General features: G+C 71.8%; 55 protein-coding genes and 2 pseudogenes (1 of these 57 only partly in view). 33 read left to right on the forward strand and 24 right to left on the reverse strand.

All coding sequences use genetic code 11. The features are described from left to right. Positions 1 to 149: 149 nt before the first annotated feature. The 4 genes from KUM40_RS13680 to KUM40_RS13695 form a co-directional block, all read right to left on the reverse strand. Complete coding sequence (locus KUM40_RS13680) at positions 150 to 878, reverse strand: siderophore-interacting protein (RefSeq protein ID WP_217166108.1); 729 nt, start codon at positions 876 to 878, stop codon at positions 150 to 152. A 12-nt stretch (positions 879 to 890) separates the two neighbouring features. Further along, on the reverse strand, positions 891 to 1,634 hold the full coding sequence (locus KUM40_RS13685) for a TetR/AcrR family transcriptional regulator (protein WP_254395065.1): 744 nt from the start codon (positions 1,632 to 1,634) through the stop codon (positions 891 to 893). A 163-nt stretch (positions 1,635 to 1,797) separates the two neighbouring features. Beyond that, positions 1,798 to 2,277, reverse strand: coding sequence for a MaoC family dehydratase (locus KUM40_RS13690; protein WP_217166109.1), 480 nt, complete (start codon positions 2,275 to 2,277; stop codon positions 1,798 to 1,800). 53 nt (positions 2,278 to 2,330) lie between these two features. After that, positions 2,331 to 3,830 carry a class II 3-deoxy-7-phosphoheptulonate synthase gene (locus KUM40_RS13695; RefSeq protein WP_308401134.1) on the reverse strand — a complete coding sequence of 500 codons (1,500 nt, stop codon included), beginning with the start codon at positions 3,828 to 3,830 and terminating at the stop codon, positions 2,331 to 2,333. A 304-nt stretch (positions 3,831 to 4,134) separates the two neighbouring features. Between KUM40_RS13695 and KUM40_RS13700 the strand changes: the two genes are divergently transcribed. The 4 genes from KUM40_RS13700 to KUM40_RS13715 are packed head-to-tail and all read left to right on the forward strand — an operon-like array spanning position 4,135 to position 8,175. Continuing rightward, the gene (locus KUM40_RS13700; RefSeq protein WP_217166110.1) at positions 4,135 to 5,727 is read left to right on the forward strand and encodes a 4-hydroxyphenylacetate 3-hydroxylase family protein; all 1,593 of its coding nucleotides are present in this window, start codon (positions 4,135 to 4,137) and stop codon (positions 5,725 to 5,727) included. Then, positions 5,724 to 6,281, forward strand: a complete 558-nt coding sequence (locus KUM40_RS13705) for a flavin reductase family protein (RefSeq protein WP_217166111.1) — start codon at positions 5,724 to 5,726, stop codon at positions 6,279 to 6,281. The genes KUM40_RS13700 and KUM40_RS13705 overlap by 4 nt, the downstream gene beginning before the upstream one ends. Positions 6,282 to 6,314: 33 nt before the next feature. Further along, the gene (locus tag KUM40_RS13710; protein ID WP_217166112.1) at positions 6,315 to 7,517 is read left to right on the forward strand and encodes an FAD-dependent monooxygenase; all 1,203 of its coding nucleotides are present in this window, start codon (positions 6,315 to 6,317) and stop codon (positions 7,515 to 7,517) included. Between the two features lie 46 nt (positions 7,518 to 7,563). Beyond that, positions 7,564 to 8,175 (forward strand): transferase hexapeptide repeat family protein, encoded by a 612-nt coding sequence (locus KUM40_RS13715; protein ID WP_217166113.1) that lies wholly within the window; start codon positions 7,564 to 7,566, stop codon positions 8,173 to 8,175. Between the two features lie 88 nt (positions 8,176 to 8,263). Here the strand turns inward: KUM40_RS13715 and KUM40_RS13720 are convergent. Continuing rightward, positions 8,264 to 8,520, reverse strand: a pseudogene (locus tag KUM40_RS13720) (2-oxo acid dehydrogenase subunit E2); the annotation flags it as partial. Between the two features lie 360 nt (positions 8,521 to 8,880). Between KUM40_RS13720 and KUM40_RS13725 the strand changes: the two are divergent. Genes KUM40_RS13725 through KUM40_RS13735 form a run of 3 tightly spaced genes read left to right on the forward strand, consistent with a single transcriptional unit; the run spans position 8,881 to position 11,502 of the window. Continuing rightward, positions 8,881 to 9,642, forward strand: a complete 762-nt coding sequence (locus KUM40_RS13725) for an AfsA-related hotdog domain-containing protein (protein WP_217166114.1) — start codon at positions 8,881 to 8,883, stop codon at positions 9,640 to 9,642. A 1-nt stretch (position 9,643) separates the two neighbouring features. Beyond that, positions 9,644 to 10,846 carry a chorismate mutase gene (locus KUM40_RS13730; RefSeq protein ID WP_217166115.1) on the forward strand — a complete coding sequence of 401 codons (1,203 nt, stop codon included), beginning with the start codon at positions 9,644 to 9,646 and terminating at the stop codon, positions 10,844 to 10,846. A gap of 17 nt (positions 10,847 to 10,863) precedes the next feature. After that, complete coding sequence (locus KUM40_RS13735) at positions 10,864 to 11,502, forward strand: TetR/AcrR family transcriptional regulator (protein WP_217166117.1); 639 nt, start codon at positions 10,864 to 10,866, stop codon at positions 11,500 to 11,502. On the opposite strand, the gene KUM40_RS13740 is transcribed toward KUM40_RS13735, so the two are convergent. Then, a complete protein-coding gene (locus tag KUM40_RS13740; protein WP_217166118.1) occupies positions 11,434 to 12,489 on the reverse strand; it encodes a LysR family transcriptional regulator in 1,056 nt (351 codons plus the stop codon). The genes KUM40_RS13735 and KUM40_RS13740 overlap by 69 nt on opposite strands. Further along, positions 12,486 to 13,169 (reverse strand): class I SAM-dependent methyltransferase, encoded by a 684-nt coding sequence (locus tag KUM40_RS13745; protein WP_217166120.1) that lies wholly within the window; start codon positions 13,167 to 13,169, stop codon positions 12,486 to 12,488. The genes KUM40_RS13740 and KUM40_RS13745 overlap by 4 nt, the downstream gene beginning before the upstream one ends. Before the next feature lie 404 nt (positions 13,170 to 13,573). Between KUM40_RS13745 and KUM40_RS13750 the strand changes: the two genes are divergently transcribed. Beyond that, on the forward strand, positions 13,574 to 13,867 hold the full coding sequence (locus tag KUM40_RS13750) for a response regulator transcription factor (protein WP_254395089.1): 294 nt from the start codon (positions 13,574 to 13,576) through the stop codon (positions 13,865 to 13,867). Between the two features lie 72 nt (positions 13,868 to 13,939). Here KUM40_RS13750 and KUM40_RS13755 read toward each other — a convergent pair whose 3' ends face one another. The 3 genes from KUM40_RS13755 to KUM40_RS13765 form a co-directional block, all read right to left on the reverse strand. Beyond that, entirely contained in the window at positions 13,940 to 14,494 is a 555-nt protein-coding gene (locus KUM40_RS13755; protein ID WP_217166124.1) for a TetR/AcrR family transcriptional regulator, read from the reverse strand. 179 nt (positions 14,495 to 14,673) lie between these two features. After that, positions 14,674 to 15,900 carry an MFS transporter gene (locus KUM40_RS13760; protein ID WP_308401135.1) on the reverse strand — a complete coding sequence of 409 codons (1,227 nt, stop codon included), beginning with the start codon at positions 15,898 to 15,900 and terminating at the stop codon, positions 14,674 to 14,676. A gap of 365 nt (positions 15,901 to 16,265) precedes the next feature. Beyond that, positions 16,266 to 17,024 (reverse strand): hypothetical protein, encoded by a 759-nt coding sequence (locus tag KUM40_RS13765; protein WP_217166125.1) that lies wholly within the window; start codon positions 17,022 to 17,024, stop codon positions 16,266 to 16,268. Positions 17,025 to 17,164: 140 nt separating this feature from the next. On the opposite strand from KUM40_RS13765, the gene ggt reads away from it, so the two are divergent. Then, on the forward strand, positions 17,165 to 19,024 hold the full coding sequence (gene ggt / locus KUM40_RS13770; RefSeq protein ID WP_217166127.1) for a gamma-glutamyltransferase: 1,860 nt from the start codon (positions 17,165 to 17,167) through the stop codon (positions 19,022 to 19,024). A 7-nt stretch (positions 19,025 to 19,031) separates the two neighbouring features. Here ggt and KUM40_RS42110 read toward each other — a convergent pair whose 3' ends face one another. Continuing rightward, positions 19,032 to 21,560: an ATP-dependent Clp protease ATP-binding subunit gene (locus tag KUM40_RS42110; RefSeq protein ID WP_217166128.1), complete on the reverse strand. Its 2,529-nt coding sequence runs from the start codon at positions 21,558 to 21,560 to the stop codon at positions 19,032 to 19,034. 240 nt (positions 21,561 to 21,800) lie between these two features. Beyond that, positions 21,801 to 22,577, reverse strand: a complete 777-nt coding sequence (map, locus tag KUM40_RS13780; protein ID WP_217166129.1) for a type I methionyl aminopeptidase — start codon at positions 22,575 to 22,577, stop codon at positions 21,801 to 21,803. 98 nt (positions 22,578 to 22,675) lie between these two features. On the opposite strand from map, the gene KUM40_RS13785 reads away from it, so the two are divergent. The 10 genes from KUM40_RS13785 to KUM40_RS13830 all read left to right on the forward strand — a co-directional run bounded on the left by KUM40_RS13785 (position 22,676) and on the right by KUM40_RS13830 (position 33,716). Next, a complete protein-coding gene (locus tag KUM40_RS13785) occupies positions 22,676 to 22,927 on the forward strand; it encodes a helix-turn-helix domain-containing protein (RefSeq protein ID WP_217166131.1) in 252 nt (83 codons plus the stop codon). Between the two features lie 156 nt (positions 22,928 to 23,083). Beyond that, positions 23,084 to 23,926 carry a nitrilase-related carbon-nitrogen hydrolase gene (locus KUM40_RS13790; RefSeq protein WP_217166132.1) on the forward strand — a complete coding sequence of 281 codons (843 nt, stop codon included), beginning with the start codon at positions 23,084 to 23,086 and terminating at the stop codon, positions 23,924 to 23,926. Continuing rightward, positions 23,923 to 25,206, forward strand: a complete 1,284-nt coding sequence (locus KUM40_RS13795; RefSeq protein ID WP_217166133.1) for an aspartate aminotransferase family protein — start codon at positions 23,923 to 23,925, stop codon at positions 25,204 to 25,206. Before KUM40_RS13790 ends, KUM40_RS13795 begins: the two co-directional genes overlap by 4 nt. Positions 25,207 to 25,306: 100 nt before the next feature. Then, positions 25,307 to 26,953: a PucR family transcriptional regulator gene (locus KUM40_RS13800; RefSeq protein WP_217166135.1), complete on the forward strand. Its 1,647-nt coding sequence runs from the start codon at positions 25,307 to 25,309 to the stop codon at positions 26,951 to 26,953. A 147-nt stretch (positions 26,954 to 27,100) separates the two neighbouring features. Continuing rightward, positions 27,101 to 27,943 (forward strand): nitrilase-related carbon-nitrogen hydrolase, encoded by an 843-nt coding sequence (locus tag KUM40_RS13805; RefSeq protein ID WP_217166137.1) that lies wholly within the window; start codon positions 27,101 to 27,103, stop codon positions 27,941 to 27,943. 50 nt (positions 27,944 to 27,993) lie between these two features. Next, positions 27,994 to 29,397, forward strand: a complete 1,404-nt coding sequence (gene hydA / locus KUM40_RS13810) for a dihydropyrimidinase (RefSeq protein WP_217166138.1) — start codon at positions 27,994 to 27,996, stop codon at positions 29,395 to 29,397. A 27-nt stretch (positions 29,398 to 29,424) separates the two neighbouring features. Beyond that, on the forward strand, positions 29,425 to 30,447 hold the full coding sequence (locus KUM40_RS13815; protein WP_217166140.1) for a TIGR03842 family LLM class F420-dependent oxidoreductase: 1,023 nt from the start codon (positions 29,425 to 29,427) through the stop codon (positions 30,445 to 30,447). A 158-nt stretch (positions 30,448 to 30,605) separates the two neighbouring features. Next, positions 30,606 to 32,156, forward strand: a complete 1,551-nt coding sequence (locus KUM40_RS13820; protein ID WP_217166141.1) for an NCS1 family nucleobase:cation symporter-1 — start codon at positions 30,606 to 30,608, stop codon at positions 32,154 to 32,156. A 687-nt stretch (positions 32,157 to 32,843) separates the two neighbouring features. Then, positions 32,844 to 33,179: a hypothetical protein gene (locus KUM40_RS13825; RefSeq protein ID WP_217166143.1), complete on the forward strand. Its 336-nt coding sequence runs from the start codon at positions 32,844 to 32,846 to the stop codon at positions 33,177 to 33,179. 81 nt (positions 33,180 to 33,260) lie between these two features. After that, positions 33,261 to 33,716, forward strand: coding sequence for a hypothetical protein (locus tag KUM40_RS13830; RefSeq protein ID WP_308401136.1), 456 nt, complete (start codon positions 33,261 to 33,263; stop codon positions 33,714 to 33,716). 6 nt (positions 33,717 to 33,722) lie between these two features. Here the strand turns inward: KUM40_RS13830 and KUM40_RS13835 are convergent. From KUM40_RS13835 to KUM40_RS13845, 3 genes and pseudogenes are all read right to left on the reverse strand, one after another. Next, positions 33,723 to 33,866: pseudogene (locus tag KUM40_RS13835) on the reverse strand (IS5/IS1182 family transposase); the annotation flags it as partial. Between the two features lie 270 nt (positions 33,867 to 34,136). Then, positions 34,137 to 34,685, reverse strand: a complete 549-nt coding sequence (locus KUM40_RS13840) for an N-acetyltransferase (protein ID WP_217166146.1) — start codon at positions 34,683 to 34,685, stop codon at positions 34,137 to 34,139. A gap of 3 nt (positions 34,686 to 34,688) precedes the next feature. Then, positions 34,689 to 35,960, reverse strand: coding sequence for a hypothetical protein (locus KUM40_RS13845; protein WP_217166148.1), 1,272 nt, complete (start codon positions 35,958 to 35,960; stop codon positions 34,689 to 34,691). A gap of 143 nt (positions 35,961 to 36,103) precedes the next feature. Here KUM40_RS13845 and KUM40_RS13850 point away from each other — a divergent pair, with 143 nt between their 5' ends. The 4 genes from KUM40_RS13850 (at position 36,104) to KUM40_RS13865 (ending at position 38,611) form a co-directional block, all read left to right on the forward strand. After that, entirely contained in the window at positions 36,104 to 36,697 is a 594-nt protein-coding gene (locus KUM40_RS13850; RefSeq protein ID WP_217166150.1) for a hypothetical protein, read from the forward strand. Between the two features lie 166 nt (positions 36,698 to 36,863). Further along, entirely contained in the window at positions 36,864 to 37,775 is a 912-nt protein-coding gene (locus KUM40_RS13855; RefSeq protein ID WP_217166152.1) for a radical SAM protein, read from the forward strand. 17 nt (positions 37,776 to 37,792) lie between these two features. Next, positions 37,793 to 38,071, forward strand: a complete 279-nt coding sequence (locus KUM40_RS13860; protein ID WP_217166153.1) for a hypothetical protein — start codon at positions 37,793 to 37,795, stop codon at positions 38,069 to 38,071. Between the two features lie 75 nt (positions 38,072 to 38,146). Beyond that, positions 38,147 to 38,611 (forward strand): GNAT family N-acetyltransferase, encoded by a 465-nt coding sequence (locus tag KUM40_RS13865; protein WP_308401137.1) that lies wholly within the window; start codon positions 38,147 to 38,149, stop codon positions 38,609 to 38,611. A gap of 15 nt (positions 38,612 to 38,626) precedes the next feature. Here the strand turns inward: KUM40_RS13865 and KUM40_RS13870 are convergent, their stop codons facing one another. The 3 genes from KUM40_RS13870 to KUM40_RS13880 all read right to left on the reverse strand — a co-directional run bounded on the left by KUM40_RS13870 (position 38,627) and on the right by KUM40_RS13880 (position 41,168). After that, positions 38,627 to 39,019, reverse strand: coding sequence for a transposase (locus tag KUM40_RS13870; protein ID WP_374227380.1), 393 nt, complete (start codon positions 39,017 to 39,019; stop codon positions 38,627 to 38,629). Positions 39,020 to 39,131: 112 nt separating this feature from the next. Beyond that, a complete protein-coding gene (locus tag KUM40_RS13875) occupies positions 39,132 to 39,794 on the reverse strand; it encodes a hypothetical protein (RefSeq protein ID WP_217166154.1) in 663 nt (220 codons plus the stop codon). Positions 39,795 to 40,157: 363 nt separating this feature from the next. Then, entirely contained in the window at positions 40,158 to 41,168 is a 1,011-nt protein-coding gene (locus KUM40_RS13880; RefSeq protein ID WP_217166155.1) for a carboxymuconolactone decarboxylase family protein, read from the reverse strand. 167 nt (positions 41,169 to 41,335) lie between these two features. On the opposite strand from KUM40_RS13880, the gene KUM40_RS13885 reads away from it, so the two are divergent. Both KUM40_RS13885 and KUM40_RS13890 read left to right on the forward strand, forming a co-directional pair. Beyond that, positions 41,336 to 42,448, forward strand: coding sequence for a sensor histidine kinase (locus tag KUM40_RS13885; protein ID WP_217166157.1), 1,113 nt, complete (start codon positions 41,336 to 41,338; stop codon positions 42,446 to 42,448). Next, on the forward strand, positions 42,445 to 43,119 hold the full coding sequence (locus KUM40_RS13890; protein ID WP_217166159.1) for a response regulator transcription factor: 675 nt from the start codon (positions 42,445 to 42,447) through the stop codon (positions 43,117 to 43,119). The genes KUM40_RS13885 and KUM40_RS13890 overlap by 4 nt, the downstream gene beginning before the upstream one ends. A gap of 164 nt (positions 43,120 to 43,283) precedes the next feature. Here KUM40_RS13890 and KUM40_RS13895 read toward each other — a convergent pair whose 3' ends face one another. Further along, positions 43,284 to 44,348: a biotin/lipoate A/B protein ligase family protein gene (locus KUM40_RS13895; protein ID WP_217166160.1), complete on the reverse strand. Its 1,065-nt coding sequence runs from the start codon at positions 44,346 to 44,348 to the stop codon at positions 43,284 to 43,286. 258 nt (positions 44,349 to 44,606) lie between these two features. Between KUM40_RS13895 and KUM40_RS13900 the strand changes: the two genes are divergently transcribed. Both KUM40_RS13900 and KUM40_RS13905 read left to right on the forward strand, forming a co-directional pair. Continuing rightward, positions 44,607 to 45,164 (forward strand): hypothetical protein, encoded by a 558-nt coding sequence (locus KUM40_RS13900; RefSeq protein WP_217166161.1) that lies wholly within the window; start codon positions 44,607 to 44,609, stop codon positions 45,162 to 45,164. Positions 45,165 to 45,327: 163 nt separating this feature from the next. Continuing rightward, positions 45,328 to 46,188, forward strand: a complete 861-nt coding sequence (locus KUM40_RS13905; RefSeq protein WP_217166163.1) for an oxygenase MpaB family protein — start codon at positions 45,328 to 45,330, stop codon at positions 46,186 to 46,188. Positions 46,189 to 46,222: 34 nt separating this feature from the next. Here KUM40_RS13905 and KUM40_RS13910 read toward each other — a convergent pair whose 3' ends face one another. The 4 genes from KUM40_RS13910 to KUM40_RS13925 form a co-directional block, all read right to left on the reverse strand. Continuing rightward, entirely contained in the window at positions 46,223 to 46,702 is a 480-nt protein-coding gene (locus KUM40_RS13910) for a hypothetical protein (protein ID WP_217166164.1), read from the reverse strand. A gap of 79 nt (positions 46,703 to 46,781) precedes the next feature. After that, entirely contained in the window at positions 46,782 to 47,198 is a 417-nt protein-coding gene (locus tag KUM40_RS13915) for a class F sortase (RefSeq protein WP_374227384.1), read from the reverse strand. A gap of 205 nt (positions 47,199 to 47,403) precedes the next feature. After that, the gene (locus KUM40_RS13920) at positions 47,404 to 48,246 is read right to left on the reverse strand and encodes a DUF4397 domain-containing protein (RefSeq protein ID WP_217166167.1); all 843 of its coding nucleotides are present in this window, start codon (positions 48,244 to 48,246) and stop codon (positions 47,404 to 47,406) included. Positions 48,247 to 48,354: 108 nt separating this feature from the next. After that, complete coding sequence (locus KUM40_RS13925; protein ID WP_217166169.1) at positions 48,355 to 48,969, reverse strand: sigma-70 family RNA polymerase sigma factor; 615 nt, start codon at positions 48,967 to 48,969, stop codon at positions 48,355 to 48,357. A 141-nt stretch (positions 48,970 to 49,110) separates the two neighbouring features. Here KUM40_RS13925 and KUM40_RS13930 point away from each other — a divergent pair, with 141 nt between their 5' ends. The 6 genes from KUM40_RS13930 to KUM40_RS13955 all read left to right on the forward strand — a co-directional run bounded on the left by KUM40_RS13930 (position 49,111) and on the right by KUM40_RS13955 (position 55,777). After that, positions 49,111 to 50,136 carry a MerR family transcriptional regulator gene (locus KUM40_RS13930; protein WP_217166171.1) on the forward strand — a complete coding sequence of 342 codons (1,026 nt, stop codon included), beginning with the start codon at positions 49,111 to 49,113 and terminating at the stop codon, positions 50,134 to 50,136. A gap of 100 nt (positions 50,137 to 50,236) precedes the next feature. Then, a complete protein-coding gene (locus KUM40_RS13935; RefSeq protein WP_217166173.1) occupies positions 50,237 to 51,499 on the forward strand; it encodes an NAD(P)/FAD-dependent oxidoreductase in 1,263 nt (420 codons plus the stop codon). 120 nt (positions 51,500 to 51,619) lie between these two features. Then, on the forward strand, positions 51,620 to 52,216 hold the full coding sequence (locus KUM40_RS13940; protein WP_217166174.1) for an SDR family NAD(P)-dependent oxidoreductase: 597 nt from the start codon (positions 51,620 to 51,622) through the stop codon (positions 52,214 to 52,216). A gap of 38 nt (positions 52,217 to 52,254) precedes the next feature. Then, entirely contained in the window at positions 52,255 to 53,460 is a 1,206-nt protein-coding gene (locus KUM40_RS13945; protein ID WP_217166468.1) for a lycopene cyclase family protein, read from the forward strand. After that, positions 53,457 to 54,224 carry a class I SAM-dependent methyltransferase gene (locus KUM40_RS13950; RefSeq protein WP_217166175.1) on the forward strand — a complete coding sequence of 256 codons (768 nt, stop codon included), beginning with the start codon at positions 53,457 to 53,459 and terminating at the stop codon, positions 54,222 to 54,224. Before KUM40_RS13945 ends, KUM40_RS13950 begins: the two co-directional genes overlap by 4 nt. Before the next feature lie 56 nt (positions 54,225 to 54,280). After that, positions 54,281 to 55,777 carry an NAD(P)/FAD-dependent oxidoreductase gene (locus KUM40_RS13955; protein ID WP_217166469.1) on the forward strand — a complete coding sequence of 499 codons (1,497 nt, stop codon included), beginning with the start codon at positions 54,281 to 54,283 and terminating at the stop codon, positions 55,775 to 55,777. Between the two features lie 69 nt (positions 55,778 to 55,846). Here KUM40_RS13955 and KUM40_RS13960 read toward each other — a convergent pair whose 3' ends face one another. Further along, on the reverse strand, positions 55,847 to 56,001 hold the final stretch of the coding sequence (locus KUM40_RS13960) for a DUF5914 domain-containing protein (protein WP_308401138.1). 859 nt of this gene lie beyond the right edge of the window; 155 of the gene's 1,014 nt are visible here — the last part of the coding sequence; its start codon lies beyond the right edge, outside the window; the stop codon is at positions 55,847 to 55,849.

Genomic DNA, 56,001 nt, shown 5'->3' on the forward strand with positions numbered 1-56,001 from the left:
TTCCGGGTCGACGTTCATCCGGACCCCGGGCAGCATGGCCGCCGTGTGGGCGACCATGCGCCGGTTCGGACGCGTTCCAAGCGCCCCACCTTGAACTCAGCTTCATGACGGGCGCTTGACCTGGGTAAGGGATGTCCGCGGCAGGCGCTTCAGTCGGAGGCGAGCGGGTCCCGGTGGTCGGCCTCGTCCCGCTTCCAGTAGCCCTTGGCGTAGGCGCGGTGGCGGTCCAGGCCGAGGCCCTCCAGGAAGTGGCGGCGGATGTCCCGGACGGCGCCGGACTCCCCGGCCGCCCACGCGGCGACCCGCTCCTGCGGGACGGGTGCCTTGAGGACGGCGTCCCTCAGCGCTTCGCCCTTGACCCGGCCGGCGCGGTGCACCCACACGACGTCCAGGCCGTCGGGCAGGGCCACCTCGATCTCGGCCTCGGGGCCCGGCACCTCCAGGTAGACGGCGCCGCGCAGCCCGGCGGGCAGGTTCTCGGCGATGGTGAGGACGGCGGGCTGGGCGCTCTCGTCGCCCGCCAGGAGGTAGTAGCCGGCGTCGGGGTCGGGGCGGAAGGAGCCGCGCGGGCCGCCGAAGGAGACCTCCTGGCCCGGGCGGACGGCCTCGGCCCAGCGGGCGGCGGGGCCGTTGCCGTGCAGCACGATGTCGACGTCCATCCGCGGCGCGGACGGGTGCATGCGGCGCACGGTGTAGGCCCGGCCGACGGTTCGGCCGTCCAGCGGATCGGTGACGAACAGCTTCACCCACTGCGTCGGTTCGTCGCAGTGGAAGGCTGACATGCCGGGGCCTCCCAGGGTGACGCGTGCCAGGCGCGGGGCGATCGCGGTGACCGCCTCCACCGTGGCGGTATGACGGGTGCGACGGGTGCGGAACATGGGGACAGCCCTTCAGGCGGAGGAGTCGGGTGACGGAAACCCGGCGGGCGTGACGCCGTCCCGGAGTGTCAGGACGGCGGTGGTCAACTGCCGGACGAACCGGGCGTCCAGCGGCCGTCCCGTCATGAAGGCCCGGTGGAAGGCGGGCCCGACGACCAGGTCGAGGAGCTGGTCGGCGTCCTGCCGGGTCACCGTGGTGCGGGGGGAGGGTGCCAGGGCCGCCTGGATGCGTCCGCGGTCGTACTGCCGTTGTGGTCGCAGTACTTCGTCGCGGAGAGCCGTGGCGGTGGCCGTGTCGTGCAGAGCGTGCCCGATGAGCACGAACAGGACGCGGCCGGTGGCGGACTCGGTGAAGACCGTGCCCACGTGGGTCGCGTACTGCTCCAGCGCGGCCTGCGGGCCGTGCGGCGGCTCCGGCCAGAAGGCCGGGTCCCGCAGGTCCTCGTCCAGGACGTCGAGGAGGATGCCCACCTTCGACCGCCACCACCGGTAGATCGTCTGCTTGGCGACGCCCGCCCGTTCGGCGATCGCGCCGACCGTCATGGCGTGGAATCCGGCGTCCACCAGCAGGTCGTCGGCGGCGCGCAGCACCGCGAGGCGTGCGGCCTCGCTGCGCCGGGGGCCGCTGCGGGTGCGGGCGGCGGGCGCGCCGGCCGGCCGGTCCTGATCGTGCCGAGGGTCGATGGCGCGTCCTCCTCCTCGTCGCGTCGCGGCGTCCGTCCCGGAGCCGGTCGACGCGATCGAGACTAGACGCAACGGTGTGTATGGTCAAAGGGTCGGAGAACGGCACGGAATGGCCCGTCCCTCCCCGGATGGGGGATGACCGGAGAGGGACGGGAGCAGGGAGAAGGTCGACGCACGGCCTCAGACGGCCTCAGACGGCCTCGTGCAGCCCGTACGCACGATGTCGTACGACCTGTCAGTGTCGTGCGGCAGTCGCCTCCCGCCGGGTGTTCCCGGCCGGCGTACGGGCGAACAGCAGCCGGGTGCGCATCCGGTACACCGGCTGCTCGTGCTGGTCGACCGCCTCGACGACGAAGCGGACCGTGCCCGTGCCCGGACGCCGGGGGTGCGGCGCGGCCTCCTCCACGGTGGCCCGTCCGCGCAGTTCGTCGCCGGGACGCACCGGCTTCAGGAACCGGACCTCGTCCATGCCGTACGAGCCCTGGCAGGCGGAGTCCGCGAGCAGGGCGCGCACGAACTGCCCCATGACCACGGCGCCGGTGTGCCAGCCGCTGGCGACCAGGCCGCCGAAGGGGGAGCGGGCGGCGGCCTCGGGATCGAGGTGGAACGGCATCGGGTCGTAGGCGCGCGCGTAGCCGATGATGTCCTCGCTCGTGAGCCGTGTGGCGCCCAGCTCGTAGGCGGTGCCGACGGGGAAGTGCTCGAAGTGCCGCACGGTGACTGGTCCTTCGTCTCGGAGGGCGGTGCGGTGGGTCCGCGGCGGCCGGTTCAGCCGACGGGCGCCGCGGCACGCGTGTGCACGGGCAGGTCCGGGGTGCGGACGGGCACGCGCTCGGGGCCGCGCCGGCCCAGTCGGCGTTTCTCGGCGCTGAACCACTCCGCGACCCGGAACGCCAGGTCCATCGACTGCCCGCGGTTCAGTCGGGGGTCGCACGCTGTCTCGTAGCGCAGGTGCAGGTCGCCGGAGAGGACTTCGTCGCCGCCGCCGACGCACTCGGTGACGTCCTCGCCGGTCAGTTCCATGTGCAGCCCGCCGGGGTGCGTGCCCAGAGCGCGGTGCACCTCGAAGAAGCCCGTGATCTCGTCCAGGACGTCGTCGAAGCGCCGGCTCTTGTGGCCGCTGGGCGCGGTGAAGGTGTTGCCGTGCATGGGATCGCACACCCACGCCACCTGGGCGCCCTCCGCGCGTACCGCCTCCACCAGGGCGGGCAGCCGGTCGCGCACCAGGCCCTGTCCCATCCGCGTGATGAAGGTGAGCCGGCCCGGGGTGCGCCGCGGGTCCAGCCGGTCCAGCAGTGCCAGTACGTCGCCGACGGTCGCGTCGGGGCCGAGCTTGACGCCGAGGGGATTGCTGACGCCCGCGGCGAACGCCACGTGCGCCCCGTCCAGCCGGCGGGTGCGCTCGCCGATCCACAGCAGGTGCCCGGACAGGGCGTAGCGCCGCCCGGTGTCGGGGTCCGTGCGGACCAAGGCGGACTCGTAGTCGAGGAGCAGGGCCTCGTGGCTGGCGAACACCTCCGTGGTGCGCATCGTCGAGGTGGTCATGCCGCAGGCCCGGATGAACGCGAGCGCCGCGTCGATCTCGTCCGCCAGCCGCTCGTAACGGCGTCCCGCCATGGACAGGGCCACGAAGTCGCGGTTCCACTCGTGCACCCGGTGCAGGTCCGCGTGCCCGCCCGAGGTGAAGGCGCGCAGCAGGTTCAGCGTCGCTGCGCAGGCGTGGTAGACGCGCTCCAGCCGGGCCGGGTCGGGGGTGCGGGCCTCGGCGGTGAAAGCCGCCCCGTTGACGGCGTCACCCCGGTAGGAGGGCAGGGTCACGCCGTCACGGGTCTCGGTGGGCCGCGAGCGGGGCTTGGCGTACTGGCCGGCGATCCGGCCGACCTTGACCACCGGCAGGCCGGCCGCGTACGTGAGCACGGCGGACATCTGGAGCAGGACCTCCAGCTTGCCCCGGACCGACTCCGCGCTCACCGCGTCCAGGGTCTCGGCGCAGTCGCCGCCCTGGAGCAGGAAGGCCTCGCCGCGGGCGACCTCGCCCAGCCGGTCCAGGAGGGTGTCGCACTCCTTGGCGAACACCAGCGGCGGCGCGCTCGCCAGGGACGACAGGGTGGCCCGCAGTGCCGCGGGATCGGGCCAGTCGGGCTGCTGCGCCGCGGGCAGGGCCCGCCACGCGTCGGGGGACGGTCCGGGCGGCGAACCGCCGTCCTGTCCCGGGGAGTCGGGCCGTTCCGGGGAGCCCGTCGGTGACGGGCGCTTCAGGGTGTCCACGCTGAGAACCTCAACGCCTTCTGTATCCGAGGGCAGGGCACGAGCAGGGCGGGGCAGAGGGGCCGGGGTGCAGAGGGGGCCGGGGTGCGGTGGGCGCAGCCTGTCACGCGTCCGCCCGGCCCGGGCAGTGGGTCGTTGTGGCTAGAAGGGCGGATCTAATACCCGCGTACTAGCCCCAGCGGCCGACTGTCGGGGCGGTGCCCGCTCCTGGAGCATTTCGGCAGGCGCAGACCACCGGCGGGAGCCGTCGGTCCTCGTGGTCCCGCGCCGCACCCGCCACGCCACCTCCGAAAGGTGACTCCGCATGAGCAGCACCGCCAGGCCCTCCGGGTCCGTGTCCCGCCCGCAGACAGGGGACGAGTACCTCGAGAGCCTCCGGGACGGCCGGGAGGTGAGGATCTACGGCGAGAAGGTCGACGACGTCACCAGCCACCCCGCGTTCCGCAACAACTCCCGCATGGTGGCCCGTCTCTTCGACGCGCTGCACGACCCCGAGCGCAACAGCAGGCTGGTCGTCCCCACCGACACCGGCAACGGCGGCTTCACTCACCCCTACTTCAAGGCCCCCTACACCTCCGGCGACCTGCGTACCGCCGCGCGGGCCATGGAGGAGTGGGCGCGCATGACGTACGGCTGGCTGGGCCGCACCCCGGACTTCAAGGCCGCCTTCCTGTCCACCCTCGGGTCCAACAAGGAGCACTACGCGCCGTTCGAGGACAACGCGTCCACCTGGTACCGCAAGGCGCAGGAGAACGTGCTGTTCATCGGCCACGGCATCGTCAACCCGCCGATCGACCGCAACCGCGGGCTGACCGAGCTGAAGGACGTGATGCTCACGGTGGACCGGGAGACCGACGCCGGCCTGGTCGTCTCCGGCGCCAAGGTGGTCGGCACCGGCGCGGCGCTCACCCAGCACATCTTCATCGGCAGCTACGGGGTCATCCCGCAGGGCGCCAAGGACTTCTCCGCGTACTTCATCGTGCCGACCAACAGCCCCGGCCTGAAGATCATCTCCCGGCCGTCGTACGAGTTCGCCTCGGCCACCGTCAGCAGCCCCTTCGACCAGCCGCTCAGCAGCCGTCTCGACGAGAACGACGGCATCCTCGTCTTCGACCAGGTGCTGATCCCCTGGGAGAACGTCTTCTGCTACGACGTGGACAAGGCGAACAACTTCTTCTACGGGTCCGGGTTCTTCTACCGGGCGATGTTCCACGCCTGCGTCCGCTTCGCCGTGAAGATGGACTTCCTGACCGGTCTGCTCGCCAAGTGCCTGGAGACCACCGGGACTTCTGAGTTCCGGGGGGTGCAGAGCCGGCTCGGTGAGGTGCTCGCCTACCGCAACATGTTCTGGGCGCTGGTGGACTCCATGGCCGAGAACCCCACCAAGTGGCCCGACGGCACCGTCACCCCCAACGGGGAGACCGCGCTGGCCTTCAGGGTGCTGTCCTCGTCCATCTTCCCCAAGGTGCGCGAGATCTTCCTGCGGGACCTCGGCAGCGCGCTGATCTACAACAACTCCCACGCCGCCGACTGGTCCAACCCCGAGGTCCGGCCCTACCTCGACAAGTACGTCCGCGGCCTGGGCGTCGAGGCGATCGACCGGGTGAAGCTGATGAAGTTGGCCTGGGACGCGGTCGGCACCGAGTTCGGTGCCCGCTGGGAGCTGTACGAGATGAACTACGCCGGCAACCACGAGCAGATCCGCTTCGAGGCGCTCCACGCCCAGCAGGCCTCCGGGAAGTTCGACGACTACAAGCAGCTTGTCGACCAGTGCCTGTCGGAGTACGACGAGAACGGCTGGAAGGTCCCGGACCTGATCGACGTCAAGGACACCACCGTCATCGGCGGCGGCGTGCCCGGCACCGGGCCGGCCGGTCCGGTCGAGGCCGCGCGGTGAACAGCCCGGCCCGCGCTCCGAGCGGTCCCGCCGCCCCGCCCGGAGTCTCCGTCCTGCCCGACGAGACCCACCTGCGGCAGGTCCTCGGGCAGTACGTGACCGGCGTGTGCGCGGTGTCGACCCGCTTCGAGACCCGGACCGGAACGCGGCACGACGCCATCGCGGTGAACTCGTTCACCTCGGTCTCCCTCGACCCGCCGCTGGTGTCGATGTACCTGCGGGACGACTCCACCTTCCTGCGCCGGGTGCGGGCGTCCCGCCAGTGGGCCGTGTCCTTCCTCGGCAACCGGGCGCGGCCCCTGGTCGGTGCCCTTACCGCGCCCGCGGTGCGGCGCCCCCCGGTGGAGGAGGCGGCGGACTGGGCCGTCGGACCGCACACCGGCTGCCTGCTGCTGCCCGACGCGCCCGGCACCCTCGAATGCGACCTGCACCTCACCCAGGCGCTCGGCGACCACGTGCTCGTCGTCGGGCGGGTGCTGGGCGCCGTCGGCCGCGACCACGAACCCCTGGTCTTCCACCGCGGCGCCTTCACCGGTGTCGCACCGGCGCCCTGACCCGGCGACGGCCAACCAGAAGGAGGAGACGCCATGGCGGCAAGACGCCCGCACGTGGCCGTGGTGGGCGGCGGCATCGGCGGCCTGGCCGTCGCGCTCGGCCTGCGACGGCAGGGCATCGAGGCGGTCGTCCACGAGCAGGCCCGGGAACTGGCCCACCAGGGCGCCGGCATCGCGATCGGCGCCAACGGGCACCGGGCCCTGCGCGACCTGGGCGTCGCCGAGCGGCTCGCCGCCTCGGCCGCCCAGCCCGTCCGTGCCGACTTCCGGCACTGGCGCACCGGCCGGTCCATGGTGACCCACCCCCTGACCGGCAGCTACGAGGAACGCTTCGGGGCGCCCTTCTGGACGGTGGAACGCGCGGCCGTCCAGCAGTCCCTGCTCGCCCTGCTCGGCCCGGAGCACGTCCGGCTCGGTGCGCGCTGCACCACGGTGGAGCAGACCGCCGACGGGGCCGTGCTGCGCTTCGCCGACGGCAGCGCGGCCCAGGCCGACGCGGTCGTCGGCGCGGACGGCATCCACTCCGCGGTGCGCCACCACCTGTTCGGCCCGGACGAGGCCGTGTTCTCCGGTACGAGCGGCTACCGCGCCCTGGTGCCCCTGGAACGTCTGCGGCACGTCCCCGAACTCGCCGAGCCGGTCCTGTGGCTGTGGCTCGGACCGGGCCGGCACTTCATCGCCTACCCGGTGGCCGACGGCAGCGCCCTGAACTTCCTCGCCGTCGTGCCCGACCGGACCTGGACGGTCGAGTCCTGGTCCACCGAGGGGGACCCGGGCGAGCTGCTGGCCGCGTTCGACGGCTGGCACCCGTTCGTCACCGAGGTCCTCGGCGCCTGCGACCACCCCGGCCGTTGGGCGCTGTACGACCGTGAACCGCAGCGCACGTGGAGCGCCGGCCGGGTGACGCTGCTGGGCGATGCCGCGCACGCGATGCTGCCCCACCACGGGCAGGGCGCCAACCAGGCACTGGAGGACGCCGTCGTCCTCGCCCGCCTCCTGGCGGGCACCGATGCCGACCAAGTGGCCGGGGCGCTGCGCGCCTACGAGCGGCTGCGCCGGCCCCGCACCCGGCTGATCCAGGCCGGTTCACGCAAGAACGCCGGCTGCTTCCAACTGCCGGACGGGCCGGAGGCAGAGGCCCGCAACGTGCGGCTGGCCGGGCTGCCCGACGACCTCGCCTGGATCCACGGGCACGACGCCCTGGACGCCCTGCGCGACGCCCCGGCGCCGGTCTGACCGGCCGACCGTCCCCCGACCGCCTCGACGAACGGTGAATCACGCCATGGCACGCATCTACTCCTTCGAAGGCACTGTCCCCGTCGTGCATCCGACGGCCTTCGTCCACCCCGACGCCGTACTGATCGGTTCGGTCGACGTCGGACCGGGCTGCTACGTCGGCCCGCTCGCGAGCCTGCGGGGCGACTTCGGGCACATCGAGCTCAGGGCCGGCTGCAACGTGCAGGACGGCTGTGTGCTGCACTGCTTCCCCGGCGCCGACACGGTCGTCGAGGAGGACGGACACGTCGGCCACGGCAGCGTGCTGCACGGCTGCCGGGTCGGCCGGGACAGCCTCATCGGCATGAAGTCCGTCCTGATGGACGGGGTGGTCGTGGGCCGGCAGGCGTTCGTCGGCGCCGGCGGCTTCGTCAAGTCCCGCTTCCACGTCCCCGAGCGGCACCTGGTGGCGGGCAGCCCGGCCAAGGTGGTACGCGAACTCACCGCCGAGGAGATCGCCTGGAAGGCCAACGGCACCCTCCACTACCAGAAACTGGCCCAGCGCTGTCTGAGCGGCCTGCACCCGGCGCGGGCCGCCACCGAGCGCACCGCGCCCGTGCCCCTCGCCGGCCCCGGCGAGCCCGAGCACGTCACCCTGCACGCCTACCGGTCCCGCTGACCGGTACGCACCCCACACGTCACGCGGCCCGGGGCCCTCGGTGCGGTCGACCGCACCGAGGGCCCCGGGCCGCGTACTCGTCCTCCGCTCACAGCAGCCGCAGCAGGGACACGGGCCGCTCGACCAGGTCGGCCACGTGCCGCAGGGACCCGCCGACCGCCCCGCCGCCCCGCCGCCTCGGGGTGGTTGATGATCGGCGTCGAGCCGTCGACGCCGAAAACACCGTAGTCGTTGAGGGCGAAGGTCCCACCGGACAGCTCCGCGGGGGTCGGCGTCCCCGACCACCGCCACGACCAGACCCCGTCCGGTCTGCGCGGCGAAGCCCAGGTGCACCGACGGCAGCCGGGTGGCCGGCGGCGTACACAGTGGCGCCACCCGCCGCTCACGAGGGCCGGCACGGCCCCCGCCCTCGCCGGCCTCCTGCCCCGTGCAGGTGGTAACGGCGCCCGAGCACCAACCGCCGGTACAGCTTCAGCAGTACCGAGTCGTCGAGGTCCCGGGTGCCGGACGGGCTGTCGATGAGGGCCGGTCTTCTCCGCACCAGCATTCGCGGCGGGATGCGGCGACGGCAGTCGGCCGATACGGCTAGTACCTCATACCTACTCCCAACAGGCGACTGGCGGGCCCTTGTTCCGGACTCCACGCTGAAGTCACTCCCGCGGTGTCGCAGACCGCGGCTCCCCGCCAGCCAGGAGAGGTACTCCCATGAACAGCACAGCCACGTCCCGACTCGTCGTCGGCGATCGGTTCCGCGACTTCGCCGGGGCCGTCGGCGCCGACACCTTCTCCGATCTCGCCCGCGCGCTCGACGCCGGCGACCTGGACGCCGTCGACGGACCGGTGCGCGTGGTCACCGGCCAGGGCGTCGGCTCGTTCGAGGTCTCCTACCTCCAGGACGCCGTCGTCCGGCGGCGGTTGGACGACCGCATCACCCTCGTGCACGCCGCCGGGGAGCCCGCGCGCCGCCAGGAACTGCACAAGGCCCGAGAGGACAACGTGCTGGTGGCCGGCCTCACGCAGGTCGACGACACCACCTACGAGGCCCGGCTCCGGCTGCACGACCACAACGAACTCCTCGTCGACGTGCAGGACCGCGTGCACGTGCAGGGCATGGTGGCCGTCGAGGCGGCACGCCAGATGTTCGTCGCCGTGGTGGAGCGCTACTTCACCGCGCGCTGGCCGCAGCAGCGCTACTACATCGTCCTGAACTCGATGAACACCACGTTCTCCAACTTCCTCTTCCCCGTCGGCGCCACCCTGCGGCTCACCGTGGACGCGTCCGACCTGTCGGAGCCGAGCAGGCTCACCGTCCGCACCACGGTGGTGGTCGAGCAGGCCGGCCGGGAGGCCGCCGGCGTCACCATCGACGCCGCCGCGTTCGCCCCCGGACTGCTGGAGGACAAGGAACTGCGCCGGGCCAAGAGCGCGGTGGCGAGCACGATGGACGCCGCGCTCACCACCGCGTGACATGACGACGCCGGTACAGGACACCCAACCGCGTCCCACGCCGGGACGTATCCCGCGCCCCTGGCGGCTGACATACCTGGGGCCCCAGGGCACCTTCACCGAACGGGCGCTGCGCACCCTCCCGGAGGCCGACGGCTCCCGGCTGCTGCCGGCCGCCACGGCCGCCCGGGCACTGGAGCTGGTGCACCGGGGCGACGCCGACGCCGCGATGCTGCCTGTGCACAACACGGTGGCCGGACCGGTCGGGGACTCGGTGCGCGCGCTCGCCGAGTCACCCGCGCCGGGCGTCCTGCGCGAGGTCGTGCTCCCCGTCGAGTTCGCCCTGCTGGTGCGCCCCGGCACCCCGCTCGCCGCCATCCGCACGGTGAGCGGCCACCCGCACGCCGGGGCGCAGGTCGGCGGCTGGCTGGCCGGGCGGCTGCCCCGGGCGCGCTGGCTGCCGGCGCCGTCCAACGCCGAGGCCGCGCGCCGGGTCAGGGACGGCGCGTGCGACGCCGCGGTGGCCGGTGACTTCACCGCCGCCCACTACGGCCTGGGGGTGCTGGTCGCCGGCATCCAGGACACCGCCGGCGCGGCCACCCGGTTCCTGCTGTGCGCGCGCTCCGGCGCCCGCGTCGTTCCGCCCGTCCGGCAGGCCGACCGCACCTCGCTGGTCGGACGTATCGCGGGCCCGCCGGACGGCCTCGGCGCCCTCCTGGACGACCTGCGGCGCCACCCCTTCCTGCGGGCCGTGTCCCTGCACACCGTGCCCGACGGCCGCGGTGGCTCGGTCCTGTTCGCGGACTGCCCGGGCAGCGCCGAGCAGCCCGAGACCGCCCGCGCCGTCGGCCTGCTGCGCCTGCGCCTGCCCGCGCTGCGGTCCCTGGGGTCGTACGCCTCGGCGCCCTGCGCCCCACCGCCGTACGAACGGAGACTGAAGACGATGCACAGCGAGACGACCACCGCCGGCGAAGCAGCGCCCAGGGACATCGCCCGACTGCGGGAGCGGATCGACGACCTGGACCGCTCCCTCATCGGCACGCTGAAGCAGCGGCTGGAGACCTCCCGGGAGATCCAGCGCATCCGTACCGGCGGGGGCGGTGCCCCGCTGGACTCCGGACGCGAGCTGTCCGTCCGGGGCCGGTACGCCGAGGAACTGGGGGAGGGCGGGGCGGGCCTCGCCGAGGCGCTGCTGGAGATGTGCCGGGGGCGGTCACCGCGGTGAGTCCCCCATCGGGGACGGTGACACCGTCCCGCCGCCCGCGTCGCGGTCGTGAGGACGTCCTCGCGGCCGCGACGGCTCTGTTCCACGAACGGGGTCACGACGCGACGAGCATGAGCGACATCGCCGACCGCCTCGGTGTCACCAAGGCGGCGCTGTACCGCCATGTGCGGGGTCGGGCCGAGGTGCTGCGCGAGGTCACCGGTCCGGTCCGCGCGCACCTGCGGTCGTTGCCGGCCGTGAGCGCCGCCGCGGACGGCCGCTCACCCGTCGCCGAACTCACCGAACTGCTGGACGCGCTGGCCCGGGCGGCGGCGGCCGACCCGGTCCGCCACGCGGTGTTCTGGGGTGTGGGCGCCACACCGAGCCCGGACGCCGCGGACGCCGTGTGCCGGGCGTCCGTGGCCGGGCGGCTGGCCCATCTGCTGGCTCGGGCCGCCGGCCGGGGCGAGACACGATGCGACCTCGGTCCGTCGGTCACCGCTCGCCTGCTCGTGGGCGCGGTCGTCGGCACGGCGGCGGGCGGAGCGGACGAGGGGGAAGTGTTCGGTGGTCGGCAGGGACCGGGCGGCGAGCCGGGGGCCGAGGGGTCACCCTCGGTCGTCGACGTCCTCCTCGACGGCCTGCTCCGGCCGCCGGCCGGCCCGCGGCGGCCCTGAGGGCGGCGCGGACGGCCGGGACGGGGACACAGGGCGGGTGAGCGCGGCCCGCACGGCCTCGCGCAGCCACACGTGCACGGGCTCGGTCTCGTGCCGCGGGTGCCACGCCTGGCAGATGCTGATGGGCTCGGTGGCCACCGGCAGGTCGAACAGCTCGACGCTCACCGACCGTCGCGCGCCGGCGGCGACCGAGCGGGGCATCGCGGTCACCAGGTCGCCCGTCGGGATCATCAGCAGCGCCTCGCCGTAGTTCGGCACGGACACGATCACCTCCCGGTGCAGACCGAGGGCGTGCAGCGCGGTGTCGATGGGTCCCGCCATACGGCCCTTGCGGGAGACGCTGACGTGCCGTGCCGAGGCGAACGCCTCCGCGGTCACCTCCGCGGCCAGCAGCGGGTGCCCGGCCCGCGCCACGCCCATGAACCGGTCCTCGAACAGCGGCTCGATCCGCAGCTCCGGGCTGGGTTCGTCGATGACGCCGACCTCGATGTCCACGACGCCCTCCCGCAGGGGCGCGGTGCCGTGGTTGTTCTCCACCGCGAAGGCGAACCGGGCCAGCGGCACCTCCACGCTCGCCCGGTTCAGCAGAGCCGGCGCCAGCACCGCCGCGTACGCCTCGTCCGCCACGATGGTCAGCGTCCGGCTGACCCGGGAGAGGTCCTCCTGTCGGCTCGGGCTGAGCAGCGACTCCGCCTCCCACATCAACGCCCTTACCTTCGGCCGGAGTTCCAAGGCCCGGGGGGTGGGCACCAGGCCCCGACCGGCGCGGACCAGGACGGGGTCGCCGAGGGCGAGGCGGATCTTGGCCAGCGTCCGGCTCATGGCGGGCGGGGACAGCGCCAGCCGTTCCGCCGCGCCCGTGACACTGCCCTCCTGCAGCAGCGCGTCCAGGGCCGGCAGCAGACGCAGGTCCACGTTCGGTCCGTGACGGCCGGACAGCTCGTCGGCCCATTCGTCCTGATGGCCGCCGACGCCGGTCTCGCTCATCGCTTCCCCTCGACGGTGCCGGGCTCGTCGTGTCGTGGTCGCAGCCGCAGAACGACCACGAACGCCTCCCGCACCTGCGCGGACACGCGTGCTGCGGCGGTACCAAAATGTTCCACGTAGCGCAGGGCGGTGCCCGGCGTCTGCCTTTCCTCGAAGTCCCCGGTGGGTCGCGGCACGGCCGGGAGGGCGTCCGCGAACCGGGTGTTGAGCGGCGTGCCGATCTCCCGGCTGAAGCTGTTGACGCCGGAGCGCATGACGCACCTGCCGAGTGCGGCGACCGCCGTGCTGGACCCCGGACGGGCGCCGCCCGGCGCGGCGGTGGAATGCCGTACCGGGCCGGCCGGCGAGGAGGTGCTCACGAGGCGGGCACAGCCGGCGAACTTCTCGGTGTCGTCGGCGTGCACGAGCGCACCGGTGCGCAGGTGCGGTTCGGCGGCCCGGACGACGTCGAGATCGACCCCGGCCGCCGCGCATTTTCCTTTGTGGAGATCGACGGTATAGAGCTGCCCCATTCCATTGTCCTTCAGTGCCGCCGCGATATGGATGGCGGTGAAACTATAGGCGGCATATGCGGTACCGAATTCGAATTCGGTGCGGGGCCGCACAGCCCAGGATGTGGTGTGCCGTCGGGTGGTGTCGAGCCCCGCCGGTATGTCGTTCGAGAAAAGAGATGAGGTCATTCTTGCATTACCTTTCGAAGGTGTTTCAGGTGTGTCGATGTCTGATCAACGAGTGGGCTGGAGCGACCGTTCGGGAAGGCCGGGATTGGGAATGTTCAAGACCTTCGAATTAGCTGCGAAAGAGGGTTGTAAAGTATCCTGAGTGATGGCCGCCACCCCGACCAGGCAGATCACCGCCGCGTCGAATGCTTGGGTCGGAATGAATGATTCCGAAAAATACGAGATGGTGTTTGGTTTAGTGGGAAACTTGTTGCTGTGAAGTAACCCACGTTTAATCCACGGCTTCCACTTCGGCGCATATACTGTTTTCGCAACGGGTAATCGTTGACGTGCAACGGCGTGGGCGACGTGGCTCGCGTGTGCATCCTCGATGGGTGATGACCATGTATAGCAGGGGGAAAATCATGTCTCGCGCATCCCGTCCGACATCAGAGGGTCGGTTCTCTGCCTTGGGTTCCGAACGAACGGTGACGGACCTTGCGGTGCCGAGGGCGACCTCTTCGCTCACCCCGCGAGAACGTCAGGTTCTCGACGGGATCAAAGAGGGCAACTCGAACAGGATGGTGGCACGGTTGCTGGGGATATCCGAGCGAACCGTCAAGGTCCATCTGCATTCGATATTCATCAAGTTGGGCGCGGCGTCCCGCACCGAGGCTGTCATCGAAGGCATAAGGAGTGGCTGCATCACTCTGCACTGACCAAACGGTGAGGGCCCCGGCGCGGTGCGCCCGGGGCCCTCACCATGTGTGCCGGGTGGAACCGGCCGGTGGTCAGGAGTCGCCGGCCGACAGCTCGCGCGCCAGGGCGAGCGTGAGCCGGGCCGTGCTGTCCACCAGTTCCTTGTCGATCGGCGCACCGAAGACGAGCACACGGAAGTACAACGGGCCGAGGGCGAGATCGACGAGGTGGTCGACGCCCCGGTCGTCGACCGTGATCTCCTCACGGGCGAGGAGATCACGGAGCCCGGCGGCGTCCCGCCTCCGCTGCTCCCGCAGGAATCCGGTCCGCAGCGACGTCGCGGTGTCGTCGTTGAGCTGGGCGTGACCGAGAAGGGCCTGCAGCACCTGCCCGGCCGGCTCCTGGAAGAAGTCGGCCACCCGTCGTAGCTGGGACGTGAGTGCCTCCTCGGCGTCGACGCCGGCGTCAACGTGCCATTCCAGGGCCTCGCGGGCGTCGTCGGTGAGGGTGTCGAGGAGGATGTCGACCTTCGACTTCCACCAGCGGTAGATCGTCTGCTTGGCCACGCCGGCGCGCTGAGCGATGCCCTCGATGGTCAGGGCGGCGAACCCCCGCTCGACCAGGAGGTCGTCCGCGGCGTTCAGCACGGCCAGCCGGACGCTCTCGCTGCGGTGGGGGCCGGTTCGGCTGATGACCGTGGTCTTCTCACCGGCCGGTCGTGGTTTCCGCGTGGTACCGATGGCTCCGTCAACCCTTCACGTCGTATCCGTCGCTGTGATTCTGACACAGCGGGGTTCGCCGCGAACGGGGCGCGGCGGACCCCCGCTCAGGCGGCCTTGCGGCCCGTCCGCACCAGGCTGAGCAGCACACCGAGGGAGAGTGCGGCGACCACCGCGCTGAACGTCTCGCCGGCGGGGCGCAGGCTGGTCTCGCGGATCAGGACGCCCACGCCGATCGCGGGCACCGCCAGCATCGAGTAGAGGATGGCGAAGAAGGTGGACACCGACGCGCCGCGGTGCTGCGGGGCGCTGCGGGTGGTGATGCCGCCGATGCCGTGTCCGACCGCGATGCCCGTCGCCAGTCCGTTGACCGTGGCCCCGACGAGCAGCGGGGCCAGGGTGCTGGTGGCCATCGCGGTGGCGATCAGGGCGGCCGCGACGATCAGGCCCAGGCAGGCCACGGGCAGCGCGGTGCCGGGCTTGAGGGTGCGGACGAGGAGCTGGCCGAGCGCGGTGCACGCGAAGGCGACGAAGACGACGAGACCGGTCAGCGAGTGACTGGACTCGCGCAGCACCGTGCCCAGGAACAGGCCCGTCACGGCGGTCAGGACGCCGAGCACGGCGAAGCCGGCGCCCGCGGCCATCGCCGACCGCAGGAAGTCGGACCGGATCTCGCCCGGGATGTGCAACGGCTGGAACTGCAGGGAGAAACCGGACCGGTGGGCGGAGCTCTCGCCGTTCAGCAGGACGCCGAGGGCGGCGACGGCGGCGAGGACCAGCATGACGATCCAGGGGGTGCGCAGCGGGGACGGCGCGAGGTCCGCCAGGATGCCCGCCAGCAGGGTGCCGCACGCGAGCCCACCCATGTTCGCGAACAGGGCGACAGTGGCCGGCTTTACGCGACTGTGCTGCCCGAGCCGCTCGCTGAGCGAGGCCGTCGCGGCGCCGGTCACCAGCGCCGCGGAGAACCCGGAGACGATCCGGGCGACGATCACGGCGGTGACGTTCTGGGCAAGCAGGAACACCACCGCCGCCACCACGGACAACAGGGTGGCGGCGACGAGCACGGGCCGGCGCCCCACCTGGTCCGAGAGCCGGCCGAAGACCAGCAGCCCGAGGACGACCCCCAGCGCATAGACGGCGAAGACCACGGTCACGGTGAACGGCGTGAAGCCGAACTCGTCGCCGTAGAGCGGGTAGAGGGGGGTGGGTGCGGTGGTGCCCGCCATGGTGATCCAGAAGGCGAAGGCCACGCTGAACACGGCGAGGCCGGCGCCACGTGCCGTCGGTGGCGCGCCGGTCCGGTCGTCGGCGCGAACGGTCGAGTTCCCCACTGCGGTGGCCTCTCATGAGCGATGGAAGAGCGGAAGGAGCGGTGCGGGCGGCCGCGCAAGCACGGCCAGGAGAAACGGGTACGACGTGCGGGCATGCGCACAGGCATGGCGTACGCGCATGACAAGACTTACCGTTGCGTCTACATGAGAGACTAGACCAGTCGGTGCGTCTATTCAATGGCCGCGGGATGTACGGGGGGCGACGACTGTGGCCGTACCGACGGCGTCGTGCGCGCAGGCTGATCCGCACGGAGTACGCCGGGGACGGTGAGAAGGGCCGGACCGCAGAGAGTGTTCGCGCCGGTACGGCGTCTGTCGACGGTCCGGCGGGGGGCCGGTCCTGGGTGTTTCGGGACGCCGTCCGTTCAGGCCCGGTGGGAGTTGCCGGAGTTCGGCGCCGGGGTGGGCAGGGGGCTGGTTGCCGCCCGGGTGACGTCTCCGACGAGTTCGACGACGTCGGGGCCGTACGCCTGTGAGTTGACGACCTTGAGCAGCAGTACGAAGGAGTTGTTGCCGTGCTTGCGGGCCAGTTTCTCGTGGTGCCGGGCGAGGTAGCGGGTGGCGGCCTGGTTGGTGATCGCGCGCTGGCCGCAGAACAGGAACGCGGGCCGGGCCTCGCGCCGGTCCCCGGCGGTGAGGCGGGCCAGGAGTACGTACTCGGTGACGCCCGCGTCCATGCGGTAGCGCTCGCCGCCGATCTGGAAGGCGCCGCGGTCCGGGCCGGGTTCCGGGTCGACGTTCATCCGCACCCCGGGCAGCATGGCCGCCATGTGAGCGACCATACGCCGGTTCGAACCGGGGCCGCCCACGCAGAACTCCGTCCGCTCGCCGAAGCCCTGGCTGACCATGTCCTGGGTCACCACCTGGACATGCGCCCCGCACTCCTTGACCAGCGCCGAGAGTTCCAGCAGCGCGAAGACGTCGAAACGGTGGATCGCCGGCTCGGAGGCGGCGGGGTCCCGGTTGACGACGAGCAGCGACTCGGAACTGTCGGGCAGCCCGAAGAACGCCTGCTTGCGCCGGAGTTTCCGATTCCACAGATAGGTACGGGCGAGCCAGCCCAGCGTGGCGCTGAGGCCCGCCGCGACCACACCCAGGACGATGTTGCGTACGTCGTCAGTCATGGGCGGGCATGCTAGCGGGCATCCGCGTACCTGTGTTCGACGGGCCGCGGTGCCCCGGCGCACCCGGCCTCGTCGTGTGCTCCTGACGTGGCCATGACGATCAACTAAGCTGCCCGAACGGCCTTTCCCTGGAGGTGCGGATGCGTCGCCCTGTCGCACGGAATCTGACGGTCCTGGCGGTCTCGGCCGCCGTGGTGGTCTCGGTGGGAGCGGCGGCGCCGCCCACGCGGCAGAGCGGGCCCGCCGACCGGGTCGGGCCCGCCGACCGGGTCGGGCCCACAGACCGGGGCAGGCCCACCGCGCCCAAGACTCCCGTCGCCGTCGGGTACGGCGGCGCGGTCGCCAGCGTCGACCGGGACGCCTCGGCCGCCGGCATCGAGGTGCTGCGCAAGGGCGGCAACGCCGTCGACGCCGCCGTGGCGACCGCGGCCGCGCTCGGCGTCACCGAGCCCTACTCCGCCGGCGTCGGAGGCGGCGGCTTCTTCGTCTACTACGACGCGGGGTCCCGCACCGTGCGCACCATCGACGGCCGCGAGACCGCGCCGCTCACCGCCGACGAGACGCTCTTCACGGAGAACGGCGAGCCCCTCGCCTTCGCCGACGCCGTCACCAGCGGCCTGTCCGTGGGCACGCCGGGCACCCCGGCCACCTGGCAGACCGCGCTCGACCGGTGGGGCAGCCGCAGGCTCTCCTCGGTACTCGAGCCCGCCGAGCGGCTCGCCCGGCACGGCTTCACCGTCGACGAGACCTTCCGCTCCCAGACCGCCTCCAACGAGCAGCGGTTCCGCTACTTCCCGGACACCGCCGAGCTGTTCCTGCCGGACGGTGAACTCCCGGCCGTCGGTTCCACGTTCAAGAACCCCGACCTGGCGCGCACCTACAAGGAGCTGGGCCGCAAGGGCGTCGGTGAGATCTACCACGGCGAACTCGGCGAGGACATCGTCGCCGCCGTCAACAAGCCGCCCGTCGACCCGGACTCCGACTGGAACGCCCGCCCCGGCGACCTGTCCGCCAAGGACCTCGCCGCCTACGAGGCCAAGCTCCAGGCGCCCACGAGGACCTCGTACCGCGGCCTGAACGTCTACTCCATCGCGCCCTCCTCCTCCGGCGGCACCACGGTCGGCGAGGCCCTCAACATCCTGGAGCGCACCGACCTCTCGAAGGCGGACAAGGCCGGCTATCTGCACCGCTTCATCGAGGCCGGCCGCATCGCGTTCGCCGACCGAGGGCGCTGGGTCGGCGACCCGGCCTTCGAGGACGTACCGACGAAGGAACTGCTGTCGCAGCGGTACGCCGACTCGCGCGAGTGCCTGATCAAGGACGACGCGGTGCTCACCAGCCCCCTCGCGCCCGGCGACCCGAGGCACCCGGCAGACTGCGCGGCAGGCGGCACCGCGGCGCCGACGACGTACGAGGGCGAGAGCACCACGCACCTGACGGTGGCCGACAAGTGGGGGAACGTCGTCGCCTACACGCTCACCATCGAGCAGACCGGCGGCAGCGGCATCACCGTGCCCGGTCGCGGCTTCCTGCTCAACAACGAGCTGACGGACTTCTCCTTCGCCCCCGCCAACCCGGCCGTCCACGACCCGAACCTGCCAGGACCCGGCAAGCGCCCGCGGTCCTCGATCGCGCCGACGATCGTCCTGGACCGGCACCACAAGCCGGTCGTGGCCCTCGGTTCGCCCGGCGGCGCCACCATCATCACCACCGTGCTCCAGACGCTCACCGGCTTCGTCGACCGCGGACTCCCGCTCGTCGACGCCATCGCGGCGCCGCGCGCCAGCCAGCGCAACGCGGCCCGGACCGAGCTGGAACCCGGCCTCTACGACAGCGACGTACGGGCGGAGCTGGAGGCCCTCGGGCACTCCTTCAAGCTCAACCCCGAGATCGGCGCCGCGACCGGCGTACAGCGGCTGCCGGGCGGCAGGTGGCTGGCCGCCGCGGAGAAGGAACGCCGCGGCGGCGGCTCGGCGATGGTGGTGTGGCCGGTGCGCTAGCCGGGACTCACAGTTCGGCGACGGGCTGCTGCGGTGTACGGAACCGCAGCCGCCCGTCCTCGACGTCGACCGTCACCCGGCCGCCCTCCGCGATACGGCCGTCGAGGAGCAGCCGGGACAGCTCGTTGTCGACCTCGCGCTGGATGGTGCGGCGCAGCGGACGGGCGCCGTACTCGGGCTGGTAGCCGCGCTCGGCGATCCAGTCCACGGCGGCGTCGGTGAAGTCGACGGTGATGCCCTGCGCGTGCACCATGCGACGGGTCTGCTCCAGGAGCAGGCTGGTGATCTGCCGCAGTTGCTCGCCGCTGAGCTGGCGGAAGACCACGATCTCGTCGACGCGGTTGAGGAACTCGGGCCGGAAGTGCTCGCGCAGCGGGCGCAGCACCTGCTCGCGCCTGGCCTCCTCGTCGGCCTCCGCGCCGCCCGCGCCGAAGCCGATACCGGCACCGCGCCGGGTGATCACGTCGGAGCCCAGGTTGCTGGTCATCACGACGACCGTGTTGGTGAAGTCCACCGTCCGGCCCTGCGAGTCGGTCAGCCGCCCGTCGTCCAGGACCTGGAGCAGGATGTTGAAGACGTCCGGGTGCGCCTTCTCCACCTCGTCGAGCAGGAGCAGCGAGTACGGATGCCGGCGCACCACCTCGGTGAGCTGACCGGCCTCCTCGTGCCCGACGTAGCCGGGCGGGGCGCCGACCAGGCGGCTGACCGTGTGGCGTTCCTGGTACTCGCTCATGTCGAGCCGCACCATCCGGTCCTCGCTGCCGAACAGCGCCTCGGCCAGCGCCCGCGCCAGCTCGGTCTTGCCGACGCCGGTCGGGCCGAGGAAGAGGAAGCTGCCGATGGGCCGGTCGGGACTGGAGAGCCCGGCGCGGGAGCGCAGCACGGCGTCGGAGACGACCCGCACGGCCTCGTCCTGGCCGACCACCCGCTCGTGCAGGTGGGACTCCAGACCCAGCAGGCGTTCCTTCTCCTCCTGGGTGAGGCTGGCGACCGGGATGCCGGTCTGCCGGGACACCACCTCGGCGATGGACTCGGTGCAGACCTCCAGGTTCAGGCCCTCGTCGGCCTGGCCGTCGCCCGTGGCCTCGGTGATCCGCTGCTTCAGCTCGCCGATCCGGTCCCGCAGCCCGCTCGCCTGCTCGTACTGCTCGTCGGCGACCGCCTGGTCCTTGTCCCGGATCAACTGGTCGACCTCGCGCTCCAGGGCCCGTACGTCCGTGCCCTTGGTGCGCGACTGGAGCCGCACGCGGGCGCCCGCCTGGTCGATCAGGTCGATGGCCTTGTCGGGCAGCCGCCGGTCGGTGAGGTAGCGGTCGGACATTTCCACGGCCGCGACCAGCGCCTCGTCGGTGTAGCGGACCTGGTGGTGGGCCTCGTAGCGGTCGCGCAGTCCGCGCAGGATCTCGATCGCGTCGGCGGTGGTGGGCTCGGGCACCAGGATGGGCTGGAAGCGGCGGGCGAGGGCCGCGTCCTTCTCGATCCTGCGGTACTCCTCCAGCGTGGTGGCGCCCACGATGTGCAGCTCGCCGCGGGCCAGGGCGGGCTTGAGGATGTTCCCGGCGTCCATCGAACCGCCCTCGCCGCCACCACCGGCGCCGACGACGGTGTGCAGTTCGTCGATGAAGATGATCAGCTCGTCGGAGTGGGCGCGGATCTCGCCGACGATGTTGTTCATCCGCTCCTCGAAGTCACCCCGGAAGCGGGTGCCGGCGACCACTGCGGTCAGGTCGAGGGCGACCACCCGCCGCCCGACCAGTACGTCGGGCACGTCGCCGTCGGTGATGCGCTGCGCCAGGCCCTCCACGATGGCGGTCTTGCCGACGCCGGCGTCACCGATCAGCACGGGGTTGTTCTTGCCGCGGCGGGAGAGCACCTCGACGGTCTGCTCGATCTCCTCCTCGCGCCCGATCACCGGGTCGATCCGGCCCTGCTGGGCCAGCTCGGTGAGGTCGCGTCCGTACTTGTCGAGGGTCGGCGTGTTCGTGGTCCGCGCGCTCTCGGCACGGGCCTTCGCGGCGTCCGGCACCTCCGCGGGCAGGCCCGAGGGCGCGAACCGGGCCGCGTTCAGGATGTGCCCGGCGGCCGAGTCCGGGTTGGCGGCCAGGGCACTGAGCACGTGCTCCGGGCCGATGTACCCGGTGCCGGTCGACCTGGCCAGTTCGTGCGCGTCCAGCAGGGCGCGCTTGACGGCCGGGGTGAGCGAGAGCGACGTGGGCGGCGGGGCCTCGCCCGGCGCGTGCTGCGCCGGGCCGGTCCGCTCGTCGATCTGCGAGGCCAGCGAGTCGGGATCGGCCCCGGCGCGGCTGAGCAGCCCCCGGGTCGGCTCGGTGGAGAGCGCGGCCCGCAGCAGGTGCTCGGTGTCCAGGTCCCGGCTGCCGTGTTCGGCGGCGTACTGGGCGGCGCCGCGCACCAGCTCCCGGGCGGGCTGGCTGAGCAGCCGGCCGATGTCGATCTGCCGGGGCTTGGGCCCGCCGAAGAAGCGTGCCAGGAATTCCGCGAACGGGTCGCCCTCCGGGCCCATGAAGCCGCTGGTCATCGTTACCGGTCCTCCGCTGCTTCGCTGATCGGCGTGCCGGGGCCGGGTAACCGGTCGGCCTGCGGTCATGCCCAACATGACACGTTCTGTCCCACCGGGCATGCCGGGAAGCGGGCGGGGCGCAGGCGGGAAGCAGTCGGGATGCGGGAAGGCCGGGGAGCCCGGAGCGGGGCCGTGCCGCGGCTCAGCAGCTCAGCAGCTCAGCAGCTCAGCAGCTCAGCAGCTCAGCAGCTCAGTGGCTCAGAGGCCGCTCCGCGACGTCAGGACGCGCGGACCGCTGTCCGTGATCGCCACGGTGTGCTCCACGTGCGCAGCCCGGCTGCCGTCGTTCGTGCGCAGGGTCCAGCCGTCGGGAGCCGCGTGGTAGTCGTCCCGCCCGCCGGCGGTCAGCATGGGCTCGATGGCGATGACCATGCCGTGCCGCAGGGGCAGTCCCCGTCCCGGCCGGCCCTCGTTGGGCACGCCCGGGTCCTCGTGCATGTGCCGGCCGATGCCGTGGCCGCCGAAGTCCTCCATGATGCCGTAGCCGCCCGCCCGGCACACCGTGCCGATCGCGTGGGCGATGTCGCCGATGCGATGACCGACGACCGCCGCCCCGATGCCCGCCTCGAGGGCCCGTTCCGCGGTCTCGATCAGCGTCGTGTCCGCCGCGCGCGGCGTGCCGACGACGAAGCTGAGCGCCGAGTCGCCGGCCCAGCCGTCCAGCGTCGCGCCGCAGTCGATGGAGACGAGGTCCCCGTCGCGCAGCCGGTAGCCGTCCGGGATGCCGTGCACGATCGCGTCGTTCACCGACGCGCAGATGACGCCCGGGAAGGGCGTCGGCGCGAAGGAGGGCCGGTAGCCGAGGAACGGCGAGCCCGCGCCCGCCTCCCGCAGTACCTCGTGCGCCACCGCGTCCAGCTCCAGCAGGGATACTCCGACGTCCGCGGCCTGCCGTACGGCGGTCAGGGCGCGCGCGACGACCTGGCCGGCCGCGTGCATGGCGTCGATCGATGTGTCCGTCTTCAGTTCCACCATGCCAATTACTATACCGGTATTTGAATTGGAATCGCGACGGGGTTGCGATGAGATCCGCGACCGGGTCCGGTACGGGAACCCGGTATTACAATGACGCCATGGTACGCACCCCTCTGACCCCCGAAGAGCGCGAGCGCGGCGAGCAGCTCGGCCGCCTGCTCCGCGCGGCCCGCGGCGAACGGAGCATGACGGCGGTCGCCGCCGAGGCCGGCATCTCCGCCGAGACCCTGCGCAAGATCGAGACCGGCCGGGCGCCCACCCCGGCGTTCTTCACGGTGGCCGCGCTGGCCCGCGCGCTGGGGCTGTCCATGGACGAGCTGGTGGGCAGGTGCGTGCCCGTACCCGCCTGAGGCGCCCGCACTCACCCACAGGAGTGCGAAACATGATCGACACCGCGCCTTGACGACGATGGTCTTGGCAAGCCCGTCCGGCCAGGCTTACGTTCGTCCCTCTACGGCCTGCTCTACGGGCGTAGAGGCTCTGACGTCGTGTCGAAGGAGCAGCTCATGGCCAACGTCGTACGTGCCGCTCTCGTCCAGGCCACCTGGACCGGCGACACCGAGTCCATGGTGGCGAAACACGAGGAGCACGCCCGCGAGGCGGCCCGGCGGGGCGCGAGGATCATCGGGTTCCAGGAGGTCTTCAACGCCCCCTACTTCTGCCAGGTCCAGGACCCCGGGCACTACCGCTGGGCCGAGCCCGTGCCCGACGGGCCGACCACCAGCCGTATGCGGGCCCTCGCCCGCGAGACCGGCATGGTGATCGTCGTCCCCGTCTTCGAGGTCGAGCAGCCCGGCTTCTACTACAACACCGCGGCCGTGATCGACGCCGACGGCACCGTCCTCGGCACCTACCGCAAGCATCACATCCCGCAGGTCAAGGGCTTCTGGGAGAAGTTCTACTTCCGCCCCGGCAACCTCGGCTGGCCGGTCTTCGACACCGCCGTCGGCAAGGTCGGCGTGTACATCTGCTACGACCGGCACTTCCCGGAGGGCTGGCGCCAACTCGGCCTCGGCGGCGCCCAACTGGTGTACAACCCGTCCGCCACCCACCGCGGCCTCTCCGCCCACCTGTGGCAGCTCGAGCAGCCCGCGGCGGCCGTCGCCAACGAGTACTTCGTCGCCGCGATCAACCGCGTCGGCGTCGAGGAGTACGGGGACAACGACTTCTACGGCACCTCGTACTTCGTGGACCCGCGCGGGCAGTTCGTCGGCGACCTCGCCAGCGACACCAAGGAGGAACTCGTCGTCCGCGACCTGGACTTCGACCTCGTCGACGAGGTCCGGCAGCAGTGGGCCTTCTACCGCGACCGCCGGCCCGACGCCTACGAGGGGCTGGTGCGGCCGTGACCCGTGACCTCTTCGCCCGCCACCGCGCCGTCCTGCCCGACTGGCTCGCCCTCTACTACGAGGACCCGCTGGAGATCACCCACGGCGAGGGCCGCCACGTCTGGGACGCGGCAGGCAACAAGTACCTCGACTTCTTCGGCGGCATCCTCACCACGATGACCGCGCACGCCCTGCCCGAGGTGACCAAGGCCGTCGCCGATCAGGCCGGGCGCATCATCCACTCCTCGACCCTCTACCTCAACCGGCCGATGGTCGAACTCGCCGAACGCGTCGCCCAGCTTTCCGGCATCCCCGACGCCCGCGTCTTCTTCACCACCTCCGGCACCGAGGCCAACGACACCGCCCTGCTGCTCGCCACCGCCCACCGGCGCAGCAACACCGTCCTGGCGATGCGCAACAGCTACCACGGCCGCTCCTTCAGCGCCGTCGGCATCACCGGCAACCGCGGCTGGTCCCCGACCTCCCTCTCCCCGCTCCAGACCCTCTACGTCCACGGCGGCGTCCGCACCCGCGGCCCGTACGCGCACCTGGGCGACCGGGAGTTCATCGACGCCTGCGTCGACGACCTGCTTGACCTGCTCGGCCACACCCGCGCCCCCGCCGCGCTGATCGCCGAACCCGTCCAGGGCGTCGGCGGCTTCACCTCCCCGCCCGACGGGCTGTACGCCGCCTTCCGCGAGGTGCTGCGCGAGCGGGGCATCCTGTGGATCGCCGACGAGGTGCAGACCGGCTGGGGCCGCACCGGCGAGCACTTCTGGGGCTGGCAGGCACACGGGAGAAGCGGACCGCCGGACATCGTCACCTTCGCCAAGGGCATCGGCAACGGCATGTCGGTCGGCGGCGTCATCGCCCGCGCCGAGATCATGAACTGCCTGGACGCCAACAGCATCTCCACCTTCGGTGGCACCCAGGTCACCATGGCGGCCGGCCTCGCCAACCTCACGTACCTGCTGGAGCACGACCTCCAGGGCAACGCCCGGCGCGTCGGCGGACTGCTCATCGAACGGCTGCGGGCCGTCGCCGCCCAGGTGCCGCACGTACGGGAGGTGCGCGGGCGCGGGCTGATGATCGGCGTCGAGCTGACCCGGCCCGGCACCGACGAGGCCGCACCCGAGGCGGCGTCCACCGTGCTGGAGGAGGCCCGCGCGGGCGGGCTGCTCATCGGCAAGGGCGGCGGCCACAGCACCAGCGTCCTGCGCGTCGCCCCGCCGATGTCCCTCACCGTCGCGGAGGCCGAGGAGGGCGCCGCGATCCTCGAACGCGCTCTGCGGAGCATCTGAGAACGCACGCGCCCCGCGGAGCGAACGAGAACGCACGCGCCCTGCGGAGCACCCGACCGCAGCGTCCCGAGCGCGCATCCCGAGCAGAGGAACCGCCGCCATGACCTCCACCCCGCAGACCCTGGACCAGCAGCCGCCCTGGGAACCCGCCCTGTCGGTCCGTCAGGTCCTCGGTCTCGAACGGGTGCTGGCCGGGCAGCCCGAGGTGGTGGCCGGCGCACACCGGCTCGACCGGCCCGTGCGCTGGGTGCACGTCGCCGAGGCCGCCGACGTCGGCGTGATGCTCAGCGGCGGCGAGATGGTGCTCACCACCGGCGTGCTGCTCGCCGGTGACGAGGACAAGCAAGGCGAGTACGTCCGCTCCCTGGACCGCGCCGAGGCCGCGGCCGTCGTGCTCGGCCTCGGCCGCGCCTTCCCCGCCCCGCCCGAGGTGATGCGCCGGGCGGCCGAGCGGTGCGGACTGCCCATGGTCGTCCTGCACCGGCCCTTCCCGTTCGCTGAGCTGACCGAGGAGGTGCAGTCCCGGCTGCTGCGGCGCAAGTTCGCCGCCGTCAGCCTCTCCGAGGCCGTACGCACCGAACTGACCGGACTGATCACCGCGGGCGCCCCGGTGCAGCGCCTGCTCGACGAGGTGGCCCGGCACGGCGGCTGCCCGGTCGTCGTCACCAACCTCGCCCACCGCGTCCTCGCCACGGCGGGGGAGCGGCCCGCCGTCGACGACGTGCTCCGCGACTGGGAGCGCATCGCCCGCCAGGCCGGGGCCGGGTCCGCCGACGGCTGGATCCGCGCCGAGCTGAGCTGCCGCGGCGAGCGCTGGGGGCGGCTGGTGCTGTGCGGCTACGGCGGGGACCGCGCCGCCGGACGGCTGCTCGCCGACCGCGCCGCCGAGGCCCTCGTCCTGCACCGCATGCTCGCCGGTGACGGCACCCACGTCCAGGGCTCCGGCGGCACGGGCGGCACGGGCGGCACGGGCGGCACGGGCGGCTCCTGGGACTCCTGGGAGGAGCAGTCCGCGCGGAGCCTGCTCACCGACCTGGTCAGCGGGGCCGTACCGGCGCGCCAACTGCTGTCCCGGGCCCGCGCCGCCGGACTGCCGGTCAACCGGCGCGTCTTCGTCCCCCTCGTCGTCCGCGAGCGGCAGCCCGCCCGCCCGGCCCGGGTGCTGCGGCTGCTGGGCCTGCCGGGAATCGCCGCGCGTCTCGCCGACGACCGCGTCGCCGTCCTGCTCAGCCTCGCCCCCGACCAGGACGCCAGGGCGCTGACCGCCCACTTCGCGACCCGGCTGCGCTCGGAACCGGACTCCTGCCACGCCGTGGTCGCGGCGGCCGACGCCCGCGCCGACTGGGCCGACGTACCCGCGGGACTGCGCGAGGCCCAGCACGTCGCCGACGCCGTCGCCGACTCCCCGGCACCCCTGGACCTGCCGCCCGTCGTGCGCCTGCGCGACATCCACCTGCGCGGCCTGGTCCGGCTGCTGCGCGACGACCCGCACGTCCAGTCCTTCGCCGAGCGCGAGCTGGACGGACTGCTGCGCGGCCCCGACGAGGACCTGCTGTCCGTGTTGCGCACCTACCTCGCCACCGGACGCAACAAGTCCCGCACAGCCCAGCTCCACCACGTCTCCCGGCCCGCCCTCTACCGCCGCCTGGAGGCCATACAGGGCCGCCTCGACGTCGACCTCGACGACTTCGAACAAGCCGCCTCCGTCCACATCGCGCTCCTCGCCCACGACGCGCAACAGGGGTGACACCGTGCAATGCCCGACCCCCGCAGACGTGACACCGTGCCACTCATTTCGGCCACCCGCCGTCCCTAGTCTCGCCGTACACCGAGCGCCACACCGAGCGCCACACCGAGCGCCACACCGAGCGAATCGAGCGAGTGGAGGCCGAAGATGAGCCGAGTGATCCGTGCCGCGCTCTTCCAGACCGCCTGGACGGGCGACAAGGAATCGATGATCAAGGTCCACGAGCAGGCGGTGCGCGACGCCGCCGCCCAGGCCGCACAGGTCATGTGCTTCCAGGAACTGTTCTACGGACCGTACTTCTGCCAGGTCCAGGACCCCGAGTTCTACGCCTACGCCGAACGCGTCCCCGACGGCCCCGTAGTCGAGCGCTTCCAGCGCCTCGCCCGCGAGCACGGCATCGTCCTGGTGCTGCCGATGTACGAGGAGGAGCAGCCCGGCGTCCTCTACAACACCGCCGCCGTCATCGACGCCGACGGCTCCTACCTCGGCAAGTACCGCAAGACGCACATCCCGCAGGTGCGGGGCTTCTGGGAGAAGTTCTACTTCCGCCCCGGCAACTCCGGCTGGCCGGTCTTCGACACCGCCGTCGGCAGGATCGGCGTCTACATCTGCTACGACCGGCACTTCCCGGAGGGCTGGCGGGCACTGGGCCTGTCGGGCGCCGAGGTCGTCTTCAACCCGTCGGCCACCTCGCGCGGCCTGTCCGGCTACCTGTGGCAGTTGGAGCAGCCGGCGGCGGCCGTCGCCAACGAGTACTTCGTCGGCGCCATCAACCGCGTCGGCGTGGAGGAGCTGGGCGACAACGACTTCTACGGCACCTCGTACTTCGTCGACCCCGAGGCGCGGTTCGTCGGCGAGGTCGCGAGCGACAAGGAGACCGAACTCGTCGTCCGCGACCTGGACATGGACAAGCTGCGCGAGGTCCGCGACCGCTGGCAGTTCTACCGCGACCGCGCTCCGGGCGCGTACTCCCCGCTGACCGCGCCCTGACCACCGTGACGTCGACCCGACCGGTGCCCCTGACAGGAGGGAACAGCAGTATGAGCAGCCGTACCGTCATCCGCGGTGGCCTCGTCATCACCGCGTCCGACGAGATCCACGCCGACGTCCTGATCGAGGACGGCCGCGTCGCCGCCCTCGCGGCGACCGGCACCCCGGCGGCCGAGGCGTTCACCGCCGAGCACGTCGTCGACGCGAGCGGCAAGTACGTCATCCCGGGCGGCGTCGACGGGCACACCCACATGGAGATGCCCTTCGGCGGCACCTACGCCGCCGACACCTTCGAGACCGGCACCAGGGCCGCCGCCTGGGGCGGCACGACCACCATCGTCGACTTCGCCATCCAGAGCGTCGGCCACTCCCTGCGCGAGGGCCTGGACGCCTGGCACGCCAAGGCCGAGGGCAACTGCGCCGTCGACTACGGCTTCCACATGATCGTCTCCGATGTGAACGCCGAGACACTGAAGGAGATGGATCTCCTCGTAGAAGAAGGGGTCACGTCGTTCAAGCAGTTCATGGCGTACCCCGGCGTCTTCTACTCCGACGACGGCCAGATCCTGCGCGCCATGCAGCGCGCCGCCGACAACGGCGGCCTGATCATGATGCACGCCGAGAACGGCATCGCGATCGACGTCCTGGTCGAGCAGGCCCTCGCCCGCGGCGAGAGAGACCCCCGCTTCCACGGCGAGGTCCGCAAGGCCCTCCTGGAGGCCGAGGCCACCCACCGCGCCATCCGGCTCGCGCAGGTCGCCGGGGCGCCGCTGTACGTCGTGCACGTCTCGGCGACGGAGGCGGTCGCGGAGCTGACCCGCGCCCGCGACGAGGGTCTCCCCGTCTTCGGCGAGACCTGCCCGCAGTACCTGTTCCTGTCCACCGACAACCTCGCCGAACCCGACTTCGAGGGCGCCAAGTACGTGTGCAGCACCCCGCTGCGCCCGCGCGAGCACCAGGCGGCCCTGTGGCGGGGCCTGCGCACCAACGACCTCCAGGTCGTCTCCACCGACCACTGCCCCTTCTGCTTCGTGGGCCAGAAGGAGCTGGGCCGCGGCGACTTCTCCAAGATCCCCAACGGCATGCCGGGCGTCGAGAACCGCATGGACCTCCTCCATCAGGCCGTCGTCGAGGGCCGCATCAGCCGCCGCCGCTGGATCGAGATCGCCTGCGCCACCCCGGCCCGCATGTTCGGCCTCTATCCGAAGAAGGGCACCATCGCGCCCGGCGCCGACGCCGACATCGTCGTCTACGACCCGGACGCCGAACAGGTCGTCTCCGCCGAGACCCACCACATGAACGTCGACTACTCGGCGTACGAGGGCAAGCGGATCACCGGACGCGTGGAGACCGTGCTCTCGCGCGGCGAACCGGTCGTCACCGAGCGGGAGTACACCGGGCGCAAGGGCCACGGCGTCTACACCCCACGCTCCACCTGTCAGTACCTGAACTAGTCAGTACCTGAACTAGGAGCCCCGCTCATGGACTTCGGACTCGTCCTGCAGACCGACCCGCCGGCCTCCCGCGTCGTCAGCCTGATGCAACGGGCCGAGCGCAACGGCTTCGGCCACGGCTGGACCTTCGACTCCGCCGTGCTGTGGCAGGAGCCGTTCGTGATCTACAGCCAGGTCCTGGCCAACACCAGCACACTCAAGATCGGCCCGATGGTCACCAACCCGGGCACCCGCACCTGGGAGGTGACCGCCTCCACCTTCGCCACCCTCAACGACATGTTCGGCAACCGCACCGTCTGCGGCATCGGCCGCGGCGACTCCGCGATGCGGGTCGCGGGCCGCAAACCCAACACCCTCGCCCGGATAAGCGAAGCCATCAAGGTCATCCGCGCGCTGGGCAGGGGAGAGGAGGCCGACCTCGGCGGCGGCACCGTCGTCAGGTTCCCCTGGGTGAAACCGGGCGCCGAAGTCCCCGTGTGGATGGCGGCGTACGGCCCCAAGGCGCTGAAGATGACCGGCGAGGAGGCCGACGGATTCATCCTCCAGCTCGCCGACCTCTACCTGACCGAGTACATGGTCAAGGCCGTCCGGGACGCCGCCGAGGCCGCCGGACGCGACCCGTCCGAGGTGACGATCTGCGTGGCGGCCCCCGCCTACGTCACCGCCGACGACTCGCCCGAGGCCCTCGCCCACGCGCGTGAGCAGTGCCGCTGGTTCGGCGGCATGGTCGGCAACCACGTGGCCGACCTGGTCTCCAAGTACGGCGCCCACACCGGCGCCGTACCCGACGAACTCACCGACTACATCAAGGCCCGCGAAGGCTACGACTACGCCCACCACGGGCGCAGCGGCAATCCCGACACCCGGTTCGTGCCGGACGAGATCGTCGACCGGTTCTGCCTGATCGGGCCGGTCGAGAAGCACATCGAGAAGCTGACCGCCCTGCGCGCCCTCGGCGTCGACCAGTTCGCGCTGTACGACATGCACGACGCGCAGGAAGCCGTGATCGACACCTACGGCACGCAGGTCATCCCGGCCGTCAACGCCTGATCCGACTCCCCCTCCCACCCCGGGGAGGGGGAACAGGGCGCACCCGCGCACCCTCGGTACCACCCGCGCACGCCTCGGTACACCACCCGCGCCCCCTCGTTACCGCCCGCACGGCCTCTCCCGCTCTCCCGTCCCACCGCCGCATGATTGGCCTGCCCATGACCGACACCGCGCCCACGGCCATACCGCCGTCCGTCCAAGTCACCCTCCCCGACGGGCGCGTGGAGCTCGCCCCGAGCTCCCCGCCGCCGAGCGGCCGCTACGCCAACGACGACCTGCTGCCGGTTCCCGTCGGCAAGCGCACCTGGACCACGTACAACTTCTCCGCGCTGTGGGTCGGCATGGCCCACAACACGGCCTCCTGGACCCTCGCCTCCGGTCTCATCGCCGTCGGCATGGACTGGAAGCAGGCGGTGTTCACCATCGCCCTGGCCAACCTGATCGTGCTCGCCCCGATGCTGCTCACCGGGCACGCGGGCCCGAAGTACGGCATCCCCTTCCCGGTGTTCGCCCGCGCCTCCTTCGGCATCCGGGGCGCCAACCTGCCCGCCGTGGTACGGGCGTTGGTGGCATGCGGCTGGTTCGGCATCCAGACCTGGATCGGCGGCGAGGCCATCTACTTCCTGGCCGGCAAGCTGATCGGCGACGGCTGGACCAACGCCGGCACGGTCGGCGGCTACGCCTGGACGATGTGGCTGTCCTTCGCGATCTTCTGGGCGATCCAGGTCGCCATCATCTACCGAGGCATGGAGACCATCCGCCGCTTCGAGAACTGGGCCGCGCCCTTCGTCCTCGTCGGCGCCTTCGTGATGCTGTGGTGGATGGCCGACAAGGCGGGCGGGTTCGGCCCGCTCTTCGACCAGCCGTCGAAGCTGGGCTGGGGCGCCGACTTCTGGGAGCTGTTCTGGCCCTCCCTGATGGGCATGATCGGCTTCTGGTCCACGCTGTCCCTCAACATTCCGGACTTCACCCGCTACGGAAAGAGCCAGAAGGCCCAGACCCGCGGCCAGGCCCTCGGACTGCCCACCACCATGACGCTGTTCGCGTTCCTGTCCGTGATGGTCACCTCCGGCTCACAGGCGGTCTACGGCGAGGCCATCTGGGACCCGGTACAACTCGCCGCCAAGACGGACAACGTGGTGGGGCTGCTCTTCGCGCTGGTGACCATCCTGGTGGCGACCCTCTCCGTGAACATCGCCGCCAACCTGGTCTCACCGTCCTTCGATTTCTCCAACGTCGCCCCGCGCAAGGTGAGTTTCCGGTCGGGCGCGCTCATCACGTCCGTCCTGGCGGTACTGATCTGCCCGTGGAAGCTGTACTCCGACCCGCAGGGCTACATCTTCACCTGGCTCGGCCTGGTCGGCGGGCTGCTCGGCACGGTGGCCGGCATCCTGATCGCCGACTACTGGATCCTGCGCCGCGCCCGCCTCGACCTCGTCGACCTGTACCGCGCGGGCGGACGCTACTGGTACGAGGGCGGCTGGAACTGGCGGGCCGTCCTCGCCTTCGTCGTCGGCGGTGTCCTGGCCATCGGCGGCGCCGACTTCCACCCCTTGATCGACGGCCGACCGCTGCCGTTCCTCGAACCGCTGGCCGACTACGGCTGGGCGGTGGGCCTGGGCACGGCCCTGGCGCTCTACCTGGCGCTGATGCTGCTGCCTGTCACCCGGCCGGGTGTCGAGGCGGCCCGCCCCGCTGCTCAGCCCTGACCGTCCTGCAAGGCGGCCACGGCCTCCCTGGCCGCCTTGAGGGCGCCCCTGCTGACCTCCGTCGTACCGGGCGCCTTCTTCGACGCGAAGCCGGCCGCTGCACGTGACTACCACCAGAGCGTTCGCGTATGCCTGTGTTCAGCCGAGACGGAGGAGGTGCAGCATCAAGAGCGCGGCGTCGGCGTCGGTGGATCGGATCTCGTCGCGCTCGTTCAGGTCGGGGACGGTGGCCAGTGGGACCCACACGCGGCGGGCCGACTCGAAGACGTCGCTGGGACCGGCCCGACGGGCGTCAGCGTCTGCATGATCACGGCCACGGAGAACAGGGCTCAGGGCGGTCTGGACACCCAGTTCTTCCGAGCTGAGCGTGTCCTCGACGGAGACCCCTTCAGAGTCACCGTTTCCTGTGGCAGGCTTTCACCCGGAGCTATGCCGTACCAGCCGGGATTTCCCATGAGCGCCGCACACGACGTGTACGTCCCCGAAGGCACTTTCGGTGTTCTCGACGCCGGAGAAATCTCTGTTCAGACGGTGGACTGGAGCAACGGATTCGCCGTCCCCATGTCACACGGGGCTCTTATAGTCACGGGAATCCATACCGGCGAGATCCGGGCAACCGCAACCCCTGTGACCGGCCCACCACCCGGGCCCGCAGATGCCCTCTGGGAAGAAATCGTGGAAGTCAGCGTGCATGCTCCCACGGGCAGCCTGTGGGTCGAATCCCTTGAGCAGGGCCCGGTCGACGGTCTTGCCCTCCTCAGCACAGTGGGCCCGGGCTGCTACCGGCTCCGCGTCCACGCGCGAGGCCGCGGCACCCTCCCGGACAAGACCAGTCCCGAACCGGTGGAGGACTACCTCGTGATGGCCTGGCCCGCGCCGTGGGCCGACGCGGACATCCTGCGCACGAGCGACCGCCTGGAACACGACCTCGCTCACGCGGCCGGCGCGCCCCAGCCGCAACCGCCCGCTCCCGCACGGAGCAAGGAGCAGGAGAAGCTCCGCCGGCGCCTTCTGCGGGGGTAGCCGATCTCCGGGGCATCGGACCCCGCAGGGGCCTGGCAACGCAGGGATACTGCTGCTGTGTTGTTGACGTGGATTGCCGAGGTGGCGGACGAGCCCCTGGTGCTGGAGCTATCTGACCGTCGGGTGGAGTGGGAGACCAATACCTGGTCGCTGGGTGCGGCGGACGAGGACAGGAGGTCGTTGTCCGCCGCCGAGGTGGTGGCTGCGTTCGAGCGGACCGCTGCAGCCATCCAGGAGCGCATTCTTGGACTGGACTTCTCCGAGGCGGTGACGTTCTACGTGTGGCACGACGAACAGGCCCGGAAGCTCCGGTGCTCGACCGGTTCCGTGACCCCGGACGCGTTGCCGTTCGGCGGTATCTATGTGGCTTCCGACGACCTCGGTCCGATCGTCGAGGGCTTTTTGGCAGACAACGGGCCCGGCTCCGTCGCGTGGTCGGACCTGGAAGACGAGCAGAGTCGCTCGGAGCAGACCGAGACCGAGGCGGAGACCGCACCCTTCCATGTCTGGGTCAGCAGTGTCGGAGCCTCACACTGACTGGTCCTACCTGTCCACGCGGACAAGGCGGCGGTGACAGATGAGGGTTACGGCTATGCCGACGAAGGCGAGGAAGTGCTCGGGCTTGCGTTCGTAGCGGCGGTGTAGGCGTCGGCAGCCGGCCAGCCAGGAGATAGTTCGTTCGACAACCCGACAGCGAATCCTGCAAGCCCAGCAGGATTTGAAGGACCCGGGCCTCACCGTTGTAGGAGCCGACCGGACCAGTCCGAGCGGCAGCACACTGAGACTGCGCGCATCGACGCAGTCGAGACCCGCATGACCAGCGTCGAGCGGAAGCAGCGGGCGGCCGCGGGCGCTGTCGGTGTCCTGTGCATGGCGCCGGCTACCTCATGCAGTACCTGATCCCGTAGTACCAGGAAGACCCTGCACGGCCCCCGTCCTCCCCAACGGGCCACTTCGTCATGCCGTCGGCAGTTGCAGCAGCATCGCGTCGTAGAGCGGAGCGTCCGGGAACGGCATGACCTCGCCGAAAGGCTCGTAGCCCCATGCCTCGTACAGGGCCCGCACCTTCGGGTGGTCGCGCTCGACGAGCAGCGTCGCACGGTCTTCGGTGCGGCCGCGCAGCAGCTCGTCGTGGACACGACGCGCGATGCCGGTGCCGCGTACGGTGACGGTCACCATGAGCTCCGACAGGGCGAAGGTCCGGTGCCCGGTCTCCTCCGTCGCACCGTCGGCGACGGGGGTGCGCAGACCGTTCCACCAGCGCGTCGTCGCCTGCAAGGTGCAGCCGTAGGCGTAGCCGATCGGCCGGCCGCCGCACCACCCGACGACTGCCGCGAACCCTGGGACATCGGTGTTCCAGCCGAGCCGTTCGTCGAAGCGGGCCAGCGAGTGGAACTCCTCGCCGAGCCGGTCGGCGTAGACCTCGGCGTACACCTCGAGCAACTGCGGCCGGATGTCCGTCAGCCCTGCCGCATCCCGGCGCTCGAGCCGCAATTCGTCGTCCATTCCTCACGCTCCGTTGCGTCGCGTTCGTTCCACGAAGTCCTGCGCCACAGGAACATGGGCGTGCCGCTGTAGCTGCTGACGCAGATCAGCGATCTTCCCCCGGACCCGGTCGCTCTGCACGCGCTCAGCAAGGCCGACCGCGCGCCCGGCTTGGGCCGTGGCCTCTTCGATGTCGCCGCCATCGAGGAGGGCCTGCGCGCGCTGGACGGTGTAGTAGACGCGGTTGCGTTCGAAGCGCGGCTCGAGCATGCCGAGCGCAGACGCGGTGAGCTCCTCGGCGCGGCCGTACTGGCCGAGCGCGTGATGGGCGGCACCGGCGAGACCGGTGATCTCGGCAGGAGTGAGGAACGTCAGCCAGGCCACCGGCTCGCCCTGGGCGCGGTCGAAGGAGGACTCGGCCCGAGCCAGGGACCGCTGCGCGCGGATACGCTCGCGGGTGCGGGCGTGACCGACTGCCTGCCGACAGTGCAGCAGCGCCATGAGCCATGGGTCCGCTTTGGCCTGCCGTGTCTCGACTGCGGCCCGGCCGATGCGTACGGCCTCCTGGTCCCGGCCGAGAAGCCGCGCCTGCATGGCCAGGTTGGACCAGACGCGGGCCTGCAGCATCCCGTCCGAGGCCAGCATGCCCGCCTGCAGGGCCTCGCTGTAGAGGCGGGTGGCCTCATCTTGGCGGCCGGCGTCATACGCAAACCAACCAGCGCTGGCCGCCAGGTCCCCGACCGCTGAGTAGAGCAGCCGTTCCACTCGCTCACCGTAGGCGCAGTGGTTGAGGGCAAGTTGCACGCGTGCCAGCGCATCGGCCGCGGCGTCGTGCAGGGCGCCGCCGCCGAGAGCGTGGTCGTGGTGGTAGAGGGTGGGGACAATGGCGCGGATACGTTCGACATCGCTGGTGCCCAGCCGTCCCTGGGCGGGGATCGTGTCCAGGCCGAGAGCGGTGGCGAGGCCGGCCGCGATGAACTCGCGTCGCCTCACAGGGCGGTGCTCCTTCACGGGGGCCGACCGCCGCGGCGGAGGCAGCACCCGAGACGACTTGCGCGGGATGAATCCCATAGCCTCCGGACTCCGGCCGAAAATCTCCTGCAAGGGCAGAAGGTAGCGTGCCCACGGCCATTGCACCTCGCCGCGGACCCACCGGCGGACGTGCCGGTCTGTGCACTGAGCTGCCTTGCCGAACAGGTTTTCGGCGACCTGATTGACCTCGTCGGCGAGCTGCGCCTGCGTGAATCCGAACTCGGTCAATAACGCCTCGAGCTTGTGGTTCCGCTGCTTGCCCACGGCGACCCCCGTGTCCGCTGTCGAGTCCTTCGACGGTAGCCTTGTGGCCGCCGTCCGTTGAGTAGAACTGTCCGGTCGGCCGTAGGTAACTGCCCCCGATTCCGTCCTGATGGGCAACCGGACACTTCGGGTTTGCTCATGGCATGGACAGAGACCGCGTATTACGGCCCGTCGAGACGGGCCCCGGCCTGCTGGTACGCTCCACAGCCGATCGGCAGCGGGCCGTAGAGCACTGGCTGCTGTCGACGCTCCATGACCAGGGCCGTGACCGCGCTCGGATGGAGTGGCAGCAGCACGGGGTCACGCTGCTGCCGCTGGGCACGCTGTTCTCCGCGGTGCGCCTGCCTCAGCGCTTGGTGCTCGCCGTCGCCAGTGGGGACGGTCCGTCGGCCGAGGTCGACGCCTTCCTTGGCGAGGCGCTCGGCGGCGGGCCGGTCATCTGTGACCCGGGCGGCCGGCGGTACTACGCCCTCGTCCCGGCCAGCATGCCCACCACGTGGCACCAGACGGCCGACGACTGGCGTGTGGGGGACGTGGAATGCCTCGGCCGTGACACGTACCTCGGCGTGCCGCGCGTCGACCACACCGAGTTCGACCGGCGAACGTACGCGTCGTACTGGTCGGTGCCGATGCCGTCGATGGCCACGCTCTGCGCACCGCTCGCGATCGCCCGGCTCATCGCAGCCGGCCAGCACGAGCTGGCCCTGCAGGATCCCGACGAGGAGTCGCCGGCGTGAAGCGGGACCCCCGTCTGTACATCTGCCTCGGCGCCCTGGCGGTGCTGGCCGGACTGCTGATCTGGGGCATCGCCACTTGCGGCTGCTGATCAGCCGTCCACAAGCCCCCGCCCGGGCTCCGGCCCGGCCGGTAGTCACCAACCCACCAAGCAGGAAGGCGATTGAGATGACGTTGCCTGTTGTCCCCTTGGGCTTCGCGTGGCTCGAGGTCACGGGGCGCTGCAATCTGGAGTGCGTCCACTGCTATGCGAACTCCACGCCGCGCGGCACGCACGGCACCATGACCGTCGTCGATTGGACGGACACGATCACTCAGCTCGCAGCCATGGGCACAAGCGATGTCCAGTTCATCGGCGGCGAGCCCGTGCTGCACCCGCACCTCGAGCAGTTGATCGTCAACGCCCGGACGGCCGGCCTCACGGTTGAGGTGTTCTCCAACCTCATGACCGTGAGTGAGGATCTGTGGCACGTCTTCACGGAGTACGACGTCAGGCTGGCGACGTCGTACTACTCCGACACCGCCGCCGACCACGACGCCGTGACCGACCGGAAGGGCTCACACGCCCGCACCCGGGACAACATCCAGCGCGCACAGGAACTGGGCCTCACCCTCCGCGGCGGGGTCATCCAGGTACGCCCCGAGCAGCGCGCCCTCCAGGCGCAGCAGGACCTCGAGGACCTTGGCCTCACCGTCGTCGGGGCCGACCGGACGCGCGCGTTCGGACGGGCCAGCCGAGGAGCGGCCCCGACGATGGCCGATCTGTGCGGGCACTGCGCCGACGGGAAGGTGGCGATCGGCCCGGACGGCGACGTCTGGCCGTGCGTCCTCGGCCGGTTCATCAGCCTCGGCAACGTCAAGCAGACGCCGATCGCAGACATCTGGTCCGGGCCGGTCACGCGCCGGGCCCGCTCCGAGATCCAAGCTGCGCACGGGAACCTGCCCGCGCAGTCCTGCACGCCGCCTCAGTTCCTCCCCATGTGCGGGCCGTGCGGTCCGTGCGTGCCGTCCGTGGGGCACTGCGACCCACGGATAGCCGACGAAACGGGCGCTACGATCGGCACTCCGGCCGGAGACTGACCGAAAGGGCGACGATCATGGAGCGCACCGAGGAAGAGTGGGCACGCATCGCAGGGTACGTGCGCCACACCCTGAACAAGCTGGCGCCGCAGCCCCTGCCGCTGTGCCTGCCCGACGAACCGCAGGCCTGCGGGAAGGACGCGCGCGAGCACGTGCTGCTTTGGTCGGCCGAGCTGAAGGCCGTGGCGCACAACCTGATCGAGACGTCGGCGCCCACACGTGAGGACGCGGTGCACTACTCCGGGCCGTTGTACCGGCAGACCCTCGAGTCGCTGCGTGAGCGGCGAGTCGCCTAGGGGTGTGTTGCAAGAGCGGATCAAGGTCCCGGTAATCGAGTGCGAGGGCACAGCCGGACTGGCATACTCCGCGCGGTGACAACCCACCACAGCCCCAGCCCGTCCCTGATCACCGGCGCACGCGACGCCGAACTCAACGAACGTCTGACTGCCGAACTCATCGCCTTCAACACGGCTGCAACAGGTCCGGCCGATCGCGACATGTTTTCAGTCAAGGTCACCGATGAAGCAGGTGAGCTAATCGGCGGATTGGCTGCCTGGACCTGGGGTGGTTTGTGTGGCATCGAACTGCTGTGGGTGCGCGAGGACGACCGCAGGGGTGGATGGGGCAGCAGGATCCTGCATGCTGCCGAGGCCGAGGCCCAGCGACGCGGCTGTGATCGCGTAGCTGTCTCTTCCTTCACCTTCCAGGCCCCCGACTTCTACCAGCGGCACGGCTATGTCGAGACCGGCCGAACCCTGGGCATTCCCGGCGGACATGCGGACGTGCACATGTTCAAGCCGCTGGCGTCAGGGCTCACGGCCTCGGACGAGGCGTGAACGCCGGCCTCACAGTCACTCATTGATCACGGCGATCAGCACGGTGGCTTCGTAACGGACGGCGAGCTGGTCGTACCCTGTCGCCGCGCGGACTCGAGCGGGGCGGACGCGTGGCAGACCTGGTCGGATACGGGGCACGCGGACGTTCTCCAGCACCGATTCGAACCGCGGCGAGTCCCCGCGCTGCCCTGCTGTGATCACGATCGACATGGGTTTCTGGCCTTGCTCGACGGCCAGGTGCAGCTTGGTGGTGAATCGGTCGCGTGAGCGTCCCAGTCCGTGGTCGCCAGGTTCGGTGAAGACACCGCCCAGTGGTTCCTTCTGCAGGTCACCCCGCTTGCGGGCCTCGGCCGCATGCTGATGGGCGCGGCACACGGTGGAGTCGATGCTCAGATCCCGCGTGACCAAACCCTTCGCGTCGAAGCCGGAATCAACTCAGGGGTTGTCTCTCTTGAGTCGGTCTTGCCGGTCCGGGGCGGTCGCTACCGGCACGATGCGGCGGCCGGACCGGCCCCGCCACTCAGCTCTGACCGTCCTGCAAGGCCGCCACCGCTTCCTTCGCCGCCTTGATGGCACCCTTGTTGATCTCAGTCGTACCGGGTGCCTTCTTCGACTCGAAGTCACTGCCGTTGTACGTGATCATCACCAGGGCGTTGGACGCGCGGACCAGCACGGTTCCCTCGCGCGTCTGCTGCTTGTCCTCGGTGGTGAGGTTCACCACGGAGTAGGCCGCGTCGCCGAGGTCCGGCACCTCGCCTCCGCCGCTGCGGTCGGCGACCCGCTCCTTGTACGACTTCTGCGCCGCCTCGTCCGTCTCCATCACCTCGAAGGAGACGTCGAGCCAGCGGTAGTCGTAGCCCTTGAGCGCGTTCCAGGAACAGGTACGGCGCACCTTGGTGTCCGTGGACGGGATCTCCTTGCCGGCCGCCTTGGCACCCGGCACCAGTGAGGTGACCGTCTTCTCGGCCAGGCTCTCGCACGGTGCCGGGGAGGCGGGGTAGGTCTTCGGCGCCGCCTGCGTCGCCGGTGCGGAAGCGGACTTGTTGGTGGTGTCGGGCGGCGTCTTGTCCTTCGCGGCCGGTGACGTGTCCGGCCCGGACGACAGCGCCCAGCCCGCCGTGGCGAGTACGGCGACCGGTGCCAGACGGGCGGTCAGGGCGAGCGGCAGGGGAAGAGAACGCACGGCGCACTTCTCGTGGGGGATGGTGCGGAGAGGGTCCGCACTGCGGACGGGACGCCAGTGTCACACGAGTCCCCGTGGGGCGGAAGGGCGAACTCGGTGCGTGGCCGCGCGGTGACGCAGACGAACGGCGGTCATGAGTCACATCCCCCGCCCGCATCCGTACCCCGGTGTCCGTGGCGTGCGGGAGCAGCGCCGCCTCAGGTTCGGCGAGCCGGCCTGCAGGGACGGGGCGGCCCGGGTAGCGCGACCGCAGGAGGTCGACGGCGTCCCGGACGCCCCGGCTCCCAGAACGCCTCCACGGTGACCGGGGCGACCGTCACCTCCGGTACCCGGCCTCGGCCTGGCGGGAGTTGGCGGCGAGCGTCACGAGGTATCCCCGAGTTGCTGGGTGGCGGGTGCGGACAGGGCGCTCTCGATGCGGTCGACGGCGGCGAACGCGCCGTACGCGACCAGGTGCACCAGGCAGTGGTCGGTGTGCTCGGGCCGGCGCCACGCGGCCACGTCCGCGTCCGTGATCCGGTACGGCGCCAGCGCGGCCAGCAGCGCCAGCCGTGCGCCGGGCCGCTCCCTCCGGGAGGGGAACGGGTCCGGTGCGGCGGGCGGGTGCGAGCCGTCCCAGTCGCGCAGGGTGGCGCGTACGAGGTTCTGGTCGTCGGTGTCCGGGAGACCGGCGCCCGTCGTGGCGGTGGCGCTCAGCGCCGCGTACGCCGGGCCGACCGGCGTTCCCGCCGCCCACGCCGGTCCCCGGCCGGGATCGTCCAGCAGGGGCAGGGAGGTGCCGGGCGCGGCGGGACGACGCACGGCGCGGGACAGCGACCGGCCCGCCAGGCTCCGTACCGGACGCAGCCGCTGTGCGTCGGCCGGGAGCAGGTTCTCGGTCACCAGGGACGACACGACGCGGTTGATGAAGTGGGAGGCCAGCACCGTGCCGAGGTAGCCGGGGGCCTCCTCGGACGGGAACGGGTACGGCTCCCGCGCGGCGCCCGGGACGCGGGTGCTCCGCGCCCAGTCGAGCACGCGCGCGTGCTGCTCGTCCGCCGGCTCCTGACCCCGGGCCAGCCGCTCGGCCAGCCCGTGGTCGCCGGTGGCGTGCAGCAGCATGGTGTGCGCGTCCACGCAGAACCGGCACTTGTTGGCCTGCGACACCCCGAAGGCGGCGACCTCCTTGCCGGTCCGGCCGCCGGGGCCGGCGATCAGGGACTCGCGCATCAGCGCCCAGGCCGGGGCGACGAGTGCGGGTGCCGAGGAGAGCACGACGAACGGGGCGGGTTCGGGGATGCCGAAGTCCCGCGCGGCCTGTGCGTAGACCTCGGCGACGCGTCCGGTGGCCGCCTTCGGAGGCAGCGGTTCGGTGTGACGGAAGGGTGTGGGCATGGACAGCAGCGTGCGCCGCCGGGGTGCCCGAAGTCGTCGTACGGCCGGATGCGGTCGGCGCTGCGCCGCCGGGGCCCGGTCGGCGGGCCCACTACTTCGCCGGGAGTAGTCCACAAGCCGTCCACAGGACCGACGCGGCTGTCGGCGGGGCCGTCTAGGGTGCGGACATGAGTGGGCGTCAAGTCGATCGCGGACGAGTCGCCGACGTGGTCCTCGCGGCCGTGGTCGGCGCCCTCGGCATGGGAGTCGCCGCCTTCGACGAGGGCACCACGGCGCTCGACCACACGCTCATCGCCCTCGCCTCGGCCGCGCTCGCCTTCCACCGCGCCGCCCCGCGCGCCGTGCTGGCCGTCGCCACCGTGCTGGGCACGGCCTACGTCGTGCACGCGCACCCGGGGCCGCTGTCCGCCCTGCCCGTCCTGGGCGCCGTGCACACCGCGGCCCGGGTCGGGCACCGGGGCGTCGCGGCGGCCGGCGGCGCGGTGTTCCTGGCCGGGTACGTGGCCACCGGACCCGGCACGCAGAACGTGGCGGAGCGGGCCGGGCTGCTCGCCGGGTGGTTCCTGTGTGCCGTGGTGACCGGGCTCGCCGACCGCAACTGGCAGGCGTATCTGCGCCAGACCGAACAGCGCGCCCTGGAGGCGGAGCGCACCCGCGAGGAGGCGGCCCTGCGCCGCGCCGGGGAGGAACGGCTGCGCATAGCCCGCGAGTTGCACGACTCGCTCACGCACAGCATCTCCATCGTCAAGCTCCAGGCAGGTGTCGCCGTCCACCTCGCGCGCAAGCGCGGCGACGAGGTGCCGCCCGCGCTGCTCGCCATCCAGGAGGCCAGTGGCGAGGCGATGCGCGAACTGCGCTCCGCCCTCCAGGTGCTGCGCGCCGACGAGCCGAGTGGCACCCCGGCCCTGCTCGTGGAGCGGGCCCGGGCGGCGGGACTCGCCGTCGACCTGGCCGTCACCGGAAACGAGCGCCCGCTGCCCCGGGCCGTCGACCGGGCCGCCTACCGCATCGTGCAGGAGGCCCTCACCAACGCGGCGCGGCACGCCGGACCCGCGAAGGTGCGGGTCCGCCTCGGCTACGGCACGGGAGAGGCGGGGGAGTTGACGATAGACGTGGACGACGACGGAGCCGCCGATCCGGCCCGCCCACCGGTGCCGGGCACCGGCCTGACCGGCATGCGCGAGCGCGTGGCGGCACTCGGCGGCACCCTGCGCGCCGCCCCGCGCACGGAGGGCGGCTTCTCGGTGCGGGCACGGCTGCCGCTGGGGGAGACGGTATGAGCGGCGTCGTCCGGGTCGCGCTCGTCGACGACCAGGCGCTGATGCGGGCCGGCTTCCGGGCCCTGCTCGACGCCGAGGAGGGCATCGAGGTGGTCGGCGAGGCCGCCGACGGGGAGCAGGGCGTGGCCCTGGTGCGGGACCAGGTGCCCGACGTGGCACTGGTCGACGTACAGATGCCGGTGATGACGGGCATCGAGGCGACCCGCCGCATCGCCGCCGACCCGGCCCTCGCCGCCGTACGCGTCGTCATCCTCACCAACTACGGCCTCGACGAGTACGTCTTCGAGGCGCTGCGGGCGGGAGCCAGCGGCTTCCTCCTGAAGGACACCGAGCCCGCCGACCTCCTCCAGGCCATCGAGGTGGTGGCGCACGGCGAGGCCCTGCTCTCCCCGTCGGTCACCCGCACTTTGATCGGCGAGTTCGTCTCCCGGCCCCCGGACCGGTCCACCGCGCCCGGCCTGGACCGCCTCACCCGCCGCGAACGCGAGGTCACCGGGCTCGCCGCCCGCGGCCTGAGCAACGAGGAGATCGCCGCCCACATGGTGATCAGCCCGCTGACCGCCAAGACACACATCAGCCGCGCGATGACCAAGCTCGGTGCCCGCGACCGGGCCCAACTCGTGGTGTTCGCCTACGAGTCGGGGCTGGTCGCGGTGCGCGGCACGGCGTAGACCGGGCCTGGGCGCGTCAGGGCACCCGTGCGGTCCACTCGGCGGAGGAGATCATCCGCTCGGTCGCGGCCTCGCGCGCCCGATGCGCGGCACCTCAAGCATCTTGTGCGCGTCGATCGTGTTGCCGGGCTCCACGCAGGTCGGACGGCGAAGACCTGCGGGCTCTACGGCACTCGTGCGGTCCACTCCTCACTGCTGAACTTGGTGGCGGCGAGCTCCTCCGCGCGGTTCATCTCTTCCGGGGTGATGTGTCCCTGGGTGAGCCCGTAGCGGTTGCGGAAGGAGGCGATCATGTTCTGGATCACCTGCTCCCGGGCGATGCCCGTCTGGCGGCGGAGTGGATCGACGCGCTTCTTGGCGCTCCTGGTGCCCTTGTCGGACATCTTCTCCTTGCCGATGCGCAGGACCTCGAGCATCTTGTCGGCGTCGATGTCGTACGACATGGTCACGTGATGCAGGACGGCTCCGGGGCCACCGTCGGGTCCGACCATTCGCTTCTGGGCGGCACCAGCGACTTTCCCGGCATCGGTGGCGATGTCGTTGAGGGGCTGGTACCAGGCCTTGATGCCCATGTCGCCGAGTGCGCCGAGCACCCAGTCGTCGAGATAGGCGTAACTGTCGGCGAAGGAGAGGCCCGACACCAGTGCCTCCGGCACGGACAGGGAGTACGTGATCGTACTCATGGGCTCTACGAACATGGCTCCGCCACCGGAAATGCGGCGTACCACGGACATGCCGTGCTTCGCGATCCCTTCGGGGTCCACCTCGTTGCGCAGCGACTGGAAGCTGCCGATGATCACGGCAGGGGAGGCCCACTCCCAGACCCGCAACGTCGGTGCCCGTCGCCCGGCGGCCACCTCGGCGGTGAGGACCTCGTCCAGTGCCATATGCAGGGCTGGGGCCTGCGGCTCCATGTGCACCAACTGCCACTGGTAGTCGCCCCACTCGGTCGCGTGGCCCAGCGCTCGCCGAACGGCGATGCCGATGCCCTCCGCGGTCAGTCCGAGCATGACGGTCGACTCCGGCAGCGCCGCCGTGATGCGGGCCGCAAGGTCTGTGGCGTCTGTGGAAGAGGGGGCGCCCTCCAGGGCGTTGTTGATCGAGACGATCGCCTCGTCGGGCTCGAGGAAGAAGTCCCCGGCGACTGTCACATTGCGGAGGGCACCTTCCTCGACATCCAGATCCACGACAACGAGCTTGCCGCCGGGCACCTTGTATTCGCCATGCACGGCTTCGTTCCCTTCCACCGCGCGCCGTGGATCCTGGGCCTGATCCCCGGACATCCGTACAGGCGCGCACATGCTTCGTATCGCACCATAGTGCCCGCTCACGACGAGCGGCTGCGGGGCGCGATTCCGCTGGAGCGGTATCGGACGTGCGACCGTCGGACCGGTCGTTCGTCCGGCCTGCGCCAGATCGTCGGCCGGGGAGGGCGCCGCCCATGTCTCCTTGCCGGTTCCGCGTCTCGGCCCGCCCGTCCCGGGCCCATGCCGACCGCACCGGGCAGACACCACCGCATCCTGCGGGCCCACTCCCTGGCACAGCGCGCGCTGCCGGGAGCCCGGTATCTGCTCGCGCCGTGGATCGCGGGGGCGGGGCGGCGAGACCTGCTGCGTCCCGACGTAGCCGCACACGACCTCGACGTCTCGGCACGTCAACCGAGGGAGGCGACCGGAGGCGCCGCCCTCCTGGCCCGGTCCCGGCTCGCGTGCGTGAACCTCTGGGACTTCGCAGACCAGCGGCTCCCGCAGGGCGGCGGAGAGGCGGTGTGGTCCTGCTCCCGGGCCGTCACCCGGCGTGGCTGCAGCGAGGTGCCCGTGCACCTGCGCGCAGATGGACCGGATCCCGCCCGCGTCGTGGCCCGGGCCCGCGACACGGCCGCGCGCAGCCGATTCGGCCGGCACGTCGTGGCAGGCGCCCGCCGGCTTTCCCCGAAGGGCGACAGGTACGTCCTCACGGCGGGCAGCAGGGCGGAGACCGGCCGTCTGGCGACCGGGGAGGACGTGCCCGCCGTTCCCACCCTCGCCGACCCGGACCGCCCGTGAACCCGGCAGGAGTGGCGGGCGGCTGTCGGACACGATGGTGAACCACGTGGGCAAGAGCGCCCTTCTGCCGGTCGCCGAGCAGGGTCCGGACGTCCGCCCTTGCGGTATTCCGGCGGAGAAGCGCCGGCGCGTGTCGGATACTGGGTACAGGGCGGAAGCGACAATGCTGACGGAACTGCGCGGGCACCTGGGGCAAGCCCTCTTCGAGCGGGTTGCGGGCCCCGAAGGACCGGCTGCCCGGGCTCGGATCCACGACACACCGGGCCCACGCTGGTTCGATCCCGACCGGCCGATCCGCATCGTCCACGGCGACGCCTCGATGTTCATCGGCGGGATCAGCGCCCTGCTGCTGCAGTCCCTGCATCCGCTTGCCATGGCGGCCGTCGCCGCGCACTCCGGCTTCCGTGGCGACCCGTGGGGCCGACTGCAACGCACCAGCACCTTCCTCGCGGTCACCACATACGGCACCGCCGAGGACGCGCAGCGAGCGGTCGACCACGTCCGCAGCATCCACGAGCGCGTCCGCGGGACCTCGACCGAGGGTCTGGCGTATCACGCCGCCGATCCGCACCTGCTCGGGTGGGTGCACGCGGCCGAGACGGACAGCTTCCTTCGTGCTCATCAGCGTTACGGGGCTCGTCGGCTCGACGCCGCCGACTATGACGCCTACGTGGCCGACACCGCGCGGATCGCCGAGGCCCTGGGAGTGATCGACCCGCCTCGGGACCGCCGGGGCCTGTCCGAGTGCCTGTCCGCCTACCGGCCGGAACTGCGGGCCACCGCCGAGGCCAGGGCCGCCGCACGTTTCCTGCTTCTTCGGCCGCCGATTCCTCTGGCGGCCCGGCCTCTCTACGCCGGGCTCGCCGCGAACGGCGTCGCCCTGCTCCCGCGGTGGGCCCGAGACCTGCTGTGGCTGCCACGCCTCCCGGTTGTCGAGGACATCGCTGTACGGCCGGTCGGCCACGCGCTGACACGAGCCATTCGCTGGGCCATGACCCCGCCGCCTCGGCCGCGAAGCCAATGACCGGCACCCCAACTGCACAGCGGTCGGTGTCGTCTCAGTCCTGACCCGCCCTGCGGGGCGGGCTTGAGCCCGCCGAACGGCGCGCTCCCCCCGCGCGGGCCTGTCGAACCCCTCGGACGACGGCGGCCCCGGCGAGCAGGGCGAGGACGAGGCGGATCAAATCGACGGTGATGTGGTCGGCCCGCCCCTCACCGGCCCGCCCCTCACCGGCCCGCCCCTCACCGGTCCGCATCGCGTCCGGCCTGTGTCCGGCTGTACGCGGGGACGGTGCGGCAGCGTCCTGGGTCCGGCACATCTCGTGCGTGATCCGCTGCCAGACCTGCTCCGGAGGCGCTACCGGCAGGTCCGACGCCTCGACGCCGCGTGCGGCTGCGACGACACGTGCCAGCCGGTTCAGTTCGTTGCTGCAGCGCGCGCAGTTCGCGATGTGCCGCAGGACGCGGACGTCGTCGGAACTCGAGACCTGGTGCCCCAGCGCGAGTTCCACCAGAGCGGCGGGCTCCACGTGTGCCACCGTTCCCTCCTCGTTCCACAGGTGTGCGCATGACCGGGGCCGTCGGTACCGGGCCGACCGTTACGTGTGCCGCCGAACGTCATCGGGCGAGCGGCTTTGCCGTGACGACGAGGTTGGCGAGGTAGCCGCCCCGCTCGGGCACGAACGGCGGCGCGCAGGTGATGAGCGTCAGCACGGGTGGGCCGCTCCGGCGGAACGCGGAGGCCGGAAGGTCGTCCTTCGGCACCGTCGTACGGGCGGTGACGCGGTAGGAGACGGGGTCGGCACCCTCGCGCCGCACCTCGACGCGGTCTCCCGGCCGTACGTCGTAGAGCGCCGCGAACTCGCCGAGCGCGCCAGTGTCGTCGTCCACATGCCCGACCAGGACGGACGAGCCGTGAGGGCTGCCGGGTGTGGGCCCGAAGCGGTACCAGCCGGCGACGGCGGGGTCGTCGGGGATGGTCATCGTGCCCCGCTCCGTAACGCCCACCGGCTGAACTCGGGCGTTCAGATCCACATCCCGTACGACGACACGTGCGGGTGCGTGCTGCTCGTGTCGTGCGTCCAGAGGTGATGTCGGTGGCGCCTCGGCCGTACCGGGAATCCCGGCGGGGCCGAAGTCGGCCGGTGGCGCACCTTGTTCCGGCGACGCGGGGCCCAGCGACAGGACCGCCGCCAGCGCGGCGGTCCCCGTCGTCAGGCCCGTCAGTCGTCGCGCCCCGTCACCCACGCCGGCCCGCGGTCCGGCGGACCACCAGGACGCCGGCCAGCGTCACGATGCCGGCCGCGGCGGCCCAGCCCAGCCAGGCGTCGGAGTCGTTCGTCGCGGCGGCCGCACCGCTGCCGCCCGCGTGGACGCCGCTCGGGGCCGACTCCATGCCGGCGAACGTCTGCGTTGCCAGCGCCAGGTTCTTGTCCTCGGCGCTGCCCCACGCGTAGACGACGTTGCTGGTGCCCTCCTTCAGGTTGAGGTCGGCGGGACCGATGGCCACGGTGTCCGTGCCGGCCAGTACGACATCGGCGGAGACGGTGCCGGAGTCGACGACCGTGCTGTCCTGCTTCGGGTTCTCCAGGTCCTTGAACACCGGCTGGCCGCCCGCGCGGACGTCCACGGCCGGTGCGGCGGCGACGTGGCGCACGGTCAGCCGTGACTTGCCCGCGTCGACCTTGGACACGTCGTTGACGAAGGCCGTGAGCATGGGCTTGCCGTCGGCGGAGAGGTGGGCCGCGATCGTGGCGTTCGCACCCTTCGGCACCTCGATCTTCTTCTCGACGGCCGGTGCGCCGTCCGGGCCCTGACCGGCCTCGAAGATCTGGATGTCGTAGGTACCGGCGTCGAGGGACTGCGGGTCCGTCACGGTGCCGGGCTTGAAGTCGCCGAGCAGTTCGTCTCCGTTGGCGTAGACGTCCACGGTCATCCCGGGCACGCCGTGGAAGACGGACACCATGGCTTTGTCGTCCTCACCGGTGGGTGCCGCCATCGCCGGCGCGGTGACGCCGAGTGCCAGGGCGCAGGCGCAGGCGCCTGCGGAGGCGGCGAGGGTGAGGGGAGTGCGGGAAGTCATGGGATCATCCCTTCGTCGAGAGGTTCCGCATGTCGCGGAGTCTCACAAGGTGCTTCGCGGTGCTGCATGGCCACGGATGCGTGCGGTGCGGAAGTTCCGCGGTCGCTCTCAGCGGTCGGTGGCCGTCTCGTCGGTGGTGCCCCGCTCGATCCCCTTGCGCAACCGGTGCAGGCCGCGCCGCGCGTGGCTCTTCACCGTGCCCAGGGGCAGACCGGTGCGCTCCGCGATCTGGATCTGCGTCAGGTCCTCGTAGAAAGCCAGGCAGAGCACCTCGCGCTGATGCCGGGACAGCCTGGAAAGGGCGTCGACCAGGAGCACCCGGTCCAGGACGTCGTCCGGCGTCGCTTGCACGTGACGTTGTGCGTCGGCGTCGTGAGACGCGGCGTCCAGCAGTACGCCGCGCCTCGTCCTGGCCGTCAGGGCGTCCGCGATCTTGCGCCGGGTGATGCCCACCAGCCAGGCGCCGAGGGGACCCCGCTCGGGACGGAACCCGGACCGCCCGCGCCATGCGCCGAGGAAGACCTGCTGGGTGACATCCTCGGCCTCGTGCGTGTCGCCGAGTGACCGGGTGGCCATCGTGTGAACGAGTGAGCCCCAACGCCGGTAGACGGCCGCGAACGCGTCCTCGTCAGCGGCACACAGACCACGGGCCAACTCGTCCTCGTACCGGATCTCCCCCGGAGCCTGGGAACGCGTGCCCGGGGACAGCACATTGGTGATCATGGCCTGGTTCCTCCATCCGTGCGTTCCGTGCGATCCGTGCGTTCCGTGCGTTTGCCGCGATTCCGGGGCGCCTGGATTCCAGCTTTGTGTGCCTGAACGACGCAGGCAACATGCGTCGTTTGTGCGTCGTACGATGGAGTTGTGAACGAGGACGACGACGCGCTGACGAAGCGCGGTGGCGGGCTGACCACCGGTGAAGTGGCGAGGCGGCTCGGGGTGGCGCCCACGACGGTCCGTTCGTGGGACCGCCGCTACGGACTCGGCCCCGTCGGGCACACCGGCGGCCGCCACCGGCGATGGGCTCCTCGGGATGTGGTGCGGCTGGAGCGGATGTGCGCCCTGACGGCTACCGGGCTGCCGCCCGCCGAGGCCGCCCGGTTGGCGCTCGACGAAACCGGGCCGGACGTACCCGGGCAGCCCGACCCCTCGTCGCCGATTCCGGTGCCGGACCGGGATCCCGCCGAACGGCCGCGGACGGTGGCCCGTGGACGGAGCCGGGCCGGCAGCGGTCTGCAGATGGGTGACGTGCGCCAGGAATGCAGAGGAGTCGCCCGTGCGGCCCTGCGCCTCGACGCGGTCGCCCTCGACGGGCTCCTGGAGTCGGCGGTCGAGGAGCACGGTCTGGTCGCCGCCTGGACGGAGGTGATCACGCCCACGCTCCAGGCGGTCGGACGCAAGTGGGAGACATCGGGTGAGAGATACGTGGAGGTCGAGCACTTCCTGTCCTGGCATGTCTCCGGGGTCCTGCGGCGTCATGCCCCGCCTGTGGTCGCCGACCGGCCCGGCGCGTCCATCGTGCTCGCGTGTGTGCCCGCGGAGAATCACACGCTGCCGCTGGAGGTGTTGGCCGCGGCTCTTGCCGAGCGCGGCCTGCCTGTGCGCATGTTCGGTGGCGCGCTTCCCGCCGAGTCGCTGGTCACGACGGTCCGCAGGACCGGGCCCGCCGTGGTCGGGCTGTGGGCCCAGTCCCGCACCACCGCGAGCCGGCCCCTGGCTCAGCACGTGGCCGCGATCGAGTGGGGCGTACGCGGCGCCCGCAGGAGACCTGTCGTCCTGACGCTCGGTCCGGGCTGGTCCGGGCAGACCGTCCAGGGGCTTCCCCGCCCATCCGGGCTGGCCGAGGCTGTCACAGCCGTGGTTTCAGTGGTTTCCGTGGTGGGCGGGTGACGGGGCCCGGCCGACGGGTACCGGGCGGTCCCCGGGTACCCGCGGAGAGTGTGCCGCGATGGAGAAGCCGGAGAGGCAGACATGTCGGAGGATGAGGATCATGACCGCTCGGCACGACAGTCACGGCAGTCACGGCAGTACGGACATCGTCGTCATCGGTGCCGGGCTCGCGGGCCTCGCCTGTGCTCTTGACCTGTGCGGCGCCGGACGCCGGGTGACGCTTCTGGAGGCGTCCGACGGCGTGGGCGGGCGCATGCGCACGGACCAGGTGGACGGGTTCCTGCTCGACCGCGGCTTCCAGGTGTTCAACACCTCCTATCCACAGGTGAAGCGGCGCTTGGACCTGCGGAGTCTGCGGCTGCGACCGTTCACCCCGGGCATCGTCGCCCACACCTCGACGGGACCCGTCCGACTGTGCGATCCGACCCGGCTGCCCGGAGAGGCCGGGGCGCTGTTGCCGGGACGGGCGCTGCCTGCCCGTGACCTGGCCGCCATGGCAGCCCTCACCGCCCGGGACGCGCTTCTGCCCGCCGGCACCCTCAAACGGCGTCCGGACCGGTCCACCGCCGCCGCCCTGTCCCGCGCCGGGGTCTCCGCGGGCACGGTCACCGAGATCCTGCGTCCCTTCCTGTCCGGCGTCTTCCTGGAGGACCGGCTGGAAACGTCTGCCCGCTTCTTCCACCTGGTCTGGCGGAGCATGGTCAGGGGCACTCTGTGCCTCCCCGCCGACGGCATCGGAGCCGTACCCGCCCAGTTGGCGGGGCGTCTGCCGGAGGGCGTGCTGCGCCTGGAGACACCCGTCGAGACGGTCACCGACGACGGGGTCCTCCTGGCGGACGGCCGCGAGCTGCCGGCCGCGTCCGTGGTGGTGGCGACGGACGCGGTCCGGGCTGCTCGTCTGCTGCCGGGGCTGGAGGTTCCGGACGGCCGTACGGTCACGACCTACTACCATGCCGCCGCGCGCTCGCCCCTGGCCGAACCGACCCTGGTGGTGGACGGCACCCGGACGGTCCTCAACACGTGCGTACTCAGCGAGGTGACGTCCACGTACGCGCCGCCCGGCACCGCGTTGGTGTCGACCTCGGTCCTGGGGCCCGACCGGCCGGGGACGGGGGAAGGGGTGCGCCGGCGTCTGGCCGAGCTGTACGGCACGGACACCGGTGGCTGGCGTCAGGTCGCGGTGTACACCATCGAGGGAGCCCTGCCCGCCATGGAGCCGCCCTGGCCGCCGAGCCGCACGACGCGGTTCGCACCGGGCAGGTACGTCTGCGGGGACCACCGTGTCACCGGTTCCGTGCAGGGTGCCCTGGCGTCGGGTACACGGGCGGCGCGTGAGGTGCTGCGCGACCTCACGCGCTGTTGACTGGACGGCAACCGGGTCCGGCGCATCCACCGGCCGCCGGACCCCGGAAGAGACGGTGCGGCGGGGGCAGACCGCCTCCCCTTGCGGCGTCCCCGGCGGCCTCGGCGAACGGAGTCAGACGTGAAACTCGACGGCGCTCGTGTACTGGTGGCCGGTGCCACCGGCGCTCTCGGCGGTGCGCTGGTCGCCGAACTGTCCGCGAGAGGCGCGCGCCCGGCGCTCGCCGGACGTGATCCGGCGCGCCTCGCCCGGGCCGCCGAGCCGTACCGGGGCGCTGTGACCCTCCTCTTCGGCGCGTACGACCCCGAGACCTGCTCCCGCGCCGTGCACGGTGCGGTGGACGGCGCGGGAGCAGGTCTCGGGGTCCTCGACGCCGTCGTGACCGCGTTCGGGACGGTCGCTTTCGGGCGGACGACGGAGGTCGGCGACGAGGTGCTCACCGGCGTGGTGGCCGAATCCCCGCAGGCGGGGATGGCCGACTACAGCGCCTCCAAGGCCGCGCTCGGCGCCGGGCCGGGACACCTCGACACCGGCTTCGCCGACCGGGCCGTCGCGAGCACGGCACCCCCTTTGCCCGGGCCCGGGGGAGGTGACCCACGTCAGGTCGTTACCGCCGTGGCCGACGCCATGGAGGCGGACGCCGAACTGCTGCGGACGGCTCCGGACGGAACACCGGTCGTCGAACGGGGCGAACGGCGCGAACGGCGCGCCAGGTGAGCCGAAGCGACGACCCGTACGACGGCCCGTACGACGAGATGCGCGACGAAACGTGTGATGTGCTCATCGTCGGCGGCGGCGCCTCAGGACTCAGCCTGGCGCACCACCTGACGGCGACGGGCTCACGCGCCGTAACCGTGGTGGAGGCACCGGACGGTCCCCTGCGACCGCCGGAGCGGACCTGGTGCTTCTGGGACCACGGCGATGGCGACTTCGACGAAGCGGTGAGCGCCTCCTGGTCCCGGCTGCGGGTACACGGCACCGGTGGCGACGCCGTCACCGTCGAACCGTCGCCACTTCGCTACCGCATGATCCGCTCAGCCGTGTTCGAGCGGATGGTCCACGCCCGGCTGGCGGATACCCCGGGCGGGCGTCTGCTGCGCGCGACGGCGGGTACGGTACGCGCCACGGCCGGCGGAGCGGAGGTCCACTGCACGACGGCCGACGGCCGGACACTGACGTTGCGTGCCCGGCACGTCTTCGACTCCCGCCCGCCGCGCACCCTGCCGCCGGCCCGGACACAGCTCCTGCAGCACTTCCGGGGCTGGTTCGTGCGCACCGACGCGGCCCGGTTCGATCCCGAGGTCGCCGACCTGATGGACTTCCGGGTGCCGCAGCCACGCCACGGGCTCGCTTTCGGCTACGTACTGCCGCTGGCGCCTGACCGGGCGCTCGTCGAGTACACCGAGTTCTCCCGGACACCGCTCAGCACGGAAGCCTACGAGTCTGCCCTGACCCGCTACTGCGGCGACGTCCTCGAACTCCCCTCCTACACCGTCGAATCGGCTGAGCAGGGCGTCATCCCCATGACGGACGCGCGCTTCCCCCGACGGGTGGGGCCGTCCGTCTTCCGGACCGGGACCGCCGGTGGCGCGACCCGCCCCGCGACCGGCTACACCTTCGCAGCCGTACAACGGCAGAGCCGGGCCATCGCCGCCGCCCTGCACGAAGGCCGCTCACGGGTTCCGCCACCGCACGGACGGCGGGCGCTGGCCATGGACGCGGTACTGCTGCGGGCCCTGGACACCGGACGAATCAACGGCCCCGACTTCTTCACCGACCTGTTCCGCCGTATCCCGCCGCAACGTCTGCTGCGCTTCCTCGACGGAGTCACCTCGCCCCTGGAGGAACTCGGCATCGGCCTGCGTACTCCCGTGGGGCCCATGCTCCGGACCGCCCTCGAACTGCCCTTCCTGTCCCGCCGCCCCCACCCCGCACCCCGCACCGGAGGAAACCCCCGATGACACTGCTGCGCGACCACGACCTGGCACGCGCCTTCGACCACGCCTCGCACACCTACGACCGCCTCACGGCCCTCAACCCGGGCTACCGCACCGACCTGCTGCGCTCGGCGCGACGCCTGCGGCTGCCCGACGGCGGAGCCGGTCTGCACCTGCTCGACCTCGGCTGCGGCACCGGCGCCTCCACCCTGGCGCTGCTGCGAGCCGCCCCGCGCGCCCGGATCACGGCCGTCGACGCGTCGGCCGGCATGCTGCGGCGGGCCCTGGCCAAACCGTGGCCTGCCCGCGTGCGCTTCCGGCACCTGACCGCCGAGGAGGTGGCCAGGACCGGGGACGACCTCTACGACGCCGTCTTCGCCGCCTACCTGTTTCGCAACGTCACCGACCCGGACGACGTCCTCGGGAGCGTCCGGGCTCTGCTGCGACCGGGCGGTCGGCTCGCCGTCCACGAGTACAGCCTCAGTGGCTCCGCCGCCCACCGCGTCCTGTGGGCAACCGTGTGCCAAGGAATGATCATCCCCGCCGGCACCCTCACCGGCGACCGCGCGCTCTACCGCCATCTGTGGCGCAGCGTCCTCGACTTCGACACCGCCCCGGCCTTCACCGCCCGGCTGACGCAAGCGGGTTTCACTCATCCGCGGGCCGTGCCCGTCGCCGGCTGGCAGACCGGCATCGTGCACTCCTTCCTGGCCGGCAACGGCCCTGCGGCGGCCACTGCGGCATCGGCGGCCGTGGCGTCCACGGCGGTCACGGCGGACGCCCGGTGAGCGGCCCGCACCGCCGCGCCGCACGACGGGGCCGCGACCGCAAGGCAGCGGTCCTGATGCCCCCGCCCGGCCGGGACCGGTTCGATGACGCGGACGCGCCGCACGTCGCCGTGGCCGGCGGCGGTGTCGCGGGTCTCGCCGCCGCCGTTCTGCTCGCCGAGCGTGGCGCCCACGTGACCCTCTACGAACGGAACGAGTCGCTCGGCGGCCGTCTCGCCGGATGGCGCACCCGTCTGGCGGACGGCTCCGAGGCGACCATGAGCCGCGGCTTCCACGCCTTCTTCCGTCAGTACTACAACCTGCGCGGCCTGCTGCGGCGAACCGACCCAGGGCTCGACCGTCTCCGCCCGCTGCCCGACTACCCCCTGCGGCACAGCGGAGGACTGACCGACAGCTTCGCCCGCGTCCCGCGCACACCGCCCCTCAGCGCGCTCGGCTTCGTCGCCCTGAGCCCCACCTTCGGCCCGCGCGACCTGGCCGCCATGGACCCCCGGGCAGCGCTGCCACTCCTCGACGTCCGCGTTCCCGAGGTCTACGACCGCTTCGACTCGCTCGGCGCGACGGCGTTCCTGGACCGCGTAGGCTTCCCGCAGGCGGCGCACCATCTCGCGTTCGAGGTGTTCTCCCGCAGCTTCTTCGCGGACCCTCGTGAACTGTCCGCCGCCGAACTCCTGCTGATGTTCCACATCTACTTCCTGGGCTCGTCCGAGGGCCTCCTCTTCGACGTGCCGGACGACCCGTTCCCGCAGGCCCTGTGGGAACCCCTCGGTGACTACCTCCGGCGCCTGGGAGTGCAGGTGCGCACCGGCACCCCCGTGCGCGCCGTGCACCCGGACGACGACGGGGGAGTGACGGTGCGGACCGACACCGCCGCCCACCGGCACGACGCCGCGGTGCTCGCGCTCGACCCCGGCGCGCTGCGCGAGACCGTGGCGGCCTCACCCGGCCTCGGCACCCCGGCCTGGCGCGACGACGTCGCCGCCCTGCGCACCGCGCCGCCCTTCCTCGTCTCCCGGCTCTGGCTCGACCGGCCCGTCCGTGCCGACCGTCCCGGCTTCCTCGGCACCAGCGGCTACGACGGCCTGGACAACATCAGCGTCCTGGACCGCTACGAGGGGGAGGCCGCCCGCTGGGCCGCCAGAACCGGCGGAGCGGTGGTGGAACTGCACGCCTACGCCGTCGAAGCCGGCGCGGACCGGGAGCCGGTCCAAAAGCGCGTGCTCGACAGTCTGCGCCGGGTCTACCCCGAGACGGCCGGCGCACAGATCGTCGACGCGCGGTACGAGTGGCGTGCCGACTGCCCGTTCTTCCCGGTCGGCTCCCATGCCCGGCGGCCCACCGTGTCGACCCCCCACCCCCGGGTGACGCTCGCCGGGGACGCCATCCGCTGCGACCTGCCGGTGGCTCTCATGGAACGCGCCGCCACCACCGGCTTTCTGGCGGCGGGTGAGCTGCTCGCCCGGTGGGGCGTGCGCGGGCAGGTGCTGTGGACGGTGCCCCGTGCGGGCCGTTCACCCGCGCTGAGAGCACTCGGCGCACTCGGCAGACGCTGAGTGCCCTGTCCCGGACTCGGTGCCCGAGGTGCGGGGCCGCACCCGGTGTCGGCCCGTCCGCCGCCACGCTCACCCCGGGAACCGCCCGGTGCTCCGCAGCGCCCAGCGCCGCTCCGCGTAGGCGAGGTCGTCGCGCCACAGCCGCCCGGCCGTCCGGCGCATCAGCGGGCGCAAGGCGGGAGCGACGGCCCGCGCCAGTGCGAAACCGCGCCGGTCCGAGGCGG

Origin of the sequence: Streptomyces sp. AC512_CC834 (assembly GCF_019049325.1) — a bacterium.
Classification (GTDB): Bacteria; Actinomycetota; Actinomycetes; order Streptomycetales; family Streptomycetaceae; genus Streptomyces.

Coding starts and splice junctions, on each gene's coding strand:
- KUM40_RS13800 (WP_217166135.1), top strand. CDS start 25,307: ATGACCTCCACCCCGCAGACCCTGGACCAGCAGCCGCCCTGGGAACCC.
- KUM40_RS13890 (WP_217166159.1), top strand. CDS start 42,445: ATGAGCGGCGTCGTCCGGGTCGCGCTCGTCGACGACCAGGCGCTGATG.
- KUM40_RS13725 (WP_217166114.1), top strand. CDS start 8,881: ATGAACAGCACAGCCACGTCCCGACTCGTCGTCGGCGATCGGTTCCGC.
- KUM40_RS13785 (WP_217166131.1), top strand. CDS start 22,676: ATGGTACGCACCCCTCTGACCCCCGAAGAGCGCGAGCGCGGCGAGCAG.
- KUM40_RS13855 (WP_217166152.1), top strand. CDS start 36,864: ATGACGTTGCCTGTTGTCCCCTTGGGCTTCGCGTGGCTCGAGGTCACG.
- KUM40_RS13885 (WP_217166157.1), top strand. CDS start 41,336: ATGAGTGGGCGTCAAGTCGATCGCGGACGAGTCGCCGACGTGGTCCTC.
- KUM40_RS13935 (WP_217166173.1), top strand. CDS start 50,237: ATGACCGCTCGGCACGACAGTCACGGCAGTCACGGCAGTACGGACATC.
- KUM40_RS13680 (WP_217166108.1), bottom strand. CDS start 878: ATGTTCCGCACCCGTCGCACCCGTCATACCGCCACGGTGGAGGCGGTC.
- KUM40_RS13710 (WP_217166112.1), top strand. CDS start 6,315: ATGGCGGCAAGACGCCCGCACGTGGCCGTGGTGGGCGGCGGCATCGGC.
- hydA (WP_217166138.1), top strand. CDS start 27,994: ATGAGCAGCCGTACCGTCATCCGCGGTGGCCTCGTCATCACCGCGTCC.
- KUM40_RS13920 (WP_217166167.1), bottom strand. CDS start 48,246: ATGACTTCCCGCACTCCCCTCACCCTCGCCGCCTCCGCAGGCGCCTGC.
- KUM40_RS13850 (WP_217166150.1), top strand. CDS start 36,104: ATGGACAGAGACCGCGTATTACGGCCCGTCGAGACGGGCCCCGGCCTG.
- KUM40_RS13880 (WP_217166155.1), bottom strand. CDS start 41,168: ATGCCCACACCCTTCCGTCACACCGAACCGCTGCCTCCGAAGGCGGCC.
- KUM40_RS13945 (WP_217166468.1), top strand. CDS start 52,255: ATGCGCGACGAAACGTGTGATGTGCTCATCGTCGGCGGCGGCGCCTCA.
- KUM40_RS13715 (WP_217166113.1), top strand. CDS start 7,564: ATGGCACGCATCTACTCCTTCGAAGGCACTGTCCCCGTCGTGCATCCG.
- KUM40_RS13740 (WP_217166118.1), bottom strand. CDS start 12,489: ATGAGCGAGACCGGCGTCGGCGGCCATCAGGACGAATGGGCCGACGAG.
- KUM40_RS13700 (WP_217166110.1), top strand. CDS start 4,135: ATGAGCAGCACCGCCAGGCCCTCCGGGTCCGTGTCCCGCCCGCAGACA.
- ggt (WP_217166127.1), top strand. CDS start 17,165: ATGCGTCGCCCTGTCGCACGGAATCTGACGGTCCTGGCGGTCTCGGCC.
- KUM40_RS42110 (WP_217166128.1), bottom strand. CDS start 21,560: ATGACCAGCGGCTTCATGGGCCCGGAGGGCGACCCGTTCGCGGAATTC.
- KUM40_RS13765 (WP_217166125.1), bottom strand. CDS start 17,024: ATGACTGACGACGTACGCAACATCGTCCTGGGTGTGGTCGCGGCGGGC.
- KUM40_RS13955 (WP_217166469.1), top strand. CDS start 54,281: ATGCCCCCGCCCGGCCGGGACCGGTTCGATGACGCGGACGCGCCGCAC.
- KUM40_RS13730 (WP_217166115.1), top strand. CDS start 9,644: ATGACGACGCCGGTACAGGACACCCAACCGCGTCCCACGCCGGGACGT.
- KUM40_RS13840 (WP_217166146.1), bottom strand. CDS start 34,685: ATGGACGACGAATTGCGGCTCGAGCGCCGGGATGCGGCAGGGCTGACG.
- KUM40_RS13805 (WP_217166137.1), top strand. CDS start 27,101: ATGAGCCGAGTGATCCGTGCCGCGCTCTTCCAGACCGCCTGGACGGGC.
- KUM40_RS13905 (WP_217166163.1), top strand. CDS start 45,328: ATGCTGACGGAACTGCGCGGGCACCTGGGGCAAGCCCTCTTCGAGCGG.
- KUM40_RS13900 (WP_217166161.1), top strand. CDS start 44,607: ATGCCGACCGCACCGGGCAGACACCACCGCATCCTGCGGGCCCACTCC.
- KUM40_RS13790 (WP_217166132.1), top strand. CDS start 23,084: ATGGCCAACGTCGTACGTGCCGCTCTCGTCCAGGCCACCTGGACCGGC.
- KUM40_RS13820 (WP_217166141.1), top strand. CDS start 30,606: ATGACCGACACCGCGCCCACGGCCATACCGCCGTCCGTCCAAGTCACC.
- map (WP_217166129.1), bottom strand. CDS start 22,577: ATGGTGGAACTGAAGACGGACACATCGATCGACGCCATGCACGCGGCC.
- KUM40_RS13950 (WP_217166175.1), top strand. CDS start 53,457: ATGACACTGCTGCGCGACCACGACCTGGCACGCGCCTTCGACCACGCC.
- KUM40_RS13745 (WP_217166120.1), bottom strand. CDS start 13,169: ATGACCTCATCTCTTTTCTCGAACGACATACCGGCGGGGCTCGACACC.
- KUM40_RS13815 (WP_217166140.1), top strand. CDS start 29,425: ATGGACTTCGGACTCGTCCTGCAGACCGACCCGCCGGCCTCCCGCGTC.
- KUM40_RS13925 (WP_217166169.1), bottom strand. CDS start 48,969: ATGATCACCAATGTGCTGTCCCCGGGCACGCGTTCCCAGGCTCCGGGG.
- KUM40_RS13860 (WP_217166153.1), top strand. CDS start 37,793: ATGGAGCGCACCGAGGAAGAGTGGGCACGCATCGCAGGGTACGTGCGC.
- KUM40_RS13750 (WP_254395089.1), top strand. CDS start 13,574: ATGTCTCGCGCATCCCGTCCGACATCAGAGGGTCGGTTCTCTGCCTTG.